We start from the raw sequence: 55,858 nt of genomic DNA, 5'->3' as shown, positions 1-55,858 counted from the left end.
CAGCAGCCTATCATATATAGAACTAGCTTTTTATTCTATAGCGGTCCATATTGTCGGTACGCATTCCGCTGCTCCCTGGGAACAGGGAACGCTACGATGACAAGAGCTTGGATTGGAGCCGATGACGCTGAACGTCGAAAGGGCGAATGGAATCGCTTGGATCACCATCGACAGGCCGCCGGTCAACGCGCTCACCATCAAGCTCTATGAGGAGATCGGCCACCTGTTCGCCGGCATGGAAGATTGGACAGACGTCAACGTCGTTGTTCTCACCGGCGCGGGGAATCGCGCCTTCTGCGCCGGGCTCGACTTGAATGAATTTCTGGGCGCGAGGGTCGAGGACGATGCAGCGCGCGCCAAGATTGTGCGGCACATGTTCGCCGCAGTTCGCGGCGCGGCGATGCCGGTCATCGCGGCGGTGAACGGCCCCGCGCTCGGCGCGGGGTGCGTGCTGGCCTCGGTCTGTGACGTTCGCATCGCCGCGGAAAAGGCAACCTTCGGTCTTCCGGAAATCAATGTCGGCCGATGCGGCGGCACGGCTCACATGGGCCGCCACCTGCCTCAGGGCCTACTGCGGCGCATGTTCTTCACAGGACAGCCGATTGATGCCGCAGAGGCCTACCGCCTCGGATTCGTGCAGCAGGTTGTGCCGGGCGATAGGCTGAGCGGAACTGCCGAGGAACTGGCCTCTGTCATCGCGAAAAAGGCACCGCTCGGCCTTCGGCTAGGCAAAGAAGCGCTCAATCGGGTGGAGTTCATGCAGGTAGACGAAGGCTATGAGCTAGAGCAGCAGTTCAGCACCAAGCTCATGGCAACCGAAGATGCGCGTGAGGCGATCCGCGCGGCGGTGGAGAAACGAGCGCCGGTTTTCCGCGGTTGGTAGCGCCGGTCCACTGTGCTTGGTAAAAGTGTTCTGGGTGCGTAGCCCGTTCCCTACCCGTCTTTGGCATTGCCGTGTTGAGTTTGTGCATTCCCACAAGCACTAAGCGTCGACGTCAAGGCGATGATGCAAGCGTGAGTGGCAGACCGTATTTGAGTCGCAGTGTGCCGACGAGCAGTCTACGCAAAATAGAGGGCCGTTTGAACAGATGAGCATTCCGCAGCGAAAGGCGCTCGACTTCAGTCGCAGCGCGGTATCGCGCTACATCCAGCTGGCGACACTATTCCGGCAGCGCATCGATTCCGGTCAGTGGCCCGTCGGCAAGCAGACCCCGACCGTGGAGGAGCTTTCCGTCGATTGCGGCGTGGCGCGCGCGACGATCCGGCAGGCGCTCGACATCCTGGAGGACGAGGGGCTGATCGAGCGTTTTCGCGCAAAGGGCACTTTCGTCCGGCGTCGGCCGCGCGAGGAGCTGTGGTGCGCTGTGGGCACCGACTGGTCGGGGCTCCTGCGGCCGAGCACCTCTGCGACGATCGAGGTGCTCAGTGACGAGCCCAATGTCGTGCTCGAAGACGTGCCCTACATGATCGGCGAGCTCGCGCCGGCCTACAGGCATCTGCGCCGGCGTCACTGGCGCCACGACGTGCCCTTCCTTCTCACGGACGTCTATATCGACGAGCGTCTGCGCAACAAGATCACGCAGAAGGATATCGAGACGAAGACGGCGCTGCAGCTGATCAACGACGTCAAAGGCGTCACGATCGTCGATGCCCTTCAGACACTGACGATCGGCACTGCGGACATGGAGACCGCGGAGTCTCTATCCATCCCGCTCAACGCGCCTGTCGCCTATGTCTACCGCCGTGCCGTGGACAAGAAAGGCACTGCCGTGCTGATCGCGCTGGGCATCTACGACGGCAAGGTCGTCCGCTTCGACATCAAGCTCCGCTAGGGGCTTTCAACAGCGGAGTCCTGATTGCTTCGGAACAACCTACAAGCATGAGTTTTTGATCTAAGTGCGGCCTAGGCGATTTCGCGGGAGGCGGTGTGACCGGCGAGGATATTTTCGTTGAACATGACGGGCTGGCCTTTCGCTGCCGACTCGACGGTCCGAAACAGGACGCGCCCTGGATCATTTTCAGCAATTCCATGCTGACCGACGTCACTATTTGGGATGCCCAAGTCGCTGCTCTGCGCGGTCGCTATCGCATCCTTCGCTACGACCAACGCGGACATGGAAAGAGCAGCGTTCCGCAGGCGCCCTGTACGTTCGACCAGTTGGGCAGCGACTTGCTGGCACTGATGGACTACTTCGGGGTGCCGTCGTGCGTTTTTGTCGGCCTCTCCATGGGTGTGCCGACCGGCCTCCATCTCGTCTCGCGTCACCCGGAGAGGGTGGAGAAGCTGGTGTTTCTCGATGGTCAGTCAGCTACTGCACCGGGCGGCGCCAAGACCTGGGAGGACCGCATTGTTGATGCGCGCCGGCTCGGCATGTCGGGGCTGGCCGACCTTACCATTGCACGCTGGTTCAGCCCCGCATTTCGGGAGGCCGGGAGGGCAAGGAAGCCGCGCGATGCAGCAGCAGGGATGTCGCTGGAAGGGTACATCGCTTGCGCGCGAGCCCTGCAGAATTTTGACTTCACCGATGTACTGGCGGGGATTGGCGTTCCGACCCTCGTCATGGCGGGCGCCAACGACGGCAACATGCCCATCTCCATGGCGAGGCTGCGCGAGGCCATCCCCTGTGCGGTCATGCATATCATCCCGGATGCCGGGCACATACCGAACTACGAGCAGCCCGAGACGGTCAACCGCCACCTTCTCGACTTTCTCGGTTGAGGCGCCCTGCGCCAGCGACCCTCAGACGCTTTAGACCAAATGTCTGTACGATTGACTTTACTCTGATCGCTCTTTAGCTTCGGCAGAGTTGACCAGTGAGCCAAGGGCCCGAGGGCATGGGCGAATTCCAGAAGGGTCGTGATCTGTGAGGCTGCATTGGTCGCCACGCTCGCCTTTCGTCAGAAAGGTCATGATCGTGCTGCACGAAACCGGGCTCCTCGACCGGGTTGAGTGTGAGCGTTCGGTAGTCGTCTATGCCGGCGACCCGAACGAGAAGGTGCTTAAGGGCAACCCGTTGGGAAAGATCCCGACACTCGTCCTCGAAGACGGTACTGCCCTCTTCGATTCTCGAGTCATCTGCGAGTATCTCGATACGCTGCATTCCGGCTTGCGTCTTTTTCCCGAGGAGGGTCAGCCCCGTTTTCGTCAACTGCGCTGGCAGGCTCTGGGCGACGGCATGACCGATATCCAAATATTGTGGCGTAACGAGGAGATGCGGCCCGGCGGGCCCTATGTGGTCATCACCTCCGCCTTCGACCGGAAGCTCCGGGCGAGCTTCGCTCTGCTTGAGCAGGAGGCGAGCGAGCTCGAGGCAATTCCTTTCGGCATCGGGCATATCGCGATCATCTGCGCCATAGGGCAGCTGGACTTCCGCTTTCTCAAGAGCCATTGGCGGGAGGCGTTCCCCGCGCTTGCCAAATGGCACGCGCAGGTATCGCAGCGACCGAGCGTCGTCCGGACCGAGCCTGAAGACGATCTTTCGCCGCTCGTTGTCAACGGGTCGTTCGACGACTTCGTTTCGCCCGTCAATTTCCTCAGTGTGGGCCGATGAGCGGTCCACTTTCGCATATCCGTGTGCTCGACCTGAGCCGCATCATGGCGGGCCCCTGGTCGAGCCAGATCTTGGCCGACCTGGGTGCCGATGTGATCAAGGGGGAGCGGAAGGGCGCGGGCGACGATACCCGTGGCTGGGGTCCGCCTTACTTGAAGGACCGAAACGGCAAAGACACCCTGGAATCAGGTTACTTTCTTTCGGTCAACCGAGGGAAGCGCTCGATCGAGATTGATCTCTCCAATGAGACGGACGTGCAGCTTGTACGCGCACTCGCCGCGCGCTCCGACGTTCTATTGGAGAATTTCAAGGTTGGCACGTTGCCTCGCTACGGGCTTGGCTACGAGGAGCTGAAGGAGCTCAATCCGGGACTCATCTACTGCTCGATCACCGGCTTCGGGCTCGACGGGCCGCGCAAGGACCAAGTCGCCTACGATTTCATGATCCAGGCGATGGGCGGGCTGATGAGCGTCACCGGCGAGCGCGACGACTGCCCTGGCGGCGGTCCGCAGAAGATCGGCGTGCCGATCATCGACATCATGACCGGCATGTATGCCACGATAGCGATCCTCGCCGCTTTGGCGCGACGTTACGAGACCCGCCAGGGCGAGTGGATCGACCTCGGAATGCTGGACGTTGCCGTCGCCACGCTTTCCAACCAGGCCATGAACTACCTGGTGTCCGGCAACGCCCCAACGCGTAGGGGAAACAAGCATCCGAACATCCAGCCGCAGGACGTGTTCGCGGTTAAGGACGGGTACATTGTACTGGCGGTCGGCAACGATGAGCAGTTCCGCCGTTTCTCCAAGGCCATCCAACGTACCGAGCTGGCCGAAGATCCTCGCTTCGCGACCAATGTCGAGCGCGTACGAAACCTCGAGATTCTGCATCCGCTCATCTCGGCCGTGCTTCTGGAAAAGCCGCTCGACCATTGGATCGCGGCGCTCGGCGACGCGGACGTCCCCTGCGGGCCGATTAACACGGTTCCGCGGGTCTTCGCCGACGAACAAGTCAAGCACCGACAGATGCTACGCACGTTCAAGCACCCCTTGAGCGACGAGGTGCCACAGGTTGTGAGCCCCATGCGCTTCGCGAATGCGCCACTGAGCTTTGATCGTCCGCCGCCACTGCTTGGCGAGCATACGGACGAGATACTGGCGGAGCTCAGCCAAGCACCGAAAAGCGCGGAATAGGCGGGCTTATGACGGTCAACGATAGCCAGGTTGGGGCGACCGACGACCGAGCAAACGATCCTGGCCGGGAAGGACGCATTCCTCTTCCCGACCGCGCGCAAATGTCGCCGCAGCAGCAGAAGGTCTATGACGAAGTCGTAAAGGGGCCGCGCGGCATGATGGTCGGTCCATTGCGGGCTGTCATTCACAGTCCCGAGTTGGCTGACCGCTGGCAGCGGCTGGGCGAATTCGTGCGTTACCGCACGGTTCTCCCTGTCGATTTGAAGGAGCTGGCTATCATAGCTTCCGCCAAGCGTTGGAACAGCGAGGTCGAATGGGGCGTGCACGCGCGGGCTGCCAAGGAGGCCGGCGTCGCAGATCGGGTGGTCGACGCCATTCGCGACGGCAATGAGCCGCACCTCGACGAAAGCGCAGCTGATGTCTACAAGTTCACTTGTCAGCTGCAGATGTCTGGAGAGGTAGAAGACGAGACCTACCGGGCAGTGCTTCGGCGCTGGGGCAATCGCGGCATAGTGGAGCTGACAGCGCTGATCGGTTACTACACGATGGTAGCGATGATGTTGAACGCGCACCGCGTTCCGCTCCCGCCAGGAATGCCGTCGGTCTTCGAAAAAGGCGGCACAGGGGCACGGGAACTCGCAGTCCTTGCTCCTCCAAAGCTTCGCTCGGCGACAAGCCCTCCTGATGAAACGTGATCCGTCACAACGTTGACATTGCGGTAGCCGCGCTGGCCAAGCAGCAGGCGACTGCTGCGCTCGTCGCTCGGGTAACCCATGGCCGACGCCCCTAAATGGCAGCGCCGGGCGCAAGGTGCTGACTAGATTGTCAATGGTTCAGCATGCGTTTCAGGAGATGATCGACGCGGCCCCAAGCGATCACCGGCGACTTCCCGCGCGTGCCCGATGAATGCCGGCTCATTAAACCCGTCTTAGCATCGCATGCGCGAGGCTGCGTTCGAGGAGGAGCCATGGGCGGTCTGCCGGACGGATGGCGCGTCGAGAGCGGGCGGGACCCGGAAGCGGCGCTCGCCGACCTGAAACGGCGGTTCCGGCGGGTGAGCCGCGCCTATGCGCGGGCGCAGGCGATCCGGCGCGCCAAGCCGATGCTGAGACTGGCGCTCTGGGGCGTGGCCGCGGGATTCGTGCTCTATCTGACGCTGGCCACGCTCTCCCCCTGGCCGCCGACGACGACGCTCAGGCACGTCGCCGCCGCATCGAATTGCGGCGTGGCGCGCATGCTGGACGTCGCGCCGGCCCGACGCGGCGAGCCCGGCTACTGGCGACGGCTCGACCGGGACGGCGACGGCATCGCCTGCGAGCGGATATGAGCCGCCCCCGCCTCCGCCCTTCGGCGGGTCTTCTCGTCGCCGCCCTCCTCCTCGCCGGCTGCGCGAGCACGAGCCGCGAGCCGCCCGGCGATACCGCGTCCTGCACGGGTTCGGCCTGGCAGGAGACGCGGCTCTTCCTCGGACGCGGCATGCCCGGCGGGCGCGAGGTGAGCGAGCGGGCCTGGAACGCCTTCGTCGCAGAGGCGGTGGCGCCGCGCTTCAGGGACGGCTTCACGGTCCACGATGCGCGCGGCCACTGGCTGGACGAGGCGACGGGACACACCGAGGCCGAGCGGTCGAAGGTGCTCGTGGTGCTGCATCCGCGGGAGCGCGCGGCCGATATTGCACTGCGGGAGATCGGGGAGGACTATCTTGCCCGCTTCCGCCAGCAGACGGTGCTGCGCGCCGACCGGCCGGTCTGCGTCACCTTCTACGAGAATTCCCGGGCTCCCTGATCCGGCCGGAAAGCGAGCGCGCGGGCGCAGAAAGAGGCGGCGCCGCGTTTACTTTCTCGGCTCATCGATGCTACCCATGCTGCACCGCAGCGAACCGGTTACGGCCGGCGCGCTGGCGTTATGTGAGCACCTTCGGCCGATCCGGCTCTCCGCCGGGTGCGGCCGGGCAACCGGCGAGGTTACGTGGCCAAACGCAGATCTCGGACGAACCAGAAGGCGAGCCCTGCGCCGAAGGCGGAGCCGGCCGGGGCACTTCCCGAGCGCGATGAAGTCGCCGGGCCATCTGCTACCCCAAACGGATCGGAAGGATCAGACTCGATGCGGTTTCTCACGCTCCATCTCGCCAAGGCGGGCGGCGGCCTTATCCGCGTCAAGGCGGACCAGGTCGTCACCATCCAGGAGAGCCCGAACGGAACGCTTCTGAGGCTCGCCGTCGCGGAGGAAGGCAAGCTGGTGAGAATTCTGGTGAGCGAACCGACCGAGGAGGTCGTTCGCCAGCTTCAGTAGCATCCGGAGCGGAGGGCTGCGGCAGCGGCCCTCGTCCCTGACGGTCAGGCGAATCCCGGTTTCCGGCATCGCCCGTGGCCGTCGCGGGCGCTATCTCACCAGGACCGAACTGGGAGGGCGCCATGACCGCCGCTGGCTATCGGATGCGCGATTGGGAAGCGCATCCTCCGCTTCTTTTTCCCGACTACAAATCCACGGTGCTCCGCGCGCCGACCAAGCCGCTCGTTCCGCTGAAGCACACGCTTTCGGAACTGACCGGCCCGGTCTACGGCCACGAGAGGGTCGGGCCGCTCGACGCGGACCTGACCAAGAACGGCGCGAAGAACGGCGAGCCGCTCGGCGAGCGCATCGTCGTCACCGGACGCGTGCTCGACGAGGACGGACGCCCCGTCCGCAACACGCTCGTCGAGGTGTGGCAGGCGAACGCCGCGGGCCGCTACATCCACAAGGTCGACCAGCACCTCGCGCCGCTCGACCCGAACTTCTTCGGCGGCGGCCGCTGCGTGACCGACGATGACGGCCGCTACCGGTTCTACACGATCAAGCCCGGGGCCTATCCCTGGGGCAACCACCACAATGCCTGGCGGCCGAACCACATCCACTTCTCGCTGCTCGGCCCGTCGATCGCGACGCGGCTCGTCACCCAGATGTATTTCCCCGGCGATCCGCTTCTCGACCTCGACCCGATCTATCTGAGTTCGCCGGCGGGCGCCCGCGAGCGCCTCATCTCGGACTTCTCGATCGACGTGACGGAGCCGGGCTTCGCGCTCGGCTACATCTTCGACATCGTGCTCCGCGGCCGCTACGAGACGCCGATGGAGACGCCGAAATGACCATGAAGCAGACTCCCTCGCAGACGGTCGGGCCGTACTTCGCCTACGGGCTGACGGCGGAGCAGTACGGCTATCCCTTCACCGCCATCGCCGGCGGCAAGGTCGCCGACGAACTCTGCACCGGCGACCGCATCCACGTGACCGGGCGCGTGTTCGACGGCAACGGCGACCCGATCGACGACGCGATGATCGAGATCTGGCAGGCGGATTCGGAAGGCCGCTACCTCCATCCGGAGGACGGCCGCAGCTCCAACAGCGTCTTCACCGGATACGGCCGGTACGGGACCGGCACCGATCCGCAGAACCGCTTCCTCTTCGAGACCGTGAAGCCCGGCTCCGTGGACGGCGTGCAGGCGCCGCACATCAACGTGATCCTGTTCATGCGGGGCCAGCTCAGCCACCTTTATACCCGCATCTACTTCTCCGACGAGGTGGAGGCGAACGCGAAGGATCCGGTGCTGGACACGGTTCCGGAGGCACGGCGGGAGACGCTCGTGGCGCGCCGCGAGGACATGCCGATCGGCGTGGTCTACCATTTCGACATCCATATGCAGGGCGAGAAGGAGACCGTCTTCTTCGACCTCTGAGCCGATCCGATCTCTGGCCGCAGGCGCGCCGAATGGCGGCTTGCGGCCGCCGGCGAACCCGGCCGGCACCGGCGGGAAGCCGTCCCGCATGATCCCGCGAGGGGAACGGGCGCGACCGCCTCGCGGCGGGAGCCGGCCGTCCGCCGATCGATCCCTTGATTTTGTGAGCCGGCACCATGATTTTCAGGATGGTCCGGGTTTTTTCGTGCGTGTCCCGGCAGGCTTCGGGAGGGAGTCCCTCGAATGCTGTCACGCTTCCTTGCGCATGTCCTCGTCGCCGCGACCGTTCTCGCTTCCGGCGGCGCCTCCGCCGAGGAGGCGGTCGTGCCGCTCGCCGCACCGGACGCCGGATTCGTGGAGCGGCTCGGCGGCGCGAAGATCTCCGCCCAGTTCGTCGTCGGAGCGCGGCTCGGCCACCACGCGAAGCCGTTCGCGCCGGAACAGGTGGCCGCCTATCTCGGCGACCGCAGCATCGGGGACTCGCTCTGCGCCCGGGTGACCACGCGCGACGGGCGCTACTGGGCGCTCAACCGCTACGATGCGAGCCGGGTCTCGGCCGGCTCGGCGCGGCTCGCGTTCCCGTCGCACCACCTCGACGCGCTGCGCGCCTATGAGGGCGAGGACGTCCTGGTGCGCGCCTCACTCGTCAAGGACTGCGAAGCCGGCGAGCCGGGCGTGCTGCTGCCGGCGCGCGGAGACGCGAGCCCTGAGGGGCCGCGCACGCTCTTCGTCTATCTCAATGTCGGCGACATGCGCGCCAGGGCGAAGCTCTCCGGCACGGACGGCGCCGCCCTCGCGGCCACCGCCTGCGAGCCGACCAGGGACGGTATCGCGGTGAGCTACACGCGCATCTGCGCGATCGAGCTGCCCGCCGCCATCGGACCGGGGCTCTACACGCTCGCGCTCGAGCGGCGCGGCCTTGTCGGGAAGGCGGCAGTCGACACACTGCGCATCTGGCTTCCTTGAGCCGCTGGTCGCAAGCGGTCCGTCTGGTCGATCCCGCACGGGCCGCTCTCGCCGCCGTCTGGACGAAGCCGCTCGCACGCGTGATGGCCGCGACACTTGCGGCCACCCTTGCCTATGTCGCGTTCCTGGCGACGCTGCCCTCGCCGCGGCCCCTCCTGATCCTGAAGGCACGCACGGAACAGGCCTCGTTCGTCGTCTCCAACGCAGACGTCGCCTCGTTCGCCGTTTCCGGCCTGATGCTGGCGACCGACGACGCCGATCCCGCCTGCATCGGCGGCGTCGTGCAGCCGCGGCTCGGGAGCAGCGTCTCCTACCGGCGCAGCCAGAGCGGATCGCTGGCGATCGTGATCGCGTCCGACCTCGAAGGCGGCGCCGGAAGGATCGAGGCCGAGGACGGGGCGGTCCACCCGCTCGGGACGTTCGCGACGCTCGTCTCCGATCCCGACGCGTGCGGGCCCTGGCTCGTCGAGCACATGCCGATCTGGGGACCTGCCCGGTTCGGGGAGGTGCTTCGCGGACAGCCGGACATGATGACGCCCGCTCCGGCCGCCCTTCTCGAAGGAGAGCTCGCGATCTACGGCCGGGCGATCGAATCCTGGCTCGGCATCGGCCTGCAGGGCGGCCTCTACAGCATCGAGACCCTCGATCTGCCGGCCGGCGGCTTCGTCGAAGCCGATCGCGCGCTGCCGGTCCGCGAGCAGGACTGGTGGGGAATCATCCGGCCGGATTCCGAGCTCGGCCTCTTCGTCGCCGCCTCGACGGAAGCGCCGCTCCTGCGCATCTTCACCCCCGGCCCGAACGCGGCGCCCGAGACGATCGCGGTGTCCACCTTCACCCAGTCCCTCAACGATCCGAACCTCGTCGGCGTGCAGATCGTCGCCGCGGCCGCGATCGTGATCGTGCAGCTCTTCGCCGCCCTCGCCGGCCTGCAGAAGAGGAAGCCGGTCGCATGAGACCGATCGCGATCCTCGCCCTCTCTGCGCTCCTCCAGAGCGCCGGACCGACCCAGGCGGAAACGGTCCGGGTCCGGACCGAGCGCGGCTTCGGTCACGCCTGGCTCCACGTCTCGCAGGACGGCATCTGCCGCATCGCGACGCCGGCCCATGTCGTCGCCAAGGCGGACGGGACGCTTTCGGATGCCATCGTGATCGACCGGCGCGGCTTCGAGCGCGAGGCGCTGAACCCGGTGCAGCCGGACCCGGACGTCGATCTCGCGTTCCTCGACGTCGCCACCACGGAGAAGGACCGCATCTGCACGAACTCGCGGCTCGGCCTCGACCGCCTTGACGCGAGGCTCGAGAGCTGGCGCGAGGGGTTTCTCACCACCAGCGTCGAGGGCGAAACCCGCACGATGCGTGTCGAGCGCAGGGCCGCCTCGATGGACGAGCGTGCCGGCGCGGTCTTCGCCGTCGTTCCGATGCGCCGGGAAGACCGGATCGTACAGGGCATGAGCGGAAGCGCAGTACTCGATGCGACCGCCGAGGCGACGCCGCTCGGCCTCCTGATCGAGGCCGTCGAGGAGGACAATCTCGCCATAGCGCTGCGGTTCGATATCGTGAAGGCGCTGGCATCGCACCGGACCAGGAACGAAGCGCCGCGGCGCGCCGAGCGCGCAATCCTCGAGACCGCGATCGGCGCCACGCCGGATCCGGCCGAAGGTCCGCGCAATCTGCTGCGGCCGGGCGCCCTCTGGCGGGTCGCGCCCGTCGCGGGCCGCGTCCGGGTCGTCCTCCGCTTCCCCGAGCCGATCTCCTTTTCCCGGATCGAGGTCGAGCGGACCGCCGCGCCGGGCGCCTCGGTGCCGGACGCACTCGAGATCAGCATCGCCCCGCTTTCCGGAGCGGGCGCGTTCCGTTCCGTCGGCTTCTGCCGTGCCGACCCGGGATCGGAGAGGCTCGCCTGCCGGACCCCGCCGGTCACGGCCTCGTCGCTGCAGCTGACCTTCAGCGGTCCGCGCGAGGCCGAGCAGTTCGCGATCGGACCGCTGACGCTCGATTGAGGTCAGAACATCGGCATCGAGACCTTCGCATTCGGATAGGTGGGCCCGGTCTGGCAGGCCGCTTCGCCGCTCAGCACGAGGTCGGATCCGGGCGTCAGAATGAAGGAGCAGCGAGGCTCGAAGCTGCGCCCGCCCCCGCTCAGCTGGACCCGTGCGTTGACCGTGAGCGTCGTTCCGCGCACTTGGCCCTCCCCCGAGAATTGCTGGTCGAGCTCGCTGAGGCCGTTCATCGCCGCCACCTCGAGCCGGCCGCTGCCGAAGTCGAAATTCGTCACCTTCAGGCGGATCACCTTCGCCCCGTAGACGAAGGCAAAGATCGGCTCCCGCTCCTTCGCCTCGAGAACCCGCTCGTCCGTGCTGTCGGGCGGGTAGGCGGCATGGAACGCGTCCGGCAGCTCCACCTCGAGATCGAGCGATTCGAGGCTCGCGACATAGAGACGGAGGGCCGTCGCCCTCAGATCGGGATCGTCCGACGACAGCGCATACCGCACGGCCAGCATGGTGACGGTCTGGTCCTTCGCCTCCGCATATTCCTCGAGATAGGCGAGCCGCATCAGCGGATCCGGATCCGACATCCGTTCGCGGATCTGCGCGAGCTGCTCGCGCCGTTCGGCGGCACTCTGCGCGGGCGCCGGATCAGGCGGTACCGCCAGACCGAGAGCGAGCGCCAACACGGCAATCCGGATGGAAACGCCCCCCATTCTCTCCTCCCCCGCTCATCGCCGCCGCCTGCAGCCGCCCTCTCCGGACGGCATCCTGCGGGCGGCGGACCTTCCCCCGCGGTACTATGGCGGACGAAGCGCACCGCTCTCAAGCTCGGAAAGGGCCGGATGCGAGCGGCGCTTGCGGCCCGCCGGCCGGCCACGTGCCGCTCCCGCGCTCAGAAGGGTCCGATCTTCCTAGCGCTCCTTCTGCGCGTTCCACGAGCCTTCGCAGTTCTCGGTCGGGGACACCCAGCTTCCCGCTCCGACGCCCGCCTTGACGGAGCCGGTCGCATCCAGCCTGTCGCCCTCGTAGTTGAACCGGACGCGCACCCGGCCGCTCGCGAAGATGCGCCCCTCCGCCGTCACGTGCTCGTAATCCTCGTAGCTCACCCGCCCTGCCCTCACCGTGACGGCCACGCGACGGCGGGACGCGCAGCCTCCGCCCGTCGTCTCCAGGAGAACCGACCACCGGCCGTCGAAGGACCCCTGCGGAGGATCGGTATTGCCCGCGCGCGGGGCTGCACGCGGCTCGCCCGCGGCGCCGACCGCGAGAACCGACGCCGCCACCACTACCGCCATCCACCGTGACTGCATTTCAAGCTCCCCGTTCACGTCTCCCGGAGCATGAACGCGGGGCTCTCCGGCTGCGATCCCGGCCCGCCCGGATCGTTCCCACCGCCTCGCCATTCTAGAGTTGAAGCGGCAGCCGACACATCGTGGAGGAACGGAATGGCGGGCAATTCGCGCAAGGTGATCTACGCCGCCCTGGCGGGCAATCTCGCCATTGCAGTCACCAAGTTCGCCGCGAGCCTCTATACCGGGTCGAGCGCGATGCTGAGCGAGGCGATCCACTCCTCCGTCGACACGGGCAACCAGGGCCTCCTCCTTCTCGGCATCAAGCGCGCCGCCCGCCCGGCCACTCCGAGGCACCCGCTCGGACACGGGATGGAGCTCTACTTCTGGGCCTTCGTGGTGGCGCTGCTGATCTTCGCGCTCGGCGGCGCGTTCTCCATCTACGAGGGCATCCGCAAGATCGCCGAGCCGCATCCGGTGGAGGATGCCTGGGTGAACTTCGCGGTGCTCGGCGCCGCGATCATCTTCGAAGGCCTGTCGTTCCGCGTCGCCTGGCGCGAGTTCCGGCACGCGACCGGCCGGAATCCCAGCCTCGCGACGATCCGCGCGAGCAAGGATCCGGGCATCTTCGCCGTCCTTCTCGAAGATTTCGCGGCCCTGATCGGACTGGTCGTCGCCCTTCTGGGCCTTGCGGCGGCCGAGATCCTGGAGATGCCGGTCTTCGACGGCTGGGCCTCGGTCGCCATCGGGGCGCTGCTCGTGCTGACGGCGGTGTTCCTCGCCAACGAGACCCGCAGCCTCCTCACCGGCGAGAGCGCTTCCCCGGAGCTGGTGGCGGGCATCCGGAGGATTGCCGAGAGCGACCCGCGCGTCGCGCAGGTCGACGAGGTGCTGACGTTCCATCTCGGTCCGAACGACGTCCTCGTCGCGCTCGGCATCGACTTCCGGGACGAGCTCGGCGGCGACGAGATCGAAGCCGCGGCGCGCGGCATCACGGCCCGGATCGAGGCGGGCCACCCGGAGGTGAGGCGCGTGTTCATGAAGCCCCGCCGGCTGGGCAGGGCCGGCGGTCCTGCGACGATTTCCGCCACGAAGCCGGCTTGATCGGCGGGCCGCATTGACGGCAATGCGATGGCGGCCGCCGAGGGACCGGCGGGGCGAGCCTGGAGGGGGCGCTGCGCGGAATGAACGAGGCCGTTGTCGTCCGCCACCACATTCCCGGCCGCACGCGGCTCGTCGTTTCGGCCTGGCCGGAGCCAGGCGGCCTGCGGCGGCTCGAATCGGCGCTCTCGGCCCATCACGGGCGGGTCGCATCCGCCAATCCCCTCACGAGGACCCTTCTTCTCAGGCACGGCCGGGACCTGAACCCCGCCGCGCTCGCCGCATGCGTCGCCGCGGCCCTTTCCGAGCAAAGTCCCGAACCCTCCATCGCGGACCGCGAATGCGGCCCGGCCGGGCGCCACCCGATCTCCGGGGCAGCCGATCCCGGGCCGATCTCGCCGGACGCAATCGCCAGGCAGAGCATCCCGGATGCGCTCGCCGGCCTCGGCAGCACGCCGCGCGGGATCTCGTGCGAGGAGGCGCGCGACCGGCTCGCGGCATTCGGCCCGAACGCCATGCCGGAGCCGGAAGGCCGCTCGCGCGGCGAAATGCTGCTGTCGCAGCTTACGACGGTGCCGGTCGCCCTCCTGGCCGGCTCCGCGGTGCTCTCGCTCGCCACCGGCGGCATCGTGGACGCGGCCGTCACGATCGGGGTCGTCTTCGTCAACGCGGCGATCGGCTTTTCCTCCGAGGACGCGACGGAGCGGCTCATCCGCCGGCTTTCGCGGCCGATCGAGCACGAGGCAACGGTCTGCCGCGCGGGCAAGACGATCCGCATCCGCGGACGCGACGTCGTCCCCGGCGACGTCGTTCTCCTCTCGCCGAGCTCGATCGTGCCGGCGGATGCGCGCGTGCTGGAGGCCAACGACGTCGCGCTCGACGAGGCCGTCCTGACCGGCGAGAGCCTGCCCGCGGAAAAGACGGCCGACGCGATGGAGACCGCGCCGTCCGGAGTCGCCGACCGGCGGAACATCGTTCACGGCGGCACCGTCGTCACCGGCGGCAATGCCCGCGCCGTCATCTTCCGGACTGGGACGAACACGGAGATGGCGTGGACGCGCGGCCTGATCGGCAACGCGACGCCGCCGCGGCCGGCGAGCGAGGAGGCGCTTGCCTCGCTCGGCGTGCGCCTCGCGGCCGGCTGCATCGCGATATCGGGGCTCGTGATGGGGATCGGCCTGATCCGCGGCGAGCCCTTCGTGGCGATGGCGAAGAGCGCGATCGCGCTCGCCGTTTCGGCCATTCCGGAAGGCCTGCCGGCGGTGGCGACGACCGCCCTCGCCCTCGGCGCGCGCGCCATGGAGCGGGAAGGCGCCTTCGTCCGGGCGCTGCCGGCGGTCGAGGCGATCGGAACCGTCGACACGATCTGCCTCGACAAGACCGGCACGCTGACCGAGAACCGGATGGCGGTCGCCGCGATCCATCTCGGCGGCGAGACGCGGGAGCTTGCGCCGGGGGAGCGCTGGCCGACGGCGGAGCAGCCCGACCTCGAGGCGCTCGCGCGGGCGGTCACGCTCTGCAACGAGGCGAGGCTCGGCCGCCTTTCCGGTACGGCGACGGAGCTCGCGCTTCTCCGCTTCGCCGCCGATCTCGGGCTAGACCCAGACGGGCTGCAGGATCTCGCCCCGATCCGCGCGGCCAGGAGCCGGGACGCCCGGCGGCGCTGGATGGCGACCGAGCACGCCCTGAATGGCGCGCCCTATATCGCGCTCAAAGGCGCACCGGACGAGCTCCTCGCGCTTTCCGGAACCGAACTGATCCAAGGCGGGGCCCGGCCGCTCACGCCGGAGCGGCGGGAGAGCATCCTCGAGGCGAACGGCGCGCTCGCACGGAAGGGGCTGCGCGTCCTCGGCGTGGCGCAGGCCGCGAGCGCGCTCGACCACGACCAGCCGCAGGATCTCGTCTGGCTCGGACTGATCGCGCTCGCCGATCCCGTGCGCATGGAGGCGCGCGAGGCGATCGGCATTCTCCACCGCGCCGGCGTGCGCACCGTCATGATCACGGGCGACCAGCCGGCGACGGCGCTCTCGGTCGCCCAGGCGCTCGACCTGTCGCGCACCAGCATCGTCAACATCGCCGACGGCGCGCAGATCGGCCGTCTCGACGATGCGGCGCTCGGCGAGCTCGCGCTCAGGACCTCGGTGTTCGCGCGGGTGAGCCCCTCGGACAAGCTGCGCATCGTGCAGGCGCTCCAGGGGGCGGGGCGCCGGGTCGCGATGATCGGAGACGGCGTCAATGACGGCCCGGCCCTGCGGGCCGCGGCGGTCGGGGTCGCCATGGGCAGGAACGGCACCGACGTCGCCCGCGAGGTCGCCGACATCGTCATCGCGGACGACGACCTGCGGGAACTCGCCCGCGCCATCGCGCGGGGCCGGGCGACCGACGACAATGTGCGGAACTCGGTGCGCTACCTGCTTGCCACCAATTTCTCGGAAGTGCTCGTGATGCTGACGGAGGCCCTGCACGGCAGGGGCGAGCTCGAGGCGCCGATGGAGCTGTTCTGGCTCAACCTCGTCACCGACATCCTGCCCGCCATAGGGCTCGCGCTCGCCGAGCCGCGCGGCGACGTCCTGGCGCGTCCGCCCCGCGCCGTGGACGCAGGCTATTTCACGCGCGGGGAAGCGGCCGGTATCGGCCTCGACGGCGCCGGAATTGCCGCCGCCGCGCTTGCCGCCCACTTCACCACCATGGCGCGCGCGGGGCTCGGACCGCGGGCGCGCACGGCCACCTTCACGACGCTCGCGCTCGCCCAGATCGCCCACGCCTGGACGCTGCGCGACCGGTCCCCGGGCGCGGACGCGGCGCTGCTGGCGTCCGAACGCCGGCTCGAGGCATTTCTCGCGGCAGCCGCGGCGCTGCTCGCCGTCCCCTTCCTCCTCCCGCCGCTCAGGCGGCTCCTCGGAATCGCGCCTCCAGCCCCGGGCGACCTGCTTGCGGCAGGCGCGCTCGCGGGGACCTCCTTCGCGCTCGCCGAGGGGCGGAGGATCATCGCCCGCGGCGGACGGAGCGCGAAAGCGCCAGGCTAGCCGCCTGCCCGAACAGCGTGACGGCGGGGCCGGCCACCCGGCCGCGTGCCAGCTGCACCAGCCCGCCTGCGACGAGCCCGAGATAGGCGATGCTCCAGAGATCCGCGCGGCCGCCCGTCAGCCGGCCGACGAGGTCCTCCGCCCGCTCCAGCCGCTCGAAGGTTTCGCCGACGGGGTCGATGGGCGCGACCGGCTCGGCGGGCGCGAGCAAGAGCAGCCCCGCCTCCTCCAGGGCGGCGGCAAGCGGCTCGAACCTGCCCCTGTGGCGGAGCAGCAGGCTTGCGGTCTCCGGCCGGAACTCGACCTGCTCCACGCCCGGGACGCTTGCGATGGCGCGGGCGGCGTCGGTGAGTGCCGCCACGTCCGGCAGCGGCCTTTCGAGGCCGATCCGGACGCGGCCGGGCAGCTGATGGCGGATGCGGCCGCGCATCGTCAGCCCGCCTGCTCCGACGCTTCCGCCGCCGCGTCAGCAGCCCCGGCGCCGGCCTCGCCCGCCCCGGCTTCCGCCTCGGTCATCTCGTGCAGGACCTCGGCGACGAGGTCCTCGACCTCCTCGCCCATGCGCGCCGCCGCGACCCGCGCGGCGGCATATCCCTCGAGCCCCGCCCGCAGGGCGGACTTGGCATAGGGCCGCGCGGTCCGCCAGACCACGGGGCCGACCACCGCCGCGCCTGCGCCGAGCGCGACCCCGACGAGGAATCCGCCCTTCACGATCTCTCTGAGCGCCATCGGACCTCCCCCGCTTATGTCTTGCGCCCAAGATGCGGCAGCGCGCGGAACGGCCGCAAGGCGGACGGGCCGTCGCGCCGCCCGGCGCCATTATGAAGGGGACGGTCCGCCGGCGCCATGGAGCAGGGCGGGCAAGGCGCCGCCTCTGCGCGTCAGACGCGCCGGAAGAGGAGCGACAGATTGTTCGCAGGCATCTCGACCACCTTCTCGAGCGCGAGGCCGGACCCGGCCGCGGCCGCTTCCACCGCATCGAGATCGCGGAGCCCCCATTCCGGATCGGAACGTCCGAGCTGCGCGTCGAAGGCTTCGTTGCTCGGCGCCGTCGGCACGCCGCTCCGGCGGAACGGGCCGTAGAGATAGAGAAGCCCGCTTGCGCGCAGATGCGCCCCCGCACCCTCCATCAGGCAGAGGGTCGCGCGCCAGGGCGAGATGTGCACCATGTTGATGCACAGGATCGCGTCGAACGGGCCGGCCGGCCACGCTCCCGCGCAGACGTCGAGCACGATCGGCGCCCGCACATTGGCGAGGCCGCTCGTCTCGACCCAGGCCGAGATCGAAGGCAGCATGCGCGGATCGCGCTCGCTCGGCTGCCACTCGATCTCCGGATAGGCGCCGGCGAAATGGACGACGTGCTGTCCGGTGCCGCTCGCGATCTCCAGGACCCGGCCGCTTTCCGGCAGCGCGCGCCGGAGGATTGTGAGGATCGGCTCCTTGTTCCGCTCAGCCGCCGGCGCGACCTGCCGCATCCCGGTGTCCATGCCGGCCGTCTCCTAAGCGCCTCACACGCCGATGAAGCTTTTCACGATCTCCGAATCCGGGGCAAGCTCCGCCATCGCGCCCTGGAAGACCACACGGCCGCGGTCGAGCAGGCAGCATTCGTCGCAGACGGCCCGCGCCACGTGGAAGTTCGTCTCGACGAGGAGCATGGTCGTTCCGTTCGCGCGCAGCCGCCGGATCGCCTGCGAGATCTGCTCGATGACGACCGGCGCGAGCCCCTCCGTGGGTTCGTCCATGATCACGAAGCGGGAGGAGCCGACGAGCGCCCGCGCGATCGCGAGCATCTGCTGCTCGCCGCCGGAAAGCTGGCCCCCGAGATTGCGCCGGCGCTCGGCGAGCCGCGGAAAGAGGCCATAGACCTCCTCCACGCTCAGCCGCTCGTGACGGCCCGCGGCCCGGTCCGCGACGCGGAGATGCTCCTCCACGGTCAGGCTGCGGAAGATGCCGCGATCCTCCGGCACGTAGCTGATGCCGCGGCGGACGATCTCGTAGGTCGGCCGGCCTTCGATCGCCTCGCCGTCGAAGCGGATGGTGCCGTTCCGCGCCCGCAAATAGCCGAGCACCGTGCGCAGCGTGGTCGTCTTGCCGACGCCGTTCCGGCCGAGCAGGCCGAAGCAGGCACCGGCGCGAACCGCGAAGCTCACGTCCTGCAGCACGTGGCTGTCGCCGTAGAAGGCGTCGACGCCGGCGAGCTCAAGCATGGGCCGTTCCGAGATAGGCGGCCTGCACCTCACCGCTCGCGCCGACCTCCTCCGGCGTCCCGGTCATCAGCACGCTGCCGCGAACGAGCACGGAAATCCGGTCGCAGAGATTGAAGACGAGATCGAGGTCGTGCTCGACGAGCATGATCGTGATGTCGCGCGGAAGGTCGCGCAGGAGATCCGCGAGAAGCCGGCGCTCGTAGGGCGAGGCACCGGCGGCCGGCTCGTCCAGAAGCAGGATGCGCGGCTTCTCGGCAAGCGCCAGAGCGATCTCGAGCTGGCGCTTGCGCCCGTAGGAGAGTTCGCCGGCCCGGCGTCCGAGCTCGTCGGCGAGCCCGACCCGCTCGGCAAGGCTCCGCGCCGCCTCCAGGACGCGGCGGTGGCGCCCGATGCGGCCCCAGGCATCGAAGCGCGAGGGATCGGTCGCCTGGACGGCGAGCCGGAGATTCTCCTCCACGCTCAGCGCGTCGAAGAGCGCGCTCTTCTGGAACGACCGGCGCACGCCGAGATGGGCGATATGCGCCGGCGGAAGGCGCGTGATGTCGCGCCCGAACACCTCAACCCGACCGGCATCGGGCGGCAGCCATCCGGAGATGATGTTGAAGAAGGTCGTCTTGCCGGCGCCGTTCGGCCCGATGATGCCGCGCCGCTCGCCCTCCGGCACGGCGAGATCGATGCCGTCCGTCACCCGGAGCGCCCCGAAGGTCTTGCGGAGCCCGGCGACCACCAGCGCGCTCACCGCCGCCGCACCTTCGCCAGGACCGCATCGAGCCCGCCCGAAACGCCTTCCCGGAAGAGCGCGACCGCCGCCATGAAGAAGAGACCGAAGAACAGCAGATAGTGCTCCGTGACGACGCTCAGGCCCTCGCGGATCGCGATGAAGACGAGGGCGCCGATCGCCGGCCCGAGAAAGCTCCGCCAGCCGCCGATGATGACCATCAGCAGCACCTCGGCCGAGACCCGCCAGGAAGCGAGCTCGGGGCTCGCGAAGGAGAGGTTCTGCGCCTGCAGCATGCCGGCCAGCGCGGCGGCCATGCCGGCGACGGTCAGGCAGGCGAGCTTGTTCGCCCAGACCTCGTAGCCGAGCGCCCGCGCCCGCATCTCGTTCTCCCGCACCGCCACGATCACGCTGCCGAACGGCGACTTGATGAAGCGGTAGAGGATCAGGAGGGTCAGCCCGAAGAGGACGAGGACGTAGTAGTAGAACGGAACTGTCGCCCACAGATCGATCCCCCAGGCATCCAGCTCGGGCCGGGGGATTCCCACGATGCCGTTGTCGCCGCCCATCTGGGGCGTCCTCACCAGGACCGCATAGAGCATCTGCGAGAAGGCGAGCGTGATGAGGAGAAAGCGCACGCCGCTCGTCCGCAGGCAGAGCGAACCGAGCGCGATCGCGAAGACCGCCGATCCGGCGAGCGTGACAAGCATCGCGGGCACGGTCGGCCATTCCCAGAGCAGGGTGAGGGCCGCGAGCCCGTAGGCGCCGAACCCGAAATAGGCGGCCTGGCCGAGCGAGACGTAGCCCATGTAGCCGAGCAGGAGATTCGTCGAGACCGCGAAGAGCGCGAGGATCAGGATCTCGGTGCCGAGCACGACGAGATAGTCGCTCGCCACGAAAGGAAGCGCCGCAAGCAGCGCGAGCGCGACGGCGAGCGCCGCAACCACCGGGAGGCGCTCGCTCCGTGCCGAGGCCGGAACCGGCGGGACCCGGCCTTCTGCACTCCCGGCCGTCATCCGGCCGAACGTGCGACGCGGAAGAAGCCGCCCGGGTTGAACGCGAGGATCAGCGCCAGGAAGATGTACATGGCGAAGCTCTCGAGGCCCGGCAGGTAGGCCTGCGCGAAGGTGTTGATGAGGCCGATCGCCAGGGCGGCGACGAAGGAGCCCATGATCGAGCCGAGCCCGCCCGCGATCACCACGATCAGCGTCAGGATCAGGATGTCCATCCCCATGTGGGAATAGACGCTGAGGACGGGCGCCGCCACGGCGCCGGCGAGCCCGGCGAGCCCCGCCCCGAAGCCGAAGACGAGCGCGAAGAGCCGGTCGACGTTCACCCCCATCCCGACCGTCATGTCGTGGTCGTCGACCGCGGCGCGCACCGTCGCGCCGATGGTGGAGCGGTCCATCACGAGCCAGACGCCCGCCCCGACGGCGACGCCGAGAGCGATGATGAAGAGCCGGTAGGTCGGGTAGCCGACGCCGAACACGGACACCGAGCCGCTCAGATAGCCGGGCGTCGCGATCGTGTCGTATCCGGCGCCATAGACCATCTCGACCACCCCGATCACCGCGAAGGAAAGGCCAAGCGTGAAGAGGGCGATGTCGAGATGGGTCGACCGCCCTCCCCTCACCAGCGGCTTCAGCATGAAGTACTGGAAGAGCGCGCCGAGGAGCGCGGGCACGAGAAACGCCACGGCGAGCGCGAGCCAGAACGAGCCGCTGAAGCGCGCCACGCTGAACCCGGCATAGGCGCCGATCGTGTAGAAGGCACCGTGCGCCAGGTTCAGATAGTCCATCATCCCGAAGATGAGCGTCAGCCCGAGCGCCAGCAGGAATGCCAGCATGCTGAGCTGGAGCCCGTTCAGGACATTGATGGCGAGCGTGTCCACGGCTGCGCGCCCGGCCCGCTCATCCGTCCATCTTGCAGCCGGGCAGATCCTTCCCCGGCTCGATCGTCTTCACCAGCTTCTCGACGAGCTTGCCGCCCTCCTCGGCGACCTCGACCAGATAGAGCTTCTCCAGCTGGGCGCTGTTCGCATCGCTGAAGGTGATCCTGCCGCGCGGCGCATCGATCGTGAGGCCCCGGATGGCGTCGACATAGGCCTTCCCGTCGGAGACATCGCCCTTCACCGCCTCGATGCCGTCGAGCACGGCGAGCGCGTTGTCATAGCCGAGACCGGCCGTCACGTTCGGCACCATGCCGTACTTCTCGGAATAGGCCTTCACGAAGGCGTCGCTCGCGGGCGTACCGGCGGCCGAGGTGTAGACGGTGGCGTAGCGCGCACCGAGGACCGTATCCTTGCCCATCGCCGACCAGAGCGCCGAATCGTAGAGCCACTGGTCGCCGCGGAGCGGCATCGTGTCCTGCAGGCCGAACTCGGCATGCTGCTTCACCGCCTGGATCGATTCCGCGCCCGCATACCAGGCGTAGACCATCGCGGCGCCGGAATCCTTCGCCTTGGCATAGACCGGACCCCAGTCCTTGGTCTGGCGGAACACCGTCCAGTACTGGTCCTTCACGGTCCCGCCATTCGCGGTGAAGCCGTCCACGAAGCCGCGGATCATGGCCCTGCCGGCGGCATAGTCCGGACCGAGCGTGACCGCCGTCTTGTCCTGCAGTTCGTTCGCCCAGTAGGCGCCCGAACCCTCCTGCAGGGCATGCGCGCTGAAGCCGGAACGGATGGCATAGGGGTGGCAGTTCTCGGCGTTGAGCTCGTCGGCGACCGCAAGCGCGAGCACGAGCGGCGTCTTGGTGCGCTTGGACAGGTCCGAGACTGCGAGCGCGACCGCGGAGCTGACCGTGCCCGCCAGCACGTCGACGCCGTCCGACCTGATCAGCCGGTTGGCGACCCTGACGCCCACGGTCGGATCGGCCTCCGTGTCCGCCTTGACGAGAACGATCTTCCGTCCCGCCGCCATGCCGCCGCGCTGCTCGAGCGCCAGTTCCCAGGCGCGGTCGATGTCCTCGCCGAGCTGGGCGAACACGCCCTTGTAGGGCAGCAGCAATCCGACCTTGATCTCCTCCTGCGCCATCGCGGCGGACGAGCACAGGGCGCCCGCCAGTGCGGCGAGCCCCGCAAACGCGGCAAGCTTCTTCTTCATCGGCTCCTCCCAACAACCCCTTCGGGGGCGGGCGGGTTCGGCCCGCCCTGCCCCGCGCTTCAACCCATCATGCCCGCTTCGCGATAGGCGCGCTCCGCGCCGGGATGCAGCGGGACGCCGCCGATGTTTTCGCTCTTCCATGCAACCTTCGGGTCGAACGGCGACAGCGCCTTGTTCTGCTCCTTGAGCGCGGCGGCATTGTCGATGAGCTGCTTCGTCAGGCCGTAGGCGAGGTCGTCCGACATGTCCTTGTTGACGATCAGCACGGTGGTCGCGCCCGGATAGACCATGTCGCTCTTCATGTCGTCGAACGACCCCTTCGGCAGCACCGCGCGCTGATAGCCGAGATCGACCATCTTCTGCATGGCAGGATCGGCGATCGTGCACCATTCCACGTCGTAGCTGTAGGCGATCTCCTGCACCTTCGGGTGGCCGACCGCGGCCGGCTGCACCCAGACGTCCGCCTTGTCCTCGACCAGGGCGGAGGCCGCCGCCTCGAGCGCGCCGCGGTTGATGGAGCCGCCCCAGCTCTTCAGCGTCGCCTCGTCGATGCCGTGGGCGCGCAGCAGCATGTCGGTCGTGACCGCGCCGAGCGAGCCCGGCTGCAGGCAGGTGAAGCGGACGGGCTTCTTGGCGGCGAGCGCCGCCGAGACGTCGGCGAAGCCCGAGCCGGCCTTGGTGACGATCACGAGGTAGTACTGGTCGAGGCTGCCGGCGAGCGCCCGCACGTTCTCGGCGGTCGCGTCCTGCACGTCGGTCATCTTGGCGCGCGCCCAGCGCAGGTTGCAGCTGAACGTCATGCCGACCTGGATCTTCTCGCCGGCATTGATCAGCTTCACGTTGCCGACGGCAGCCGCATAGGGGCGCACGTTGACGGTCCCGCCGGCGGGGAGCGCATCCTTCAGGAACTGCGCCATCTGGATGCCGTACTGGTACCAGGAGCTGCCGGCGGCCATCGTCCCGATATCGACGCTCTGCGCCTGGGCAAAGGCGCGGCCGCCCGCGAGCATCGTGGAAGCGGCTAGCGTTCCGGCGACGAACTGCCGGCGCGAGGGTGCAATCATGACTGCCATCAAGTCCTCCCTTTCAATACGGTCTTGGCGGCCTCGCCGCTGGTCGATGTTCCGAGCTCCGGCGCGGAGCCTTCCCTGCCCTGCCAGACGTAGACGAGGACGAGGACGAGGCCTCCGGCGAGGCTGATCCAGAGCGAAGGATAGATGAGCGCGATCGCCGCGGCGATGAGCAGCGCACCCTCGACCGGCCGGTTCTTGCGTCTCAGATAGCCGACATTGCCGGCCGCGAGCGCGTAGACGCCGATGAGAGCGGTCACGAACGACACCGCGGCCACCGTCATGCTGCCCTCGAGGATCATGGCGGGCTGCACGACGAAGGCGAACGGCACGAGGAACGCCGGCAGGCCGAACCGGACCGTCGTCCATCCGACCCGCGAGGCGGACGCCCCGGCGATCGAGGCCGCGGCATAGCTCGCCAGGGCGACCGGCGGCGTGATCATCGAGAGGCACGCGAAGTAGAAGACGAAGAAGTGCGCCGCGAGCGGGTTGATGCCGAGCTTGGCGAGCGCCGGCACGAACAGCGTCGCGCCCATGATGTAGGCGGCGGTCGTGGGAAGCCCCATCCCCATGATGATGCAGCCGGCGGAGACCGCGAGCAGGCAGATGAGGAGGTTGTCCCGCGAAAGGCCGACGAGCAGCTCGGTGAACCGGACGCCGATTCCCGTCTGGACCACGATGCCGACGATGATGCCGGCGGCGGCGCAGGGGATCGCCACCATGATGGCGCGCGAACCGCCATCGGCGAGCGCCTTCAGGATCCCGCGCGGGCCGATCCGGGTCGCTGCGGAGAAGAGGCTCACCACCAGCACGACGCCGATCGATTCCACCGCAGCCATCATCAGCTGGCGCCCGACCATCACCGAATAGACGAGATAGACGAGCGGCAGCAGGAGATGGAGCCGCATCAGGCTCTGCCGGAGCGGCACCTGGTCGGCGGCCGGGATCGGCTGGATCTTCCGGTAACGGGCCTCCAGATCGACCGCGATCAGCACCGCGAGGTAGTAGATCGCGGCCGGGATGACGGCGGCGGAGACGATACGGCTGTAGGGCAGGCCGAGATTCTGCGCGATGATGAAGGCGGCGGCGCCCATCAAAGGCGGCATGATCTGCCCGCCGGTGGAGGCGAGCGCCTCGACTGAGCCGGCGACGTGCGGGGCGTAGCCCGTGCGCTTCATGAGCGGGATCGTGAAGATGCCGGTGCCCATCACGTTCGCGACCGCGCTGCCGCTCGTCATGCCCATCAGCGCGGAGGCGGTGGTCGCCGCCTTCGCCGCGCCGCCGCGATAGCGGCCCGTGGCGGTGGTCGCGAGATCGATGAAGAGCCTGCCGCCGCCGGACGCGTCGAGGAACGCGCCGAACAGGATGAAATAGAACACGTAGGTCGCCGAGACGCCGGTCGGCACGCCGAATATGCCGTCCGTCGTGAGCGTCTGGAGGTCGATGAATTCGGTGAGGGACAGGCCGGAATGACGGAAGCCGAGCGGCAGGCTTGGCCCGACGAAGGCATAGGCGATGAAGATCAGCACGACCACCGTCATGCCGAGGCCGGCCGTGCGGCGCGCCGCCTCGACGACGAACACGACCACGGCAATGCCCACCATTGTGTCGCCGAGCGTGAGCTCGTCGACCTGCGGGATCCGGAGCACGAGCCGGCCGACATTGAGCATGTAGTAGGCGGCGATGGCGATGCTCGCGAGGATGACCACCACGCTGACGGCGACGTCGATCCGGCTTCGCCGCCGCACCAGTTCGCCGCCCTCGTCGATCTTCTCCTTCGGCGGGATCGCGGGGATGAGCGCGAAGGTCACCGCGAGGGCGAACGCCAGATGGAGCGGAAGCAGCACGAGATCGTCGTAGCTCGTCAGGAAGGCGAACGCGATCTGGACGATCGACCAGATTCCGGCCAGAACCATGCCGACGAAGATGAGGCGCTGGCCGAGGGTCTCGCTGCTATCGGACATCTAACTCGCTTTTCCGGACGATCGACTTGACGCGGAACGGACCGCAAGTCGGGCTGCGGCCGACCGGGACTGATCGGCGCTGCGGTGTGTCGATGTCGACATCCGGCCTCCTCCCGCGCTGCAGCTCTTTGCGGCTACTCGTGCCGAACTGGACCATCCCGAATTCAAGCTGTCAAGTACCAAAATGCCGATTTGCTGCCTCGGCCGCGCCGGCGACCCTGGCTCGCCGCGGCCGGGCGGGGCCCCGATATTGGCATTATCGTATTTGTATGCTTCTTGGGCGGGTCAGGAGTGAAGCGGTTGCGCGCGCTCACCAACGCGGCAGACGCTCCCTCCGGCCGACCGCAGAACGATACGAGCGAAAGGGCGGGAGCACCAGATGATCACGCGGGCCGAAACGCGTTTCGATGACCGGATCTATTCGAGCGAGTGGCGCACCTGGCGCGATCCGGAGATCCCCGAATACTTCAATCCGGTTTCCGTGCTGCTCGGCCGGCATGCCGGCGGCCCTGCCGACGACAAGCCAGCCCTGCTCGTCGACGGCGCTCCCATGAGCTATCGCGAGCTGCGGGCGCTCGTCGCGCGCACCGCACGCGGCCTCGCCGATCTCGGGCTGCGCCCCGGCGAGCGCATTCTCCTCTTCGGCACCGACAGCATCGAATATCTCGCCGTCTGGCTCGGCGCCGTGCAGGCGGGCATCGTGCCGGCCGTGGTCTCGGACCTCTACAAGACCAAGGACCTTCTCTATTTCATCCGGGACACCGATTCCCGCGCCCTCTTCATCGATTCCGAGCAGCTTCCGAAGCTCGCCGAGATCGCCCCAGAGCTCCCGCCCGGCCTTTCGACCATCCTCGTGCGACCCCCGGTCGCGATCGAATCCGGCGCGGTCGGCGGGCGGACCGTGGTCGATGCGGCGGCGGTGACCGCCGCCGCCGGCGAAGCGCCCTGCCCGCTCCGGCACTGCAACGACGTCTGCTACATGTTCTATTCGGGCGGGACCACCGGCACCGCCAAGGGCATCACCCATCTCTGCCACGACTTCTTCCTGGTGCCCTCGCGCCAGGGCGCGTTCTGGGAATACAGCGCCGATGACGTCGTCTTCGCCACTTCGAAGAAGTACTTCACGCACGGGCTCTGGCCGGGCGTGCTGATTCCGCTCGCCTTCGGAGCGACCGCCGTCCTGCAGCGCCGGCCGCCGAGCCCGGACGCGGTGATCGAGGCGGTGACGAGCACGCGCGCCACCAAGCTCATCACGGTGCCGACCGTCATCAAGAACCTGCTCGAGCACTGCCGGGCGAACGACCTCCACCCGGACTTCGGCTCGGTCGGCCTGGTGGTGAGCGCCTCGGAGAAGATCCCGCCGGAGGTGTTCGACCGGTTCGAGGCGGCCTTCGGGCTGGAGATCCTCGATTCGATCGGCAGCTCGGAGATCACCTACGAGTGGATCGCCAACCGCCAGAAGGATTCCAAGCGCGGCAGCCTCGGCAAGCCGGTCTTCGGCTACGAGATCCGCCTCGTCGGCCCGGACGGGGAGGACGTGACGGAGCCCAACGTGCCGGGCGAGGCCTGGGTGAAGAGCCGCACCTCGTGCTTCTTCTACTGGCGAAAGTTCGACAAGTCCCGCGAGACCTTCGTCGGGCCGTGGACCCGGACAGGCGACAATCTCACCTTCGACGAGGACGGCTTCTTCTGGTTCTCGGGCCGCGACAACGACGTCTTCAAGGTGAGCGGGCTCTGGGTTTCGCCGATCGAGATCGAGGCGGCCATCACCGAGCACCCGGCGATCCTGGAGGCCGCCGTCGTCGCATTCGAGGACGGCGACGGGCTGACGAAGCCGCGGGCCTTCGCCGTGCTCCGCCAGGGCGCCGAAGCGAGCGATGCCCTCATCGACGAGCTGAAGGCGAACGTCCGGCGCCTCGGCGGCTACAAGGTTCCCGCCGAGTTCCGCTTCGTCGACCAGCTGCCCCGCACCACCCTCATGAAGATCGATCGCCGGGCGCTCCGCGCGCTGCAGGCGGCCGGCTAGCCCCAGATCGCCTCGACCAGGAGCTGGACGCCGACGACCGAGAGGAGCACCAGCACCAGATAGTCGAAGGTGCGCTGCGACAGGCGGCGTCCGATCCAGGCGCCGAGCGGCATGCAGATCAGCACCGGAATCATGGACAGGAGCCCCTGCACCAGGATCGGTCCGGTCATCACGCCCGCGATCAGCAGCGACGGGATCTGGATGACCGAGAAGAGCGCGAAGAGGAGCGCGACGGCGAACAGATAGCCGTTCCGGGTGAGCTTCAGCGAATGAAGGAAGGTGATGCTGACGGGCGCGGAAACGCCCGTTGCGGCCTGCATCGTCCCCGCCGCGACGCCTGCGACCGGCGCAAGCCGCTGCCCGGCATCCATGGAGAGGACGAAGTGGGGCTTGGAGACCTTGAGCCCGATATAGAGGAAGAGGAGCAGCGCGAGCATGCCGGACAGCGCGCGCTCCGGGATGATGGTGAGCAGCAGCGTCCCGAGCGGGATGCCGACGAGCCCCCCGAGAAAGAGAAACTTGAGCGGCTTCAGCTCGGGCCAGACCTTCCGGAACTGCCAGACCTGCCAGATATTCGTGAAGAGCACCGGGATGGTCTGCACCGCAATCGCATGGGGCAGGCCCACCACGGTCGCCAGGATCGGCAGCGCAACGACCGGGATGCCGATCCCGGTGGCACCCTTCACCATGCTTCCCGCGCCAAGGGCAAGCGCCATCACAGCCAGGATTTCGAGGTCCGTCACGATCCGCTCTCTCGCATCAAAATGGAAAGGGGCGGCTCGCGCCGCCCCGGGAGAAGATTGTGGCCGGGACGGTCAGTCCTCGAAGCCGTAATCCTTCCAGCGCCGCTCCACGACATCGGAATGCTCCGGCAGCGGAACAACCGTGGGCGGGAAGCGATCACCGCCATACTGCTTCTGCGGCTCGAAATCGAGATTGCGGGTCGCGTCGATGAGGACACGGCACCACTTGCCCGTGCCGAACTTGATCGGATCGCGGTATTCGAGGCGGGTGGACGGATCGAGCAGCGAGCCGAACGTGGCCGGGAAGAACACGATGTCGTCCTCGGCGGCGTTCACCCGGTAGGCGAAGGCCCAGTCGATCGAACCGTAATCGTGGATGTCGATGTCGTCGTCGACCACCCAGATGTTCTTGTAGCGCAGATGCGCCGCGTTCGATCCCCAGATCGCCGCCGCCGCCTGCTTGGCCTGGCCGCGATAGGTCTGGCGAAGCTGGATGACGAGGGTCGTGCCGTTGTTGGCGGCCGGGCAGTGCACGTCGGTGACGCCGGGCACGCCCGCGGCCTTCAGCACGTTCCAGGCGACGCCGGCGCGCTGCACCGAGCTCGTCATGGAGTTCTCGTTGAGCCGCTTCGGCAGCGTGCCCTCGAGCGTGCCGCGATAGATGGGGTTACGCCGCATGGTGACGCAGGTCACCTTCGTCACGTGCTTCGGCCCCTGGTCGCCACCGAAATAGCCGGTGTACTCGCCGAACGGCCCTTCCATCTCGAAGGTCGACGGATCCGGATCGATGAAGCCCTCGATGACGATCTCGGCGCTCGCCGGCACCATGATGTCGCTCGTCTCGCACTTCACGAGCGGCACCGGCGCGCCGCGGATCGCGCCCATCACCTCGTATTCCGACACGCCGGTCGGGATCGGCGCGGATGCGCAATAGGGCAGGCAGGGCTCCCAGCCATAGACATGCGCCACCGGCATCTTCATGCCGCGGTCGGCCCATTTCTGGAAATGCACGCCCCAGTTCTGGGCCCGCCAGAGCAGGACCGGCAGCGTGTCGCGCTGGCCGATCATGCCGCGATAGATGCCGATATTGTGCTGTCCGGTATCCGGGTCGATCGTGACGGTGCCCTGGTAGGTGTTGATGTACCGGCCGCCGTCGAGCCCATGCCAGCGCGGCACGGGGAGCTTGTAGAGGTTGATGTCGTCGCCCTTGAAGATGAGCTCCTTCACCGGGCCGGTCTGCACCGTCTCCGGCTTCACGCGCTGGGCGAAATAGTGCTGGGTGGCGAGCACGAGGTCGGTGACCGGCGCGTCCTTCGGCAGCCCCAGCATCATCGCGATGCGCGAATAGTTGGACAGGCCGCCGGTGAAGAGCTGGTTCGACCAGACGTCATCCCCCGGTCCGTAGCCCTTGATGTTCTTGAAGAGGAGCGCCGGGCCCTTGCCCTGACCGAAGACGCGGCGGGCGATCGCGCCGATCTCGCCGTCCCAGTCGACCTGGGCATCGATCTCGTGCAGTTCGCCCTCCTGGCGGAGCGCCTCGATCCAGCCGCGCAGGTCGCCGAAGCTCCGGGGCTTCAGGCGATTCGAAATTTCCGGATTCGCGTTCATGGCTCCTCTCACTGGTACGTCCTTCCCGGGCCGGCCGTCCTTCCACCGCGGCCAGTGCCGCAGCCGGTCATTCGACCGGTCCCTTCTCTGGATTCTCGGGTGGTGAACTGCGGCCTTGTTGACGGATGCAGACCGCGCCAGACCGTCGCCGCCCACATTCTTGCATACCTATACCAAAAGCTCGATTTCTGTCTACGGCGATCGAACCTCGATTTTGCGGGACTTTGAGCCGGTTGCGGCCGCCTCCGCGGCAGCTTTTCGGCGGCCGCTTGATTTCCGGCTTGGGATGCAGAATAGCCTCGGAACGCGCCGGGAGTGGGAAGGAAAGCCGCAATGTGGGACGAACGCTATGCCGGAGACGAGTACCTGTTCGGCACCGAACCGAACGCCTTCCTGAAGGCCCAGGCGCACCTGCTGAAGCCGGGACAGCGCGCGCTCGCCGTCGCCGACGGCGAGGGGCGGAACGGCGTATGGCTCGCCGAACAGGGGCTCGACGTGGTTTCGATGGATGCCTCGGGCGTGGCGATCGCGAAGGCGCGCAAGCTCGCGGAGGCGCGCGGCGTCCACCCGACCTTCGTCCAGGCCGACATCGAGAGCTGGGACTGGGAGGCAGAGGCCTTCGACGTCGTCGCCGCGATCTTCATCCAGTTCACGCCGCCACCGCTCAGGGACAAGTGCTTCGCCGGCTTCAAGAAGACGCTGCGGCCGGGCGGCCTGCTCCTCCTCACCGGCTACGGCCCGAAGCAGCTCGAGTACAGGACCGGCGGCCCTGGCGTGCTCGAGAATCTCTACACGCGCGCGCTGCTCGAAGAGCGCTTCTCGGACATGGACATCCTGCTCCTCGACGAGCATGACAGCCTCGTCTCGGAGGGGAAGCGCCACACCGGCATGTCCGCGCTCGTCGATCTCGTCGCCCGCAAGCGCGCGTGAGGCGGGCCCGGCCGGCGAAGGCGGACCGGGCCGCCGCTCAGTTCCGGATGTCCTGGGTGAACCAGTCGATCGGGATCGGCATGCCCAGACGGGCCGCCCTCGCCCGCTCGTAGACGAGCCGCCCGATGGCCGCGAACTGCAGGCCGGCCGAGGTGTTGTGATAGAAGATGGTCTCCCCGTCCGAGGTCCGGCCCTCGATCTTCCCGGCGATCACGTCGGCGAGCATGCCGTAGGAGGTCGTCTTGTACCGGCGGCGATAGGCGCTGTCAGTCGGCCGCCGGGCGCGCTCCTCCTCCGTGCCGATGACGAGGTCGGTATAGGCGCCGGTGGCGTTGACGAACACCTTGTCGACGGCCTCGAAGGTGGCGTCGTCCATCTCGTCGTAGCGGCAGCGCACCAGGAACACGCCGGGCCGGTGGAGCTTCAGCATGTCGGCCGTGTAGACCGGCACGCGGGAATCCGTGCAGGTCGCCACCATGTCGACGTCCTTGAGCGCCGACGCGGCGCTGTCGCATGGCACCACGCGGATCCCGAGCTTCTCGCCCATCTCCTCCGCGAAGGCCTCGCGGTTCTTCGGCGTCGGGCTGTAGACGCGGACCTCCTGAAGCTCGCGGGCGACGGCGAGCGCCTCCGTATAGGTGCGGGCCATGCCGCCGGACCCGAGCACGCCGAGCACGCAGGCGTCCTTCCGCGCCAGGTATTTCGCGCCGACGCCCGCCGTCGCGCCGACCCGGACGTGCTGGAGGACGCCGTCGTTCAGAAGGCCGATGATCTCCCCGTTGGAGGTATCGATGAGGATGATGAAGCCGCAGTACCGGCCCGGCTCCATGCAGAACCATTCCTCGGTCTTCACGCCGCTATAGTCGGTCCATTTGAGGATGTCCGACTTGAAGCGGAGGGCAAGCGTCGGCGGATCCGCCATCGCGCCCAGAAGGTGCCCCCAGCGATAATAGTCGCCGTCCTTCGCGGTCGGCGACCAGAGGTCCACCCGCGGCTGGAAGGTCGCCTGTCCCCGCGCGTGCTGGAGAAGCGCGTTCTCCATAGCCGCGACCGCCTCGCCCATGTCGAGGACACGCGCGGTCACGTCGTTGTTGATGAGAAGGGTCATCGCTCCGGTCCGATCCGATCTGCCGTCAGGAAAGAAGAAGGCGGAGCTTGCCGCTCCGCCTCCGCGCCGCGTCGCAGATCGGGCCCTAGCCCTCGGTCATGTACTGGCGGGCCTTCTCGACGACCTCCTTCGGCGTCGCGAGAATGCCGTCGATGATCGTCTTCATCTCCTCCGCCGAGGCGGACGAAAGCGGGATCCCGCGCTTCTTCGCCAGCGCCTGGAAGTCCGGATCCTTCAGCACCTCCTGGAGCGCCGTGCGCACCATCGCGACGCGATCCTCCGGCACGCCGGCGGGGAACACGAGGCCGCGGCCGATGCTGTTGGCGGCCGACATGAAGCGGTAGAGCTGCTTCTCCTCGTCCGAAGCGGCGAGTTCCCGCAGAAGCGGGACATCCGGGATCGCGGGATCACGGGTCTCGCCGATCTGGAAGACGAGCTTGGCGTCGCCCTTGCCCGTCACCCAGTCCGGCCGGCTCTCCTGGAAGGTGAGCAGGCTCGACAGCATGCCGTGCACCTCGCCGCGGTCGACGGCGAGCATCGTCTCGCCGGTGCCGGGATAGGTCGTGATCACCTTGAACTTGGTGTCCTGGAAGCTGTTCAGCAGCGTCGGGATCACGTACTGGTACGAGCCGCGGCCGGTGGTGCCGATCAGCACCTCCTTCTGCTTGAAGCCCGCCAGGTCCGTGGCCGGCGCGTCGTTGCGGATCGCCATCGCGCTGTTCAGCGCCGAAATGACGCCGATCGGGATGAACTTGCCGGCGTCGTAGCTCACCTGATCGGGCGAGAGCAGCTGCTGGCTCGGCGCGTTCTGATGCATCAGGTAGATGACCGTGCCGTCCGTCTCGGCGGTATTGGCCACCTGGTTGGAGGCGCGCATGCCGCCGGCCCCGCCGACATATTGCGGCAGAACCTGCGGATTGCCCGGAATGTGCTTCGTGAGCGCGTCCGCGACGAGCTGGGCATAGATTCCGTACGAGCCGCCGGCGCTCGCAGGCACGATGAGGGTGATCGTCTTGCCGGCATAAAAGCTGTCCTGCGCGGCCGCCGGCCCGCCCAGGAGCGCAAGCGAGGTCGCCGCCGCGGCGGCCCATTTTAGCCAGGATCGCATCCGAATTCCTCCCGATGAAAGTGCCGCTGGCCCTCAAGGGCTGTTGAACAGCAATGGCACATATGGATACGATATTACCAAATCGAGCCCTCACGACAAGCAGGACAAGCAGGAAGGGAGCCCCATGCTCAAAGAGGCGGCAACTGGGGAGGCCGGCGCGGCCTACCCGGATCTCCATCGGCATCTGAAGGCCCTCGAGGAGGCCGGGCTGCTCATCAGAGTCGACCGGCCGATCAACAAGGACACCGAGATGCACCCGCTGGTCCGCTGGCAGTTCCGCGGCGGCTTCAGCGAGGCGCAGCGCAAGGCGTTCCTGTTCACCAACGTCGTCGACAGCAAGGGAAAGAAGTACGACATTCCCGTCGTCGTCGGCGCCCTCGCCGCCAGCCGCGAGATCTACCGGATCGGGCTCGGCTGCGAACTGAACGAGATCGCCGCGACCTGGAGCCGGGCTGCGGCCAACCCCATCCCGCCGAGGGTCGTGGAGAACGCCCCTTGCCACGAGATCGTGACGGTCGGCGACGACCTCGACCGCCCCGGCGCCGCGCTCGACGGCATCCCGGTTCCGATCTCGACGCCGGGCTGGGACAACGCGCCCTACACAACGCTCTCCCAGTACATCACCAAGGACCCCGACACCGGGGTCCAGAACATGGGCAACTATCGCGGGCAGATAAAGTCGCGCCGGCGGATGGGCATGAATCCCTCGCTCGAGCTGAGGCCCGGCATCTACACGCACTGGCTGAAGTACAAGGAGCGCGGCGAGCCGATGCCGGCGGCGGTCGTGCTCGGCGCACCGCCGGTCGTCACCTTCACCTCGACCATGAAGCTCCCCGAGAGGCTCGACGAATTCCACGTGGCGGGCGCGCTCGCCGGTTCGCCGCTCAACGTGGTGAAGGCGAAGACGGTCGATCTGCTCGTCCCCGCCGAGGCGGAGATCGTCATCGAGGGCTACATCCACACCGACTGCCTGGAGCCGGAAGCGCCCTTCGGCGAGAGCCACGGCCACGTCAACCTGCAGGAATTCAACGCCTTCATGGACGTGACGGCGATCACGCGCCGGCGCGATGCGATCCTGACCTCGATCATCAGCCAGGTCACGCCGAGCGAATCGAGCCTCATCAAGCGGGTCGCGATGGAGCCGCTCCTGCTCGACCATCTGCGCGAGGGACTGGGGCTTCGCTGCGTCAAGAAGGTGAGCCTGCACGAACCGCTCACCAATATCCGCAAGGTCGTCCTCATCCATGTCGAGAAGGGCACCCCGCGCGTGGAGATCTGGCGGGCGCTCTACGGACTGGCGAGCCAGCACCGGGCGATCGGCAAGTACGTCATCGCGGTCGACGACGACATCGACGTCGACAATGCCGATTCGATCCTCTGGGCGCTCTCCTACCGCTGCAATCCCGCGCTCGACATGGAGGTGATGAAGCACCGGGACCAGGGCCACGGGCCCCGCAGCGAGCGGAACGGCGGCGAGGACGCCTCCGTCCTCTTCGACGCGACGCTCAAGGAGCCGTTCCCCCCGATCTCGCTGCCCAAGCAGGAGTACATGGAGAACGCGCGGCACATCTGGGAGGAACTCGGCCTTCCGGAGCTCAAGCCGCAGACGCCGTGGTACGGCTATTCGCTCGGCGAATGGGACGCCAATCTCGAGCAGATGGCCGAACGGGCGGTGGCGAGCGACTACTGGACCACGGGCGACATCATCGCCCAGCAGAGGCGGAGCGACGTGCCGATGAACACGGAAGTGCGTCGCGTGAAGGATTAGCGGAGCGCGCCCCCGGCCAACCGGGGGCGCCTTTCGTTTCGCAACGCTGTGGATGCTCCCCGAGAAGGAGCGCGATCGGAGGAACACGGATGTCGGGCATGCTTACGGCCGCCTGGGCCGCGCTGGGGAACATCGCCGATCCCCTCAGGCTCGTGATGCTGACGGCCGGCGTGCTCGGCGGGCTCGTCCTCGGCATCGTCCCGGGGCTCGGGGGGCTGGTCGGCCTCACGCTGCTCCTTCCCTTCACCTATCACATGGACCCCTACACCGCGCTCGCCATGCTGATCGGCATGCATGCCGTGGTCGCAACCTCCGACGCGATCCCGGCCGTGCTCTTCGGTGTGCCCGGCTCGGTCGGCTCGGCGGCGACGGTGCTCGACGGCTTCCCGATGGCGAAGCGCGGCGAGGCCGGGCGGGCGCTCGGCGCCTCGTTCGCGGCCTCGCTCGTCGGCGGCCTCTTCGGCGCCCTGCTCCTCGCGGCGACGCTCCCCGTGATCCGCCCCGCCCTCCTCTTCGTGGGCGCGCCGGAAATGCTCGCGTTCTGCGTCTTCGGCCTTTCCCTCGCCGCCGCGCTCAGCGGCCGCTACATGCTGCGCGGCCTCGCGGTCGCCTGTTTCGGCCTGCTCCTCTCCATGGTCGGCGAGGACTACCAGTCCGGCACGCTCCGCTGGACCTTCGGCTCGATCTATCTCTGGGAAGGCATCCCGATCGTCCCCTTCGCGCTCGGGCTCTTCGCCATACCGGAGATCGCCGACCTCGTGGTCCGGCGCACCGCCATCGCCGGCAAGGAGCCGATGTCCACGCGCGGCCAGTGGGACGGGATCAAGGACGTCCTGCGCAATCTCGGCACGGTGATGCGGAGCTCGACCATCGGGTCCATCATGGGCGCCGTTCCGGGCCTCGGATCCGCCGTGATCGACTGGATCGCCTACGGCTCCGCGGCGAAATCGGTGAAAGGCGCGTCCGACACGTTCGGCAAGGGCGACGTCCGCGGCGTCATCGCGAGCGAGGCGGCCAACAACGCCAAGGAGGGCGGCGCGCTGGTGCCCACACTCGCCTTCGGCGTGCCCGGCTCCGCCGGCATGGCGATCCTGCTCGGCGCCTTCCTGATGCAGGGCATCGTCCCGGGTCCGGACATGCTCGGCAAGCATCTCGACGTCACCTACACGATGATCTGGAGCCTTGCGGTCGCGAACCTGATGGGCGCCGCCATCTGCTTCGCGTTCGCCCACCGGATGGCGAAGATCGCGCTCATCCCGATCGGCTATCTGGCGCCGGTGATCCTCGCGATCACCTTCGTCGGCGCGTTCCAGGGCTCCAACGACTGGGGCGACATCTTCGTCCTTTTCGGCGCCGGCGCGGTCGGCTACCTGATGCGCTCGCTGCAATGGCCGCGGCCGCCGCTTCTCCTCGGCTTCGTGCTGGGGACGCTGATCGAGCGCTATCTCTTCACCTCCATCCAGATCTACGGGCTCGGACTGTTCGCGAGACCGCTCGTTATCGCCACGCTGGTGGTCACCGCCTGGGGCCTGCTCGCGCCCGTCGCCGGCATCTTCCTCCGCCGCCGCGGGCGCCCGCCCCGCAAGCTCGCCTTCGGCTTCCTGCCCGGGCGCCTCGGCTGGGACACCCTCTTCGCCGGAGCCGCGCTCGCCCTCCTGGTGGTCGCCCTCGCCGACATGTGGCGGTGGCCGTTCGGCGCGCGGATCATCCCGGAGATCGTCTCCTTCGCAGGCATCCTGTTCCTCGCCGGCTATCTTGCGACCCGCCTCTTCGTCGAGGTGAAGTCGGCCGAGCCGGAGCCGGTGGGCGCCGACATGGATCTCGGGATCAGCCACGAGGACCTGACCCTGCCGGTCATCGTCAGGCGGTCGCTGGTGTATTTCGCCTGGCTCGGGCTCTATCTCGTGATCGCCGCTCTGATCGGGCCGCTCCCTGCGCTGTTCGTCTGGATGCTCGCCTGCATGATCGTGGAGTTCCGCATGAAGTGGCTGCCCTCCCTCGCCACGGCCGCGGCGACGTGGGGGCTCTCCTATCTCCTTTTCATCCGGGTCCTCCACGTGCCCTGGCCGAAAGGCCTGTTCGGCCTCTGAGGACACCCAGAGAAAAGGGGACACCCAAAGAAAAGGGCCGGCGCGAACCGCCGGCCCTTCCCGATCCGGGATCGATTCCGGAGAAAGGCTGACCGGGAGCTCAGCCCCGCTTCGCTGCGGCGAGCCCGAGCTCCTCCCAGCGCGCCCGCGCCTTCGCCTCGTCCTCCTCGGACGGCCAGACGGTCGGGGGAAACCGTGCGCCACCGAGGTCCGGGTCCGGGTCGTAGTCGAGGTTGATGGTCGCGTCGATCAGCACGCGATTCCACTTGCCGGTCCCGAAAAGGGCGGCGTTGCGGTCGCGCCGCCGCGTGGAAGGGTCGAGCCCCGCCCCGAAGGTCGACGGCATGATGATCACGTCGTCCTCGCCGGCGTTCACCCGGTAGGCGATCGCCCAGTCGACGGCGGCATAATCGTGGATGTCGATGTCGTCGTCGACGACCGTGATGTGCTTGTAGCGCACATGGGCTGCCGACGAGCCCCAGATCGCGTTCGCCACCTGCTTCGCCTGGTTGCGATAGGTCTGCTTGATGGAGACGAGCAGGTTGATGCCCACCTGGACCGGCGGGCAGAACACGTCGGTCACCCCCGGCACGCCGGCATTGTCGAGCACGTTCCAGGCGGTGCCCGCCCGCATGATGGAGCTGCAGACCGCGTTCTCGGAATAGCTGCCGGGGAGCGAACCCTCGATCGCGCCCGACATGACCGGCTTGTTGCGGTGGGTGATGCAGGTGACGCGGCAGGTCGGCTTCGGCGAACGGTCGCCCGCCACATAGCCCGTGAACTCGGCGAACGGACCCTCCATCACGAAATCCTTCGGATCCGTGCTGATCACGCCCTCGATCACGATCTCCGCGCTCGCCGGCACCTCGAGGTCGACCGTCTCGCACTTCACGAGCTCCACCGGCTCGCCGCGTATGCCGCCCATCACGTCATATTCGCAGACGCCCGGCGGCACCGGCTGGCCGGCGCAGAAGCCCATGGCCGGCTCCCAGCCCATGACGAAGGCGATCGGCATCTCCTTCAGCCCGGCCTGCTCGTAGGCGGTGAAGTGGTTTCCGATGTGCTGCGCGCGCCAGATCAGCATCGGGATTTCGGTCCTGCTTGCGAGCATGCCGCGATAGATGCCGACATTCATGACGCCGGTGACCGGGTGACGGGTGACGCAGCCGGCATAGGTGATGATGTAGCGGCCGCCGTCGACCCTGTTCCAATGCGGGCTCGGGAAGTCGAAGAGGTCGATGTCGTCGCCCTTGAGGATGACGTCCTTGACGGGCCCGGTCGCGACGGTGACCGGCTTTATGCGCTCCTGCATGATGGTGCGGGCGACCCGCACGAGCTCGCGCGCGGAGGTCTCCCGCGGCATGCCCAGCATCATCGCAAGCCGGCTGTAGGAGCCGAGTCCGTTTGCAAAGAGCTGGCCGCAGCGGCTTTCCGGACCGTTGTAGTCCTTGATGTTGTTGAAGAGCATCGCCGGCCCGTCGCCCGGCCCCTGGGCGAGCCGCACGATCGTGCCGAGCTCGCAGTTCCAGTCGACCTCCGCCCCGATCTCCCTGAGCTCGCCGGCCTCCCGGAGCGCATCGATCCAACCGCGCTGGTCTCCGAAGGCGACCGGCTTACGTGCAACGCTCATACGCGACTTTCTCCTGTGAGTTCGGCTGGCAGCGGCTCAGGCCGCGAGGGCAAGCGGCATGCCGCGGCCGAGCTCGCGCGCCTTGCGGAACGCGAGCATCGCGATCGCGAGATCCGCCGCGCCGGTGCCATTGTTGTTCTTGTGATAGGTGAGCTGGTCGGGTGCCGTGCGGCCGGGATGCCGGCCGAGCGCGACCTCGCCGAGATCGACGATATCCTCGAAGCGGATGAGACCCTTCTCGATCGGCTGGTAGAGGTCGCCCTGCTTCTCCGCCATCACGCTGTCGCGGAGATTGGCGACGATCAGGTCGGCCTTCTCGGCGGTGCGGTCGTCGAGCTCGCGCCGCACCGTCTTCAGGAACCCGCCCTCGACGAGCTGCATGTTCGAGCCGATGATGCCGGTGATGTGCTGGCCCGGCTGCAGCAGATCGCCATCGAAGAGCACGGTCGAGGTGTTGGTCGCGCAGACGACCACGTCGGCGCCGTCGATGACCGCCTCCGCCGATGCGACGGGTTCGATCGCGACGCCGAAGCGCGCGCCGTACTCCTCCGCGAAGCGCTCCCGGTTGGCCTGATCGCGCCCGAAGACCCGCACGCGCTCGATGCCGGGCCGCTCGGTGAGGAGCGCCTGCAGCTGATGGGAGGCCTGCCCGCCGGAGCCGAACAGCCCGGCGAGCTTCGCATCCTCGCGCACGAGGTGGCGAAATCCGACCCCGCTCGTGGCGCCGGTCCGCATTGCCATCAGGCTGGACGGACCGAGCTCCTTCTCCGGTATCTCGCCGACGAGGATCGCAAGCAGCTCGCCGGTGTTCGAATCGTTCAGCACGAAGACCGGCGGTTCCCGCCGGAGATATTGCTGATGGGCGTCGGCGTGCCCGACGAGCTCCGCCCGGGTCTGCGAGCCGATCACGCCGAGCGCGTGGACGCCGCCGGGGAAATTGCTGACCCGGACGCCCTCGGGGGAGTGCACGCGCCGGCGCGGCGCGTTGATGACCGGATATTCCGAGCCGCCGGCATAGGCGGCGGCGACCGCATCGATCGCCTCGGCCATGCTAACGAGACCCAGAAGCTCGTTCGGCCGCAGAAGAAGAACTTCACTCATGATTCCCGGGCCTCCGCCACATCTTCACCGAGTTCGGCGGAAACGAGCCGCCGCTGACGCCTGTCCTCGCGTCCCCAGACGAACAGGAGCACCACGATCGCAAGGAGGATCGCGGCGCTGATCGGCCGGGTGAAGAAGACCGTCGGGTCCATATCGCTGCGGACCAGCGCATTGCGGAGATTGCTCTCCAGGATCGGCCCGAGCACCAGGCCGAGCACCACGGTCGCGACCGGGAAGTGGTAGCGCACCATCAGGAAGCCGACGCCGCCGAAGAGCACGGTCAGCATGACATCGAAGCTGCTGCTGTTGATGGCGAAGCCGCCGGCCGCCGCAAGCACCGAGATCGTCGGCACCAGGATGTGCGCCGGCACGCGGACGACCTGGGCGGCACCTCTGCGCGCCATCAGGCCGAGCACCACCATCCAGATATTGGAGACGAACAGCAGGATCAGGATCGAGATGAACACGGAGCCGTGGTCGCGAATGAAGAACGGCCCGGGCTCGATGCCCTGGATCATCAGCGCGCCGATCAGGATGGCCGTCACCGGATCTCCGGGAATGCCGAGCGTCAGCAGCGGGATCATCGCGCCGCCGGTCACCGCATTGTTGGAGACCTCGCAGGCGATCACGCCCTTCACTTCGCCATGGCCGAACTTGTCGCCCTCCCGCTTCGTGCGGAGCGCCTCGCCGTAAGCGACCCAGGAGGCGATGGCGGGGCCGGTCCCGGGCAGGAGCCCGATGAAGGTGCCCATCAAGGCGGATTTCAGCGCGAGCCACTTGTTCCGCGCGAAGTCGCGGACGACGTTGCCGACCGAAGCCCTGCGCTCGCTCGTCAGGAATTCCTGCGCCACGTTCGAGCGGAAGGACTTCATCAGCATCTCGGAGATCGCGAAGAGTCCGATCAGCGCCGGAATGAGCGGGATGCCGGCGAGAAGATCCGGGATTCCGAAGGTGAAGCGCGGCACGCCGCTGGTCGGATCGAGCCCGACGGTGGAGATGAAGATCCCGATCAGCGCGCCCGCGCAGCCCTTGAGCAGGGAACCCGTCGAGATGCCGGCGACGCAGACGATGCCGAGCAGGGCGAGCGAGAAATATTCGACCGAGGTGAAGCTCAGCGCCACCTGGGCGAGCACCGGCGCGACCCCGGAGAGAAGCAGCATCGAGACGAGGCCGCCGAGGAAGGAGGCGATGATCGCCGTCGTGATCGCCCGGTCGCCCTCCCCGAGCTTCGCCATCTGGTAGCCGTCGAGCGCCGTCGCGGCATTGCCCGGCGTGCCGGGGGTGTTGATCAGGATCGCCGGGATCGAGCCGGCGAAATAGCCGCTGCAATAGATCCCCAGCAGGAGCGCGAGCGAGGCATTGAGCCCGAGTCCGTAGGTGAGCGGCAGCATGAGGGCGACCGCGGCCGGAGCCGTCAGGCCCGGCGCGGCGCCGAAGACCATGCCGACGAAGGCGCCCACGATCAGGAAGACGTGGACGTAGGGATCGAGGAGGATCGAGAGACCCGCCGCGAAATCCTGTGCGGAGATCAGATCCATGTGGGTAGCAGGATGCTGAAGATGGAACTGAAGACGACGTAGACCGCGGCGACGAAGGCGAGCGGCAGGATCACGAGCTGCGGAATGCTGCGGCACCCCATCGCCAGCATGGTGGCGAGCATGAAGACCCACGAACCGAGCCGGAAGTCGACGCTCTCGAAGGTCAGGAAGTAGACGAGCATCAGCGCGAAGACGGCGACCGCGCGCGCATCGACGAGCGCTGGAAAGGGGACGGGCGCCGCCCACGCCGCCTGGACCATCATGGCGATCCCGATGAGGACGACGCCGATGGTGCAGAGCAGCGGAAAGAAATTCGGCGGCAGCGTCAGGACGTCCGGGCCGGGCGCGATCTGGTAGGAGAGATAGGTGGCGATTCCGCCCACCACTATCAATACCAGACCCGCAACGGAATCAGGATGATGAAAGACTTTGCTCATCTAGTCTAATAGCCTGCCGATCCTCAATGGAAAGCCGCCGCCCGGAGGCGGCGACTTCCGATGGTGCGAGAACTGCTACTTCTTCGCCATCCCGATCCGCTGCAGGACCGGCGCGAGCTCCTTGCTTTCGATCTGGATCTGCTCGGCGAACTTCTCCGGGCCCTGATAGGCGCTGCTGAAGTGGAAGTTGGCGAGGAGCTTGTCGCTCTCCGGGTTGTTCATGATCTTCTCGACCTCGGTGGCGAGCTTGTTCACGACATCCTCCGGCGTGCCGGCGGGCGCCACGAGCCCGAACCATTGCGAGCGGATGAAGTCGAAGCCCTCCTCCTTGAAGGTCGGGATGTCGGGCATGCGCGGCCAGCGCTTCTCGCCGGCAAGGCCGAGCACCTTGATCGCGCCCTCGTTCTCCGACACCATGGCCGGAAAGTTCGACCCGGCCGCCGACACGAAGTCGACCTCGCCGGAGAGAAGCTTCACGAGGGCTTCCTTGCCGCTCTGCGCGTTGATGTGCGTGGCCTGAACGCCGAACTTCTCGAAGAAGGTCTCGGCCGCCAGATGGGGCCCCGAGCCGACGCCCGGGCTCGACCAGGTGACCTTCTGCCCGGACTTCATCGCCTCGACGAGGCTCTTCAGGTCCTGGTACTTGCTGTTGGACGCGACCGCGAAGCCGGTCGGCGCCTCGACCAGGCGCGCGATCGGCGCGAAGCTCTCGCTGGTATAGCCGCTCTCCGTCATCAGCGGACGCGCGGCGAGGCTCGAATCGGAGCCGATGCCGAGCGTGTAGCCGTCCGGCCGCGCACGCGACAGGTTGGCGAGCCCGACCGCGCCGCCCGCACCGGCCTGGTTCACGACGGCGACCGAGGTGCCGAGCACCTCCTCGAGCGGCTGCGCGATCATGCGGCCGACCTGGTCGGTCGCCCCGCCCTGCGCGAACGGGACGATCAGCTTGATCGGCTTGTCCGGATATTCGGCAAGCGCCGGACCGGCGAACGCCAGGGCCATGGAGGCTACGAAGCCAGCCCTGGCGGCCAGGCGCACGCGGCGCGAAAGAAGTTCAATCATTCGGTTCCCTCCAGAGATCTTCGACTATTTGGCGCCGTAGGCCTGCCACAGCGGGGCGAAGGACTGGTCCACCACCTCGGCATAGGCCGGCGCCGGTTCCTGGATCAGGCCGTTCGGGACGAGCAGATCCATCGTCTTCTTGACCATGCTCTCCTTCATGAACGGCACGTAGGTCTTGGCCTGACGCTCGACGGAGATCCGCATCGCGTCGCCGCCGACATCCCCATATTCCTTCTTGGCGATGGCCGTAAGGTCATCGACGTTCGCCGGGTCGGCGATGTAGTTCTGCGCCTTGACGACCGCCCGCACCACCTTCTCGGCCACCGCGCGGTTCTGCGCGATATAGTCCTTCGTGGTCTGGAGCGTGACGTAGCCCATGTCCTGGAAGAGCTCGGGCCCCTCGCCGACCGTCGTGTTCACGACGTAGCGCCACGCATCCATGCCCTCGACCGCGATCGGGCCCCAGGGCTCGGTCACCATGGCCGCCTCGATCTGGCCCGCCTGCCCGGCCGCGATCTGGCGGTCGGCGCCGCGAATCGGGATGAGCTCGGCGTCCTTGTCGGGATCGAGGCCGGCCGCGTTCAGGATGTAGCGGGTCGAAACGTCGGTGAACCCGCCGCGCGCGAGCGTGCCGATCCGCATGCCCTTGAGGTCCGCGACCTCCGGCTTGTGGCCGAGCTTCTCCGCCACGTCCTTGCGCATGATGATCGCGCCGGCATAGTTCGACTGGATGTTCATGATCGTGACGATCGGCTGGCCGAGCTTGGCCGTCTTCACGTTGTTCTCGAACGCCGCGTTCAGAAACTGCAGCGAGCCGCCCATCAGCGCCGCGGTGGCCGGCGGGCCGCCGGCGAAATACTCGATGGTCACCTCGAGGCCCTCCTCCTTGAAGAAGCCCTTGTCGCGGGCGACCACGATCGGCAGCCCGAAGATCGACTTCACCGAGATCCCGACGCTGAGCTTCGTCGTGTCCTGCGCATGCGCGCCGGAGGGTCCTCCGAGCGCGGCGAGACCGAGCGTAACGGCCGCCGCGACGAGCGCGCTCCGTCTCGTCACAGTTGCAAATCCCATGTCAACCTCCCTGCGATTAATTGCTTGTTCCAGGCCGCGGGGTTCCTACCGCGCGTCCTCGCGCCAGATCAGCAGCCTGTCCGACGCCGCCACGAACAGCCGGTCGAGCGCGAAGGCGAGGATCATCAGCACGAAGAGCGGCATGATCATCCCCGTCGTATCGAAGCCGCCCGAGGCGGTGTCGATCATGTAGCCTATGCCGGCGCGCGCCGAGATGAACTCGCCCACGATCGCGCCGATGATCGCGAACGAGATCGCGACCCTGAGCGCGGAGAAGATCCACGGCACGCAATTCGGCAGCAGCACCTTGAAGAAGACCTGATCGCGGCGCGCATGGATGATCCGCATCATGTTCACGAGCTGCGGGTCGACCGATTTGATGCCCTCGTAGGTGTTCAGCATGATCGGCACGACCACCAGCGAGAAGGCGAGCAGGAACTTCGACGCGAAGCCGATGCCGACGAACATCACGATGAGGGGCGCGAGCGCCACGCGCGGCAGGCTGTTCAGCGCGATCACGAACGGCTCGAGCGCCGGACCGAAGACGCGGCTGACGCCGAGCACGAGCCCGAGCAGGATCCCGACCGCGGCACCCGCGGCGAGGCCGGCGAGCGCCTCCTGCATCGTCACCCAGGTATGGTAGGTGATCTCGTTCGCCTTCAGGGATTCCCAGAAGTTGATCGCGAGCAGCGACGGGCTGCTGGTCCAGAAGGTGGGGATCACGCCCGTCCGCGCGCCGAGCTCCCAGCCGCCGATTACGACCACGAGCAGGACGAGCTTCATGAGCGCCACCTGGCGCGAGCGGTCCTGTTCCATCACGCCCTCCCCTGCATGGCCTTCATGGCCTCCGCCCGGAGGTTCTCCCAGATGCTGTCGTGCAGCTCCGTGAAGCGCGGCAGGTGGCGCACCTGCTCGAGATTGCGCGGGCGCTGGATGCCGACTTCGTACTCGGCCATGATGCGGCCGGGCCGCGAGCTCATGACGAGGATGCGGTCGGAGAGCAGGATCGCCTCGGCGAGGTCGTGGGTCACGAAGAGCACGGTCTTGCGGTGCTCTTCCCAGTAGGAGAGGAACATCTCCTGGATGAGCAGCTTTGTCTGGGCATCGAGCGCGCCGAACGGCTCGTCCATGAGGATGAGGCGCGGATTGCAGACGAGGGTCCGCGCGAGCGAGACGCGCTGGCGCATGCCGCCCGAGATCTCGCGCGGATAATGGTCCTCGAAGCCGTCGAGACCCATCACGCGGAGCATGTCCCTGGCGCGCCGGCTGCGCTCCTCCCTGGGCACGCCCGCCACTTCCAGCCCGATCGCCGCGTTCGTCAGCACCGGCCGCCAGGGCAGAAGCGCGTGCTGCTGGAACACGTAGCCGATCGCGGCATCCTTCCCGCCGGGCGGCTCTCCGAATACCTCCACGCTGCCCGACTGCACCGGCACGAGACCGGAGATGAAGTTGAGGAGCGTGCTCTTGCCGCAGCCGGACGGACCCACGATCGAGACGAATTCGCCGTCCTTCAGCGTGAGATCCACATTGTCCAGGATCGGCAGCGGTCGCTTCTGCCGATCGAGCAGCCTGAACCCGAGTCCGCGGATGCGGACGGCGTCCTGCCTGCCCTCCCCGCCCCCCGGTATGACTTGCAAGCCCTTGCGCGCAGCCGTCATCGAGCTGTCGCCTCCCAATCCTTTTATCGCATACGTATACCGAAATTCGAGTTCGGTCTAGCCGCAGCGCGGTTCTCCCGTCAAAACACAGCATAGGACGGTGACCGGAGCAACGGCGCCTCACCGAGTTTTGACACGCGTCGGGGCCTGTATTTTAAAGGGAGGATTTCGCACCGCCCCTCGCAGGGATCGTTGCGCCCACCACGCGTTACGGGTAAACAGGCGCCAAATTGCGTGATTAGGAACGGGAGGTTATCCCCATGAGCATCGTGAGAATGGAAGCGAGCGCGCCAAACGCGGTCCAGGCGAATGCCAATCAGCACCTGCAGGATCTGCGCGGCACGCTCGAATGGCTCGAGCGTCAGGGCGACCTGGTGGTCACCGACAAGGAGGTCAATCCGGACCTCGAGCTGACCGGCCTCCAGAAGCTGATGGACGGGTCCTGCCCGGTCCTCTTCAACAACGTGAAGGGAAAGCCGAACCACCGGCTCCTCACCAACCTCTTCGGCGACATCGAGGTCATCAACAAGATGTTCGGCTGGGCCTCCGACAAGGAGCGCACCCAGAAGCTCGCCTACGCGCTGTCGCACCCGCTGCCGCCGCGCGAGATCGCGCAGTCCGAGGCGCCCTGCCAGGAAGTCGTGATCGAGAATCCGGACGACGTGAACAAGTACCTCGTCCCGATCCGCCACACCGAGCTCGAAAGCGAGATGACCGTCGGCTCCGGCATCCGCGTCGTCTCCGGCGCCTCGTTCGGCGGCGGCACCGATGTCGGCTACAACCGCATGAACTTCCGCTGGGGCAATGTCGGCACGTTCCAGATCTCGCCCGGCTCGCACATGTGGCAGGTCGTGAGCGAGGCCTATCGCAAGAAGGAGCGCGTGCCGCTCACCTTCTGCTTCGGCGTGCCGGCGGCCTGCACGCTCCTCGCCGGTGCCGCCTTCGACTACGTGATCCTGCCCTATGGCTGCGACGAGCTCGGCGTGGCCGGCGCCGCGCAGGGCTTCCCGATCCGCGTCGTGAAGGCGCGCACGGTCGACGCGTGGGCGCTCGCCGACGCCGAGGTCGTGATCGAGGGCTACATCGATCCGCGCGACAAGCGCTTCGAGACGGCCGAGGCCGAGGCCGACCAGACGCAGGGCCGCCACCACTTCCACCCGGAATGGGCCGGCTACATGGGCAAGTCCTATCGCGCGCCGACCTTCCACGTCACCGCGATCACGACCCGCAAGCCCGAATCGAAGCCGATCATCTTCGCCCTCGGCGCCCACACCCTCGACGAGCACAACATCGACACCTCGATCCGCGAGGCGGCGATGTTCGAGCTCTGCAACCGCATGCAGCCGGGCATCGTCCAGGACGTCAACATTCCCTACTGCATGACCGACTGGGGCGGCGTCATCATCCAGGTGAAGAAGCGCAACCGGATCGAGGAAGGCTGGCAGCGCAACTTCCTTTCCGCGCTGCTCTCCACCTCGCAGGGCATGCGCGTGGCGATCGCGGTGAGCGAGGACACCAACATCTACTCGATGGACGACGTGATGTGGTGCCTCACCACCCGCGTGAACCCGCGCACGGACATCCTGAACCCGACGCCGGGCGGCCGCGGCCAGACCTTCATGCCGGCGGAGCGGATGACCGCGGGCGACAAGGAATGGACGGCCACGAACACGAGCTACGAGGGCGGCATGGGTATCGACGCCACCGTCCCCTACGGCTACGAGCAGGACTTCCTGCGGCCGCAATATCCGGTCGACCGGGTGAAGCTCGAGGACTTCCTGTCCAAGGAGCAGATCGCCAACGTCACGGGCCGGATGAAGGGCTGGACCGAGATCCTGGCGCGCACCGGCTACTGAGCCAGAGAAGCGGCCGCGCCGGCTAGGGCGACGGCCGCTCCCGCCCGCTTTCCGAGGGAGGAACGAGAGATGCAGAACGTCTTCGGCGACCATCAGCTGGACATCCCCTTCCAGTCGATCGCCGACCTGCTCGCGAAGTACGCGGTGCGCGACCCGATGAAGCGCGCCATCGTCGATCTCGATCAGGGCAAGGAGATCGCGTTCGGAAAGCTGAAGTCGGTGGCCGACGACATTGCCGGCCACCTGAACGCGCTCGGCGTCGGCAAGGGCGACAAGGTCCTGCTCCTGTCCGACGAGTGCGTCGAGAAGCTCCTCATCTGGCTCGGAATCTGGCGGCTCGGGGCCGTGGTCTGCCCGCTCAACATCGAGCTCAACAGCGAGCACCTGATCGACCTCTCCCGGCTCGCCGACCCGAAGCTCGTCCTGCATCACAAGGACATCGACGTCAGCCAGCTCGCGGCCGACTACCGCTGCATCCGCTTCGCCGGCTGGACGGATGGCGGGCCGGCCGATCCTGAGGATGCGTTCTTTTCGGCGCTCCCCTCCGGCACCGATCCGGCAAGCCTGCCGGAGCGCAACGAGCCCGCCGACCTCGCCTGCATCTTCTGCACGTCCGGCACGACAAGCCGGCCGAAGATGGTGGTCTACGACCACGCGGCCTACTGGCTGAGCGGCCTTTCCACCCTCGACATGCTGGGCCTCACCGAGGACGACCGCACGCTCGAATACCGCTCCTTCGGGTGGAACTCGGCGCAGATCCTGAGCTTCATGCCGTTCCTGGAGGTCGGCTGCACGCTCCACATCGCCAAGCGCTTCTCGCACAGCCGCTTCTTCGAGTGGATCCAGAAATACGGCATCACCTTCTCGGCCGGCGTGCCGACGGTGGTGAACATGCTCCTCAACAAGCCGCTCGGCTACACGGGAGACGACATCCCCACGCTTCGCCTCATGACCTGCTCGACGGCGCCGCTCAGCCCCGAGCAGTGGACGAAGTTCGAGACCATGTACGGCATCAAGCTCCTGCAGCTCTACGGCATGTCCGAGGCCGGCTGGATCTGCGGCAACCGGCATTACAAGTGGAAGCGCGGCACGGTCGGCCTGCCGGCCAAGCACCAGGAATTCGCGATCGTCGACGAGGCCGGCAACGTCTGCCCGCCGGGCGTCGAGGGCGAAGTCACGATCGGCGGCCCGCAGACCGCCCTCGGCACGCTCCGGGACGACGGCAGCCTTGAGCCGGTGCGGGGGCTGCGCACCAAGACCGGCGACCTCGCCGTCCGCGACGACGAGGGCTTCATCACCGTGACCGGCCGGACCAAGGATCTCATCATCCGCGGCGGCATGAACATCTCGCCGGTCGAGATCGACAACGTGCTGATGTCCTCGGACCTCGTCTTCGAGGGCGCGGCGGTCGGCGTTCCGGACCCGATCTACGGGGAGGAGGTCGTCTGCGTCGTGGTGCCCAAGCGGCCGGACGTCACGCCCGAGCAGATCCTGGAATTCTGCAAGAGCCGCCTGCCGCACGCCAAGGTGCCGAAGCGCGTCTACATGGCGGAAAGCCTGCCGAAGAGCGACCGCGGCAAGGTCCTCAGGGACAAGCTTCGCGAATCCCTGCCGAGCCTGCAAGCGATGGCGTGACCCGGGAATGAGCGCATGCGAGGCGGCCGTTCCGCCGCCCGGACGGGAGACGATGGGCGAGACGGCAGCGCAGGACGATCGGAAGGCGCTCGCCTTCGAGGACCTCTCGGTGGGCCAGAGCTTCGTCTCCACCGCCTACGAGATGACGCTTCCCGAGATCCAGACCTTCGCCGGCGCCTATGATCCGCAGGCCTTCCACACCGACCCGGAGGCCGCCCGGAGCACCTTCTTCGGCATGCTGGTCGCCAGCGGCTGGCACACGGCGGCGGTCACGATGCGTCTCTTCGTCCAGGCGACGCCGATCGCCGGCGGGCTCGTCGGCGCCGGCGTCGGCGAGATCGCCTGGCCGCGCGCCGTCCGTCCGGGCGACGTTCTGCGGGTGACGGCCACCATCGAGAGCATCGAGCCGTCCCGCTCGCGTCCGGACATCGGCAAGGTCGTCATGCGGGTCGAGACCTTCAATCAGCGCGGCGAACTGGTCCAGAGGATGCGGCCGACCCTCGTCGTACCGCGTTCGGAGAAACGAGCATGAAGCGCCTGATCGTCGCCCTCACCGGCGCCTCGGGAGTGATCTACGGCATCCGCACGCTGCAGGTGCTCCGTCACATCGAAGACATCGAGAGCCACGTCATCATCTCGCCCTCGGCCGCCCGGACCATCACCGAGGAGACGGATTTCAGCCTCGAGGACGTGCGCGCCCTCGCCGACCGGCTCTACCAGTTCCGCGACATCGGCGCCGGCATCTCGTCGGGCTCCTTCAAGACGCTCGGCATGTTCGTCGCGCCCTGCTCCGCCAAGACGCTGAGCGGGATCGCGCATTCCTACAACGACGAGCTCGTCGTCAGGGCGGCCGACGTCTGCCTGAAGGAGCGGCGGCGCCTCGTGCTGCTCTTCCGCGAAACCCCGCTCCATGCCGGCCACATAGCGCTGATGGACCAGGCGACGCGCAACGGCGCGATCGTCATGCCGCCGGTTCCGGCCTTCTATCACCGGCCGCAGACGATCGACGACATCGTCAACCAGACGGTCGGCCGCGCGCTGGACCTCTTCGATATCGACGCGCATATCGTGAAGCGGTGGCGCGAGGACACCGAGGGCGTCGCGGCGGAGCGTCGCCGGGAGGAACCCGCCGTCACGCCCGAGCCCGCTCTCCCCGGCAAGCTCTGAGCCGATCGGAACGACGCAGGGGCCGCCGCGCACGCGCGGCCGCCCTGTTCGTGTTGCTGTCGAATGGCATCCGCCGGACGCGGACCGGCCTCTACCGGGATGCGCCGCCGATCTCCACTGAACCGGATGAGCGGTCGCGCGGCGGCCGCCCGGACATGCGGCCGCCCGTCTTCCTCCGCCCTCAGGCGAGCTTCAGCTTCTCGAGGAACGACAGCATCGCGGCGCGGCAGGCCTCCGGCTGCTCGATCTGAAGGAGATGGCCGGTCTTCGGCACCGCCTCGTATTCGTAGCCGTTTTCCGTCGCGAGCGCATGGTTGGCCTTGGCGGTCGCGGTGTTCGGCACCAGCTCGTGATCCGCGCCGATCATCTTCATCGGCCCGCCGAACTCCGACGCCTTCGGCCAGAGATCGAGCGTAAGCGCGGCAAGATAGATCGACGCCTCCAGCTCGCGCCGGCAGACCAGCTCATAGCCTTCGCCGTTCGGACGCGGCCGCAGGACGGCTTCGGCCATGTCGTCCTTCGCCTGCTCGTCCCAGCGGCTGCTCGCCTTGTTCCCGCGGAAGAGCCCGGCGAGTTCGCCGACAGAGGCGAAGCGGTCCGGCCTGTTGGCGGCGAACTCGAGCAGCCTCAGCTCGAAAACCCGCATCGCTTCGTAGAGGGGATGGTCCCTCGGCGGCACGTTCGGCGGGTCGAACAGGACGAGCGCGTCCCAGGGGGAGCCGCGCTCCACGGCCTGCTTCATCGCCGCGCGCGACGACATCGAGTGGAACACGCCGACCGTCGGCGCCTTCCCGAGGGCCGCCTCGACCTCGGATGCGACGGACTCGATGTCCTTCGCCATCTGCTCGTAATGGTGGCCGTCCGCCCCCGTCGGCTCGGTCCGGCCGTGGTTGCGCATGTCGAAGACGAGCACGTCGAAGCGCTCGGTGAGCGGCTCCCAGAAGACGCGGTAGCCATCGACCGCGAAGCCGTTGCCGTGGCTGACGACGAGGCGCGTCCCGCCCGGTCGGCCGTAGCGTCGGATCGGGACCGCCAGCCCGTCGGTCATCGTGGCGGTGAAGGTCTCGTTCGGGGCAGGTACCGGCATAATCCATCCGTTCGGCAGGACGCCGCCCGCGGCTCCGCAGGCGGCGTCGGTCTGGTGTGTCAGCCTCAGTGCTTGGCCAGGAAGGCCTCGAGCACCGCCATGAAGGCGTCCGGGTTCTCGAGCGCGGTGATGTGCCCGGCATCGGGGATCACGGCGTGCTCGGCGCCCGGGATCTTGGCGGCCGCCTCGGCGAGCGCCTCGGGCGGCGCGCCCTTGTCCTTGGCGCCGCCCAGGATCAGCGTCGGCACGGTGATCTCGTGGAGCCGAGGACCGAAGGCAAGCGTCTTCAGCGCCTCGCAGCAGCCCTCGTGCCCGACCGGGTTGGTGGTGCGGATCATGTTGCGCACCTTGTCGAGGACGGGCGGGTTCTTGGCGCGCGTCTCCGGGGTGAACCAGCGCTCGATGGTGGGCTCGACGACGCCTTCCATCCCCTTCTCGCGCGCCTTGTCGATGCGCGACTGGAAATAGGCCGCGTAGTCGGGCGGCGCGTCGGGCCGGGAATCGCAGGCCACGATCGTGCGCAGCCGCTCCGGATGCTCGATGCCGAGCCCGTAGCCGATCATGCCGCCGATCGAGAGTCCGACCCAGTGGCTGCGATCGACGCCGAGCTTGTCCCAGATCCCGAGCACGTCCTCGATCAGCATCGGGAAGGTGTACGGCCCCGGCACGGCCTCGGTCTGGCCGTGGCCGCGATGATCGTAGCGCAGGACGCGATAGCGGTCGCTGAGCTTCGCCGCGACGTCGTCCCAGAGCGTGAGGTTGTTGGCGAGCGCGTGCGAGAAGGTGATCCAGGGCGCGCCTTCCGGGCCGGCCAGCTCGCAGTGGAACTTCACGCCGTTCGATTCAATGAACATGGTTCCGAACCGTCCTCTTGAGCGAGCCGCGGCTCACTTGTTCTCGGCCACGTAGGCGATCGGCTCGCTGATCTTGAGCTCGATCAGCACGTTCTCGTCAGCGGAATCCTTCGACAGCTTGGAGCGGTGGGCGATGCCGCGCGGGATGAACAGCATGTCGCCCGGATGCATGGTGCGCTCGCCCATCTCGGTCTCCCAGTCGAGCGCGCCCTTCACGCAGAAGATGATCTCGTGCGCGTCGATGTTCCGGTGCCAGAAGCCCATGTCCTCCTTGCTGCGCTTGGAGAGATCCACCTTCACGGTCTTGCCGTCGTAGAGGCGGAGCGGCTTGCCGTCGGCGAGGTTCAGGTTGCTCGGCTGGAACTTCTCGTCGAAGATGTTGAACATGCGGAACATCTCGGCCATCTCGAGAATGCCGCCGTTGATCATGGGCGACTGGTCGCGCTGCAGCACGACGTTCACGCCGTCGATCGTGACGAGCTCGCGGGTCGGGGTCTTGGTCATTCTTGCCTCCTCAGAAGGTGGTTCGTTCAATCTTCGATCAGCTTGAACCGGACGGAGCCGTCTGACCGTTCGATGCGCTCGGCCTCGCCGCGCCGGACGAGGTAGTTGAGATGCGCCAGCGCCTCGGCCATTGCGAACGCCACCTGGTGGCCGTCAAGCGTACCCTGGAAGAGCGCCGCCAGGCACGCCCCGGCCGAGGCCTCGCCCTGCCGGCGCATGTCAGCCTTGAGCACCTCGAGCCGGTGGGCATGGTGCGCCTTCAGCTCCGCCACCCGCCGGCGGGGGCCGCGGAACGGATCGCGGTGCGAGGGCAGTACGATCGCGCTGTCCGGCACGATCGTCGCGATCCGCTCGAGCGAGGTCAGGAAGTCGTAGAGGGGGTCGGCGAGCGGCTCCCAGGGCCAGACGCTCACATTGCTCGTGATCTTCGGCAGGATCTGGTCGCCGGCGAGATAGATGTCGCGCGCCCGGTCGTAGAGCGTCGCCATCTCGGGCGAATGCCCGGCGCCCGTGATGATCCGCCAGTCACGCCCGTCGATCCGGAGGTCCTCGCCGTCGCGCAGCCGGCAGAACTGCTCGGGCAGGTCGACGCCGCGGTGATAGAGGATCACGCCGTCGTGGAAGACCTGCAGCAGCTCCTCCGAGAGGCCGTTCTGGACGAAGAAGCGCGCCCGCGTCTCGACATCGTCGCTGTAGAGGTTCCGGACGGCGAGATTTGCCGCCATCCACTCGGTCTGGGTCACGTGCGGCAGCAGGTTCCAGTGGCTCGCGATCCAGGCGCAATTGCCCATGTGGTCGGGATGGAAATGGGTCACCACCAGCCGCGTGACCGGCCGCCCGCCCAGAATGTCGTCCCAGGCGGCCGTGATCAGGTCCCGCGTCTCCTGGTCGCCCCAGCCGCAATCGACCATGGTCCAGCCGGACCCGTCGCGGATGAGCCAGAGATTGACCTGCCGGAGGCCGCGGAAGGGGACGGGAATGCTGAGGCGGAAGATGCCGTCGGCGATCTCGCGCCAGCTCCCGATCGGGAGCGGCTCCTGGAAGGTCGCCGGCGGCTGGCTGTCAACGCCCATCGAATCCTCAGGCGGCATGCGGCTCGCCTTCCGGCTCGGTCTCGCCGCGCATCTCCCGGGCCGCATCGAGGACGGCCGCCACCAGCCCGGCATAGCCGGTGCAGCGGCAGATGTGGCCGCCGAGCACCTCGCGCACCTCGTCCTCGCTCGGCTTCGGGTTCCGCCCGAGATAGTCGGTGAAGGACATCAGGATGCCGGGCGTGCAGAAGCCGCACTGGAGGGCGTGATGCTTGTTGAAGGCGCGCTGAAGCGCGTTCAGCCGGTCCTCGTCGCCGGCGAGCGATTCCACCGTCTCCACGCGGCGGCCCTCGACCTGCACCGCGAGCGTGAGGCAGGACCGGCACGCCACGCCGTCGATCATGACCGTGCAGCAGCCGCAGACGCCATGCTCGCAGCCCACATGCGTTCCGGTCGCGCCGAGCGTCTGCCGCAGGAAGTCGCTCAGGAGCGTGCGCGGCTGCGCAGTGCCCGCGGCCCTTTTGCCGTTCAGCTCGAAGCTGACGGAAACGATCTCATCGCGTTCGATACGGCGCATCAGGCGGCCTCTGAAATGATGATGGGCGCCAGCCGGCGGACCAGGTCGCGCCGGTAGCGTGCGCTGGCGTGGATATCGTCGTAGCCGCCGAGCTCCCAGGCGAAGTCCTCGATCGCCTGCCTGCGCTCGGCTTCGGAGCCTCCTGCCGGCAGCTCGAGCAAGCCGGGCCGGTCGGCCACGCCGCCGACGGCAACCCTGATGCTGCCGGCGACCTTTACCGCACCGACCGCCACGATCGCAAAGTCGCCGTGCCGGCGCGCCACCTCGCGGAAGCCGGCGCCCTCCGCTCCGACCCCGACCGGAAAGCGGACGGCGGTGATCAGCTCGTCGGGCCGGCGCGCCGTCGTGAGGAGCCCCTGCTGGAACGCCTCCGCCTTGACCTTGCGGCTGCCCTTCTTCGACCGCAGCACGACCTCGCCGCCGAGAAGCCGGAGCGAGAGCGGCAGCTCGGAGCTCGGATCGGCATGCGCGATCGAGCCGCAGACGGTGCCGCGGTTGCGCGTCTGGAAATGCCCCACCCAGGGCAGCGCCAGGGCAATGAAAGGTGCCCGGGCCTTGAGCTCCGGCCAGGCGAGCAGCCGCGCCTGGGTCACGGACGCGCCGACTTCGACCGCGCCGTCCCGCACGCCGATCTCCGAGAGCTCCTTCAGCTGCGAGATGTCGACGAGGATGCTCGGCTCGACGAGCCGCAGGTTGAGCATCGCCATGAGCGACTGCCCCCCGGCGATGATGCGCGCGTCCTCGCCGTGCTGGGCGAGGAGATCGACCGCCTCCTCGACGCTGTCGGGGCGGACATAGGCGAAGCTTTTCGGTTTCACTGCCCCCTCCCTAGCAGGCTGCGCAGGAACGCCAGCGCACCGGCAAGGCCGCCGGCGCGGGCCGAGGCCGTTCCGCCGACCGCCGGCGCGCCGACCGTGGCCGCGAGCCGCTCGAAGAACTGGCCGATGATGATCTCCGCGGCGCGCTCCATCATGCGCCCGCCGACGGAGGCGACCTTGCCGCTCACGACGACGGAATAGACGTAGTCGAGCCGGCACCCGGCATCGGTCGGCGTGATCGTCACGTCCCCGGTGCCCTCGGAACCGCCGAGCGGTCCGGTCATGCCGCCCGCGAGCCGCGCGAAGCGCTCGGTCTCGAGATCGCTGAGGCGCACGTCGGCGACGAACCGGCCCTTGATCGGACCGACGCCGAGCGAGACCTCGGCCTGATAATGGTTCTCGCCCACAACATTCACCGTATGCGCGCCCGGAACGACCTTTCGGAGCGTCTCCGGATCGAGCAGCGCGCGCCAGATCGCGGAGGGCGGCGCCGCCACCTCGAACGAGCCCTTGCCGGTGAGCGCCCGCCCGCCGCCGGCCGCGGCCTGGGGGGCCGGCGCCGGCGC

At 67.8% G+C, this 55,858-nt stretch carries 55 protein-coding genes; 24 read left to right on the top strand and 31 right to left on the bottom strand.

The window, feature by feature from the left end; translation table 11 throughout:
* Positions 1-121 precede the first annotated feature (121 nt).
* From E4O86_RS05405 to E4O86_RS05340, 14 genes are all read left to right on the top strand, one after another.
* Positions 122-883 (top strand): enoyl-CoA hydratase-related protein, encoded by a 762-nt coding sequence (locus E4O86_RS05405; protein ID WP_161139500.1) that lies wholly within the window; start codon positions 122-124, stop codon positions 881-883.
* Between the two features lie 205 nt (positions 884-1,088).
* On the top strand, positions 1,089-1,832 hold the full coding sequence (locus E4O86_RS05400; protein ID WP_161139499.1) for a GntR family transcriptional regulator: 744 nt from the start codon (positions 1,089-1,091) through the stop codon (positions 1,830-1,832).
* Positions 1,833-1,927: 95 nt separating this feature from the next.
* Positions 1,928-2,719, top strand: a complete 792-nt coding sequence (locus tag E4O86_RS05395; RefSeq protein WP_161139498.1) for an alpha/beta fold hydrolase — start codon at positions 1,928-1,930, stop codon at positions 2,717-2,719.
* A gap of 145 nt (positions 2,720-2,864) precedes the next feature.
* Positions 2,865-3,551, top strand: a complete 687-nt coding sequence (locus E4O86_RS05390) for a glutathione S-transferase N-terminal domain-containing protein (RefSeq protein ID WP_161139497.1) — start codon at positions 2,865-2,867, stop codon at positions 3,549-3,551.
* Positions 3,548-4,744 (top strand): CaiB/BaiF CoA transferase family protein, encoded by a 1,197-nt coding sequence (locus E4O86_RS05385; protein WP_161139496.1) that lies wholly within the window; start codon positions 3,548-3,550, stop codon positions 4,742-4,744. Before E4O86_RS05390 ends, E4O86_RS05385 begins: the two co-directional genes overlap by 4 nt.
* Before the next feature lie 8 nt (positions 4,745-4,752).
* Positions 4,753-5,439: a carboxymuconolactone decarboxylase family protein gene (locus E4O86_RS05380; RefSeq protein ID WP_161139495.1), complete on the top strand. Its 687-nt coding sequence runs from the start codon at positions 4,753-4,755 to the stop codon at positions 5,437-5,439.
* A gap of 272 nt (positions 5,440-5,711) precedes the next feature.
* Positions 5,712-6,071: an excalibur calcium-binding domain-containing protein gene (locus E4O86_RS23465; RefSeq protein WP_246206224.1), complete on the top strand. Its 360-nt coding sequence runs from the start codon at positions 5,712-5,714 to the stop codon at positions 6,069-6,071.
* A complete protein-coding gene (locus E4O86_RS05370) occupies positions 6,068-6,526 on the top strand; it encodes a DUF3574 domain-containing protein (RefSeq protein WP_161139494.1) in 459 nt (152 codons plus the stop codon). The genes E4O86_RS23465 and E4O86_RS05370 overlap by 4 nt, the downstream gene beginning before the upstream one ends.
* 318 nt (positions 6,527-6,844) lie before the next feature.
* Positions 6,845-7,033 (top strand): hypothetical protein, encoded by a 189-nt coding sequence (locus E4O86_RS05365; RefSeq protein WP_161139493.1) that lies wholly within the window; start codon positions 6,845-6,847, stop codon positions 7,031-7,033.
* Positions 7,034-7,155: 122 nt separating this feature from the next.
* On the top strand, positions 7,156-7,866 hold the full coding sequence (pcaH, locus tag E4O86_RS05360) for a protocatechuate 3,4-dioxygenase subunit beta (protein WP_161139492.1): 711 nt from the start codon (positions 7,156-7,158) through the stop codon (positions 7,864-7,866).
* Positions 7,863-8,453, top strand: coding sequence for a protocatechuate 3,4-dioxygenase subunit alpha (gene pcaG, locus E4O86_RS05355; protein WP_161139491.1), 591 nt, complete (start codon positions 7,863-7,865; stop codon positions 8,451-8,453). Before pcaH ends, pcaG begins: the two co-directional genes overlap by 4 nt.
* Before the next feature lie 243 nt (positions 8,454-8,696).
* Positions 8,697-9,419 (top strand): hypothetical protein, encoded by a 723-nt coding sequence (locus tag E4O86_RS05350; protein WP_161139490.1) that lies wholly within the window; start codon positions 8,697-8,699, stop codon positions 9,417-9,419.
* The gene (locus E4O86_RS05345) at positions 9,416-10,372 is read left to right on the top strand and encodes a hypothetical protein (protein WP_161139489.1); all 957 of its coding nucleotides are present in this window, start codon (positions 9,416-9,418) and stop codon (positions 10,370-10,372) included. The genes E4O86_RS05350 and E4O86_RS05345 overlap by 4 nt, the downstream gene beginning before the upstream one ends.
* Positions 10,369-11,418: a S1 family serine peptidase gene (locus E4O86_RS05340; protein ID WP_161139488.1), complete on the top strand. Its 1,050-nt coding sequence runs from the start codon at positions 10,369-10,371 to the stop codon at positions 11,416-11,418. The genes E4O86_RS05345 and E4O86_RS05340 overlap by 4 nt, the downstream gene beginning before the upstream one ends.
* Before the next feature lie 2 nt (positions 11,419-11,420).
* On the opposite strand, the gene E4O86_RS05335 is transcribed toward E4O86_RS05340, so the two are convergent.
* Positions 11,421-12,119 (bottom strand): hypothetical protein, encoded by a 699-nt coding sequence (locus E4O86_RS05335; protein WP_161139487.1) that lies wholly within the window; start codon positions 12,117-12,119, stop codon positions 11,421-11,423.
* Positions 12,120-12,317: 198 nt separating this feature from the next.
* Positions 12,318-12,716, bottom strand: a complete 399-nt coding sequence (locus tag E4O86_RS05330; protein WP_161139486.1) for a hypothetical protein — start codon at positions 12,714-12,716, stop codon at positions 12,318-12,320.
* Positions 12,717-12,851: 135 nt separating this feature from the next.
* On the opposite strand from E4O86_RS05330, the gene E4O86_RS05325 reads away from it, so the two are divergent.
* Together E4O86_RS05325 and E4O86_RS05320 are read left to right on the top strand one after the other, a co-directional pair.
* The gene (locus E4O86_RS05325) at positions 12,852-13,799 is read left to right on the top strand and encodes a cation diffusion facilitator family transporter (protein WP_161139485.1); all 948 of its coding nucleotides are present in this window, start codon (positions 12,852-12,854) and stop codon (positions 13,797-13,799) included.
* 80 nt (positions 13,800-13,879) lie between these two features.
* Entirely contained in the window at positions 13,880-16,822 is a 2,943-nt protein-coding gene (locus E4O86_RS05320; protein ID WP_161139484.1) for a cation-translocating P-type ATPase, read from the top strand.
* On the opposite strand, the gene E4O86_RS05315 is transcribed toward E4O86_RS05320, so the two are convergent.
* The 10 genes from E4O86_RS05315 to E4O86_RS05270 all read right to left on the bottom strand — a co-directional run bounded on the left by E4O86_RS05315 (position 16,782) and on the right by E4O86_RS05270 (position 25,885).
* The gene (locus E4O86_RS05315; protein WP_161139483.1) at positions 16,782-17,252 is read right to left on the bottom strand and encodes a hypothetical protein; all 471 of its coding nucleotides are present in this window, start codon (positions 17,250-17,252) and stop codon (positions 16,782-16,784) included. The two genes, E4O86_RS05320 and E4O86_RS05315, sit on opposite strands and share 41 nt — an antisense overlap.
* A 2-nt stretch (positions 17,253-17,254) precedes the next feature.
* On the bottom strand, positions 17,255-17,551 hold the full coding sequence (locus E4O86_RS05310) for a DUF5132 domain-containing protein (RefSeq protein ID WP_161139482.1): 297 nt from the start codon (positions 17,549-17,551) through the stop codon (positions 17,255-17,257).
* Between the two features lie 152 nt (positions 17,552-17,703).
* Positions 17,704-18,309 (bottom strand): DUF938 domain-containing protein, encoded by a 606-nt coding sequence (locus E4O86_RS05305; protein ID WP_161139481.1) that lies wholly within the window; start codon positions 18,307-18,309, stop codon positions 17,704-17,706.
* Positions 18,310-18,330: 21 nt separating this feature from the next.
* The gene (locus E4O86_RS05300) at positions 18,331-19,029 is read right to left on the bottom strand and encodes an ABC transporter ATP-binding protein (protein WP_161139480.1); all 699 of its coding nucleotides are present in this window, start codon (positions 19,027-19,029) and stop codon (positions 18,331-18,333) included.
* Positions 19,022-19,768 (bottom strand): ATP-binding cassette domain-containing protein, encoded by a 747-nt coding sequence (locus E4O86_RS05295; RefSeq protein WP_161139479.1) that lies wholly within the window; start codon positions 19,766-19,768, stop codon positions 19,022-19,024. The genes E4O86_RS05300 and E4O86_RS05295 overlap by 8 nt, the downstream gene beginning before the upstream one ends.
* Positions 19,765-20,694 carry an ABC transporter permease subunit gene (locus E4O86_RS05290; protein WP_161139478.1) on the bottom strand — a complete coding sequence of 310 codons (930 nt, stop codon included), beginning with the start codon at positions 20,692-20,694 and terminating at the stop codon, positions 19,765-19,767. Before E4O86_RS05290 ends, E4O86_RS05295 begins: the two co-directional genes overlap by 4 nt.
* A 65-nt stretch (positions 20,695-20,759) precedes the next feature.
* On the bottom strand, positions 20,760-21,638 hold the full coding sequence (locus E4O86_RS05285) for a branched-chain amino acid ABC transporter permease (protein ID WP_343039102.1): 879 nt from the start codon (positions 21,636-21,638) through the stop codon (positions 20,760-20,762).
* A gap of 19 nt (positions 21,639-21,657) precedes the next feature.
* The gene (locus E4O86_RS05280) at positions 21,658-22,851 is read right to left on the bottom strand and encodes an ABC transporter substrate-binding protein (protein WP_161139477.1); all 1,194 of its coding nucleotides are present in this window, start codon (positions 22,849-22,851) and stop codon (positions 21,658-21,660) included.
* A gap of 59 nt (positions 22,852-22,910) precedes the next feature.
* Complete coding sequence (locus tag E4O86_RS05275) at positions 22,911-23,924, bottom strand: TAXI family TRAP transporter solute-binding subunit (protein WP_161139476.1); 1,014 nt, start codon at positions 23,922-23,924, stop codon at positions 22,911-22,913.
* The gene (locus E4O86_RS05270; RefSeq protein WP_161139475.1) at positions 23,924-25,885 is read right to left on the bottom strand and encodes a TRAP transporter permease; all 1,962 of its coding nucleotides are present in this window, start codon (positions 25,883-25,885) and stop codon (positions 23,924-23,926) included. The genes E4O86_RS05275 and E4O86_RS05270 overlap by 1 nt, the downstream gene beginning before the upstream one ends.
* Before the next feature lie 379 nt (positions 25,886-26,264).
* On the opposite strand from E4O86_RS05270, the gene E4O86_RS05265 reads away from it, so the two are divergent.
* Complete coding sequence (locus tag E4O86_RS05265) at positions 26,265-27,911, top strand: benzoate-CoA ligase family protein (RefSeq protein ID WP_161139474.1); 1,647 nt, start codon at positions 26,265-26,267, stop codon at positions 27,909-27,911.
* Here the strand turns inward: E4O86_RS05265 and E4O86_RS05260 are convergent.
* Both E4O86_RS05260 and E4O86_RS05255 read right to left on the bottom strand, forming a co-directional pair.
* Complete coding sequence (locus E4O86_RS05260) at positions 27,908-28,654, bottom strand: TSUP family transporter (RefSeq protein WP_161139473.1); 747 nt, start codon at positions 28,652-28,654, stop codon at positions 27,908-27,910. The two genes, E4O86_RS05265 and E4O86_RS05260, sit on opposite strands and share 4 nt — an antisense overlap.
* 72 nt (positions 28,655-28,726) lie before the next feature.
* Positions 28,727-30,262, bottom strand: a complete 1,536-nt coding sequence (locus tag E4O86_RS05255) for a UbiD family decarboxylase (protein ID WP_161139472.1) — start codon at positions 30,260-30,262, stop codon at positions 28,727-28,729.
* 333 nt (positions 30,263-30,595) lie between these two features.
* Here E4O86_RS05255 and E4O86_RS05250 point away from each other — a divergent pair, with 333 nt between their 5' ends.
* Complete coding sequence (locus E4O86_RS05250; RefSeq protein ID WP_161139471.1) at positions 30,596-31,192, top strand: class I SAM-dependent methyltransferase; 597 nt, start codon at positions 30,596-30,598, stop codon at positions 31,190-31,192.
* Between the two features lie 37 nt (positions 31,193-31,229).
* Here E4O86_RS05250 and E4O86_RS05245 read toward each other — a convergent pair whose 3' ends face one another.
* Both E4O86_RS05245 and E4O86_RS05240 read right to left on the bottom strand, forming a co-directional pair.
* Positions 31,230-32,300 carry an ornithine cyclodeaminase family protein gene (locus E4O86_RS05245; RefSeq protein ID WP_161139470.1) on the bottom strand — a complete coding sequence of 357 codons (1,071 nt, stop codon included), beginning with the start codon at positions 32,298-32,300 and terminating at the stop codon, positions 31,230-31,232.
* 85 nt (positions 32,301-32,385) lie between these two features.
* A complete protein-coding gene (locus E4O86_RS05240) occupies positions 32,386-33,408 on the bottom strand; it encodes a Bug family tripartite tricarboxylate transporter substrate binding protein (protein ID WP_161139469.1) in 1,023 nt (340 codons plus the stop codon).
* Positions 33,409-33,532: 124 nt separating this feature from the next.
* Between E4O86_RS05240 and E4O86_RS05235 the strand changes: the two genes are divergently transcribed.
* Together E4O86_RS05235 and E4O86_RS05230 are read left to right on the top strand one after the other, a co-directional pair.
* A complete protein-coding gene (locus E4O86_RS05235; RefSeq protein ID WP_161139468.1) occupies positions 33,533-35,176 on the top strand; it encodes a UbiD family decarboxylase in 1,644 nt (547 codons plus the stop codon).
* An 89-nt stretch (positions 35,177-35,265) separates the two neighbouring features.
* Positions 35,266-37,266 carry a tripartite tricarboxylate transporter permease gene (locus E4O86_RS05230; RefSeq protein WP_161139467.1) on the top strand — a complete coding sequence of 667 codons (2,001 nt, stop codon included), beginning with the start codon at positions 35,266-35,268 and terminating at the stop codon, positions 37,264-37,266.
* A 100-nt stretch (positions 37,267-37,366) separates the two neighbouring features.
* On the opposite strand, the gene E4O86_RS05225 is transcribed toward E4O86_RS05230, so the two are convergent.
* From E4O86_RS05225 to E4O86_RS05190, 8 genes are all read right to left on the bottom strand, one after another.
* The gene (locus tag E4O86_RS05225; protein WP_161139466.1) at positions 37,367-38,896 is read right to left on the bottom strand and encodes a UbiD family decarboxylase; all 1,530 of its coding nucleotides are present in this window, start codon (positions 38,894-38,896) and stop codon (positions 37,367-37,369) included.
* Positions 38,897-38,932: 36 nt separating this feature from the next.
* Positions 38,933-39,997, bottom strand: coding sequence for an ornithine cyclodeaminase family protein (locus E4O86_RS05220; RefSeq protein ID WP_161139465.1), 1,065 nt, complete (start codon positions 39,995-39,997; stop codon positions 38,933-38,935).
* Positions 39,994-41,535 (bottom strand): tripartite tricarboxylate transporter permease, encoded by a 1,542-nt coding sequence (locus tag E4O86_RS05215; RefSeq protein WP_161139464.1) that lies wholly within the window; start codon positions 41,533-41,535, stop codon positions 39,994-39,996. The genes E4O86_RS05220 and E4O86_RS05215 overlap by 4 nt, the downstream gene beginning before the upstream one ends.
* The gene (locus E4O86_RS05210) at positions 41,526-41,972 is read right to left on the bottom strand and encodes a tripartite tricarboxylate transporter TctB family protein (protein ID WP_161139463.1); all 447 of its coding nucleotides are present in this window, start codon (positions 41,970-41,972) and stop codon (positions 41,526-41,528) included. The genes E4O86_RS05215 and E4O86_RS05210 overlap by 10 nt, the downstream gene beginning before the upstream one ends.
* Positions 41,973-42,047: 75 nt before the next feature.
* Entirely contained in the window at positions 42,048-43,034 is a 987-nt protein-coding gene (locus E4O86_RS05205) for a Bug family tripartite tricarboxylate transporter substrate binding protein (protein WP_161139462.1), read from the bottom strand.
* A gap of 24 nt (positions 43,035-43,058) precedes the next feature.
* Complete coding sequence (locus E4O86_RS05200) at positions 43,059-44,105, bottom strand: ABC transporter substrate-binding protein (RefSeq protein WP_161139461.1); 1,047 nt, start codon at positions 44,103-44,105, stop codon at positions 43,059-43,061.
* A 45-nt stretch (positions 44,106-44,150) separates the two neighbouring features.
* On the bottom strand, positions 44,151-44,921 hold the full coding sequence (locus tag E4O86_RS05195) for an ABC transporter permease (protein ID WP_161139460.1): 771 nt from the start codon (positions 44,919-44,921) through the stop codon (positions 44,151-44,153).
* Positions 44,921-45,763: an ABC transporter ATP-binding protein gene (locus tag E4O86_RS05190; RefSeq protein ID WP_205520717.1), complete on the bottom strand. Its 843-nt coding sequence runs from the start codon at positions 45,761-45,763 to the stop codon at positions 44,921-44,923. Before E4O86_RS05190 ends, E4O86_RS05195 begins: the two co-directional genes overlap by 1 nt.
* 260 nt (positions 45,764-46,023) lie before the next feature.
* On the opposite strand from E4O86_RS05190, the gene E4O86_RS05185 reads away from it, so the two are divergent.
* From E4O86_RS05185 to E4O86_RS05170, 4 genes are all read left to right on the top strand, one after another.
* Positions 46,024-47,619, top strand: a complete 1,596-nt coding sequence (locus E4O86_RS05185) for a UbiD family decarboxylase (protein ID WP_161139459.1) — start codon at positions 46,024-46,026, stop codon at positions 47,617-47,619.
* Positions 47,620-47,688: 69 nt separating this feature from the next.
* Positions 47,689-49,254: a class I adenylate-forming enzyme family protein gene (locus tag E4O86_RS05180; RefSeq protein WP_161139458.1), complete on the top strand. Its 1,566-nt coding sequence runs from the start codon at positions 47,689-47,691 to the stop codon at positions 49,252-49,254.
* Positions 49,255-49,306: 52 nt separating this feature from the next.
* The gene (locus E4O86_RS05175; protein WP_161139457.1) at positions 49,307-49,786 is read left to right on the top strand and encodes a MaoC family dehydratase; all 480 of its coding nucleotides are present in this window, start codon (positions 49,307-49,309) and stop codon (positions 49,784-49,786) included.
* The gene (locus tag E4O86_RS05170; protein ID WP_161139456.1) at positions 49,783-50,421 is read left to right on the top strand and encodes a UbiX family flavin prenyltransferase; all 639 of its coding nucleotides are present in this window, start codon (positions 49,783-49,785) and stop codon (positions 50,419-50,421) included. Before E4O86_RS05175 ends, E4O86_RS05170 begins: the two co-directional genes overlap by 4 nt.
* A 181-nt stretch (positions 50,422-50,602) precedes the next feature.
* Here E4O86_RS05170 and E4O86_RS05165 read toward each other — a convergent pair whose 3' ends face one another.
* From E4O86_RS05165 to E4O86_RS05135, 7 genes are all read right to left on the bottom strand, one after another.
* Entirely contained in the window at positions 50,603-51,508 is a 906-nt protein-coding gene (locus E4O86_RS05165) for an alpha/beta fold hydrolase (protein WP_161139455.1), read from the bottom strand.
* 65 nt (positions 51,509-51,573) lie between these two features.
* Positions 51,574-52,362, bottom strand: a complete 789-nt coding sequence (locus tag E4O86_RS05160; RefSeq protein WP_161139454.1) for an alpha/beta fold hydrolase — start codon at positions 52,360-52,362, stop codon at positions 51,574-51,576.
* Between the two features lie 33 nt (positions 52,363-52,395).
* Positions 52,396-52,866 (bottom strand): cupin domain-containing protein, encoded by a 471-nt coding sequence (locus tag E4O86_RS05155; RefSeq protein ID WP_161139453.1) that lies wholly within the window; start codon positions 52,864-52,866, stop codon positions 52,396-52,398.
* A gap of 26 nt (positions 52,867-52,892) precedes the next feature.
* Positions 52,893-53,957: an MBL fold metallo-hydrolase gene (locus E4O86_RS05150; RefSeq protein ID WP_161139452.1), complete on the bottom strand. Its 1,065-nt coding sequence runs from the start codon at positions 53,955-53,957 to the stop codon at positions 52,893-52,895.
* A complete protein-coding gene (locus E4O86_RS05145) occupies positions 53,947-54,474 on the bottom strand; it encodes a (2Fe-2S)-binding protein (protein WP_161139451.1) in 528 nt (175 codons plus the stop codon). The genes E4O86_RS05150 and E4O86_RS05145 overlap by 11 nt, the downstream gene beginning before the upstream one ends.
* Positions 54,474-55,292: an FAD binding domain-containing protein gene (locus E4O86_RS05140; RefSeq protein ID WP_161139450.1), complete on the bottom strand. Its 819-nt coding sequence runs from the start codon at positions 55,290-55,292 to the stop codon at positions 54,474-54,476. The genes E4O86_RS05145 and E4O86_RS05140 overlap by 1 nt, the downstream gene beginning before the upstream one ends.
* Positions 55,289-55,858 (bottom strand): SRPBCC family protein (locus E4O86_RS05135; protein ID WP_161139449.1); only part of this gene is annotated, 570 nt, incomplete at its 5' end. The genes E4O86_RS05140 and E4O86_RS05135, both read right to left, overlap by 4 nt.

Source organism: Propylenella binzhouense (genome assembly GCF_009866965.1).
In the GTDB taxonomy this organism is placed as follows: Bacteria; Pseudomonadota; Alphaproteobacteria; order Rhizobiales; family Afifellaceae; genus Propylenella; species Propylenella binzhouense.
This window is presented reverse-complemented; position numbering and strand designations above follow the sequence as displayed.

Excerpts from the sequence above, each read along its gene's own strand:
- E4O86_RS05330 (WP_161139486.1), bottom strand. The coding sequence starts at position 12,716 with ATGCAGTCACGGTGGATGGCGGTAGTGGTGGCGGCGTCGGTTCTCGCG.
- E4O86_RS05210 (WP_161139463.1), bottom strand. The coding sequence starts at position 41,972 with ATGAGCAAAGTCTTTCATCATCCTGATTCCGTTGCGGGTCTGGTATTG.
- E4O86_RS05215 (WP_161139464.1), bottom strand. The coding sequence starts at position 41,535 with ATGGATCTGATCTCCGCACAGGATTTCGCGGCGGGTCTCTCGATCCTC.
- E4O86_RS05205 (WP_161139462.1), bottom strand. The coding sequence starts at position 43,034 with ATGATTGAACTTCTTTCGCGCCGCGTGCGCCTGGCCGCCAGGGCTGGC.
- E4O86_RS05200 (WP_161139461.1), bottom strand. The coding sequence starts at position 44,105 with ATGGGATTTGCAACTGTGACGAGACGGAGCGCGCTCGTCGCGGCGGCC.
- E4O86_RS05300 (WP_161139480.1), bottom strand. The coding sequence starts at position 19,029 with ATGCTTGAGCTCGCCGGCGTCGACGCCTTCTACGGCGACAGCCACGTG.
- E4O86_RS05310 (WP_161139482.1), bottom strand. The coding sequence starts at position 17,551 with ATGGCGCTCAGAGAGATCGTGAAGGGCGGATTCCTCGTCGGGGTCGCG.
- E4O86_RS05190 (WP_205520717.1), bottom strand. The coding sequence starts at position 45,763 with ATGACGGCTGCGCGCAAGGGCTTGCAAGTCATACCGGGGGGCGGGGAG.
- E4O86_RS05185 (WP_161139459.1), top strand. The coding sequence starts at position 46,024 with ATGAGCATCGTGAGAATGGAAGCGAGCGCGCCAAACGCGGTCCAGGCG.
- E4O86_RS05275 (WP_161139476.1), bottom strand. The coding sequence starts at position 23,924 with ATGGCAGTCATGATTGCACCCTCGCGCCGGCAGTTCGTCGCCGGAACG.
- E4O86_RS05270 (WP_161139475.1), bottom strand. The coding sequence starts at position 25,885 with ATGTCCGATAGCAGCGAGACCCTCGGCCAGCGCCTCATCTTCGTCGGC.
- E4O86_RS05165 (WP_161139455.1), bottom strand. The coding sequence starts at position 51,508 with ATGCCGGTACCTGCCCCGAACGAGACCTTCACCGCCACGATGACCGAC.
- E4O86_RS05250 (WP_161139471.1), top strand. The coding sequence starts at position 30,596 with ATGTGGGACGAACGCTATGCCGGAGACGAGTACCTGTTCGGCACCGAA.
- E4O86_RS05380 (WP_161139495.1), top strand. The coding sequence starts at position 4,753 with ATGACGGTCAACGATAGCCAGGTTGGGGCGACCGACGACCGAGCAAAC.
- E4O86_RS05145 (WP_161139451.1), bottom strand. The coding sequence starts at position 54,474 with ATGCGCCGTATCGAACGCGATGAGATCGTTTCCGTCAGCTTCGAGCTG.
- E4O86_RS05150 (WP_161139452.1), bottom strand. The coding sequence starts at position 53,957 with ATGCCGCCTGAGGATTCGATGGGCGTTGACAGCCAGCCGCCGGCGACC.
- E4O86_RS05220 (WP_161139465.1), bottom strand. The coding sequence starts at position 39,997 with ATGAGTGAAGTTCTTCTTCTGCGGCCGAACGAGCTTCTGGGTCTCGTT.
- E4O86_RS05245 (WP_161139470.1), bottom strand. The coding sequence starts at position 32,300 with ATGACCCTTCTCATCAACAACGACGTGACCGCGCGTGTCCTCGACATG.
- E4O86_RS05400 (WP_161139499.1), top strand. The coding sequence starts at position 1,089 with ATGAGCATTCCGCAGCGAAAGGCGCTCGACTTCAGTCGCAGCGCGGTA.
- E4O86_RS05230 (WP_161139467.1), top strand. The coding sequence starts at position 35,266 with ATGTCGGGCATGCTTACGGCCGCCTGGGCCGCGCTGGGGAACATCGCC.
- E4O86_RS05170 (WP_161139456.1), top strand. The coding sequence starts at position 49,783 with ATGAAGCGCCTGATCGTCGCCCTCACCGGCGCCTCGGGAGTGATCTAC.
- pcaH (WP_161139492.1), top strand. The coding sequence starts at position 7,156 with ATGACCGCCGCTGGCTATCGGATGCGCGATTGGGAAGCGCATCCTCCG.
- E4O86_RS05325 (WP_161139485.1), top strand. The coding sequence starts at position 12,852 with ATGGCGGGCAATTCGCGCAAGGTGATCTACGCCGCCCTGGCGGGCAAT.
- E4O86_RS23465 (WP_246206224.1), top strand. The coding sequence starts at position 5,712 with ATGGGCGGTCTGCCGGACGGATGGCGCGTCGAGAGCGGGCGGGACCCG.
- E4O86_RS05265 (WP_161139474.1), top strand. The coding sequence starts at position 26,265 with ATGATCACGCGGGCCGAAACGCGTTTCGATGACCGGATCTATTCGAGC.
- E4O86_RS05280 (WP_161139477.1), bottom strand. The coding sequence starts at position 22,851 with ATGAAGAAGAAGCTTGCCGCGTTTGCGGGGCTCGCCGCACTGGCGGGC.
- E4O86_RS05335 (WP_161139487.1), bottom strand. The coding sequence starts at position 12,119 with ATGGGGGGCGTTTCCATCCGGATTGCCGTGTTGGCGCTCGCTCTCGGT.
- E4O86_RS05350 (WP_161139490.1), top strand. The coding sequence starts at position 8,697 with ATGCTGTCACGCTTCCTTGCGCATGTCCTCGTCGCCGCGACCGTTCTC.
- E4O86_RS05235 (WP_161139468.1), top strand. The coding sequence starts at position 33,533 with ATGCTCAAAGAGGCGGCAACTGGGGAGGCCGGCGCGGCCTACCCGGAT.
- E4O86_RS05160 (WP_161139454.1), bottom strand. The coding sequence starts at position 52,362 with ATGTTCATTGAATCGAACGGCGTGAAGTTCCACTGCGAGCTGGCCGGC.
- E4O86_RS05315 (WP_161139483.1), bottom strand. The coding sequence starts at position 17,252 with ATGCGCGGCCGCATCCGCCATCAGCTGCCCGGCCGCGTCCGGATCGGC.
- E4O86_RS05195 (WP_161139460.1), bottom strand. The coding sequence starts at position 44,921 with ATGGAACAGGACCGCTCGCGCCAGGTGGCGCTCATGAAGCTCGTCCTG.
- E4O86_RS05305 (WP_161139481.1), bottom strand. The coding sequence starts at position 18,309 with ATGGACACCGGGATGCGGCAGGTCGCGCCGGCGGCTGAGCGGAACAAG.
- E4O86_RS05240 (WP_161139469.1), bottom strand. The coding sequence starts at position 33,408 with ATGCGATCCTGGCTAAAATGGGCCGCCGCGGCGGCGACCTCGCTTGCG.
- E4O86_RS05255 (WP_161139472.1), bottom strand. The coding sequence starts at position 30,262 with ATGAACGCGAATCCGGAAATTTCGAATCGCCTGAAGCCCCGGAGCTTC.
- E4O86_RS05405 (WP_161139500.1), top strand. The coding sequence starts at position 122 with ATGACGCTGAACGTCGAAAGGGCGAATGGAATCGCTTGGATCACCATC.
- E4O86_RS05180 (WP_161139458.1), top strand. The coding sequence starts at position 47,689 with ATGCAGAACGTCTTCGGCGACCATCAGCTGGACATCCCCTTCCAGTCG.
- E4O86_RS05370 (WP_161139494.1), top strand. The coding sequence starts at position 6,068 with ATGAGCCGCCCCCGCCTCCGCCCTTCGGCGGGTCTTCTCGTCGCCGCC.
- E4O86_RS05155 (WP_161139453.1), bottom strand. The coding sequence starts at position 52,866 with ATGACCAAGACCCCGACCCGCGAGCTCGTCACGATCGACGGCGTGAAC.
- E4O86_RS05385 (WP_161139496.1), top strand. The coding sequence starts at position 3,548 with ATGAGCGGTCCACTTTCGCATATCCGTGTGCTCGACCTGAGCCGCATC.
- E4O86_RS05175 (WP_161139457.1), top strand. The coding sequence starts at position 49,307 with ATGGGCGAGACGGCAGCGCAGGACGATCGGAAGGCGCTCGCCTTCGAG.
- E4O86_RS05340 (WP_161139488.1), top strand. The coding sequence starts at position 10,369 with ATGAGACCGATCGCGATCCTCGCCCTCTCTGCGCTCCTCCAGAGCGCC.
- E4O86_RS05365 (WP_161139493.1), top strand. The coding sequence starts at position 6,845 with ATGCGGTTTCTCACGCTCCATCTCGCCAAGGCGGGCGGCGGCCTTATC.
- pcaG (WP_161139491.1), top strand. The coding sequence starts at position 7,863 with ATGACCATGAAGCAGACTCCCTCGCAGACGGTCGGGCCGTACTTCGCC.
- E4O86_RS05320 (WP_161139484.1), top strand. The coding sequence starts at position 13,880 with ATGAACGAGGCCGTTGTCGTCCGCCACCACATTCCCGGCCGCACGCGG.
- E4O86_RS05225 (WP_161139466.1), bottom strand. The coding sequence starts at position 38,896 with ATGAGCGTTGCACGTAAGCCGGTCGCCTTCGGAGACCAGCGCGGTTGG.